The 57,671-nt window shown below is 34.3% G+C and carries 43 protein-coding genes and 2 tRNA genes (1 of these 45 running past the window's edge); 36 read left to right on the forward strand and 9 right to left on the reverse strand.

Annotated elements, in window-relative coordinates; translation table 11 throughout:
• Positions 1-25 precede the first annotated feature (25 nt).
• The 7 genes from ACXR6G_RS18030 (at position 26) to ACXR6G_RS18060 (ending at position 5,814) form a co-directional block, all read left to right on the forward strand.
• Entirely contained in the window at positions 26-580 is a 555-nt protein-coding gene (locus ACXR6G_RS18030) for a cyclase family protein (RefSeq protein WP_458362850.1), read from the forward strand.
• A gap of 202 nt (positions 581-782) precedes the next feature.
• The gene (locus ACXR6G_RS18035; protein WP_458362851.1) at positions 783-1,700 is read left to right on the forward strand and encodes an alpha/beta hydrolase; all 918 of its coding nucleotides are present in this window, start codon (positions 783-785) and stop codon (positions 1,698-1,700) included.
• Between the two features lie 201 nt (positions 1,701-1,901).
• Positions 1,902-2,732, forward strand: a complete 831-nt coding sequence (locus ACXR6G_RS18040) for a YARHG domain-containing protein (RefSeq protein WP_458362852.1) — start codon at positions 1,902-1,904, stop codon at positions 2,730-2,732.
• A gap of 197 nt (positions 2,733-2,929) precedes the next feature.
• Positions 2,930-3,523: a hypothetical protein gene (locus ACXR6G_RS18045; RefSeq protein ID WP_458362853.1), complete on the forward strand. Its 594-nt coding sequence runs from the start codon at positions 2,930-2,932 to the stop codon at positions 3,521-3,523.
• A 242-nt stretch (positions 3,524-3,765) separates the two neighbouring features.
• Entirely contained in the window at positions 3,766-4,518 is a 753-nt protein-coding gene (locus ACXR6G_RS18050) for a hypothetical protein (protein WP_458362854.1), read from the forward strand.
• 345 nt (positions 4,519-4,863) lie between these two features.
• A complete protein-coding gene (locus ACXR6G_RS18055; protein ID WP_458362855.1) occupies positions 4,864-5,079 on the forward strand; it encodes a helix-turn-helix domain-containing protein in 216 nt (71 codons plus the stop codon).
• The gene (locus tag ACXR6G_RS18060; RefSeq protein ID WP_458362856.1) at positions 5,080-5,814 is read left to right on the forward strand and encodes a hypothetical protein; all 735 of its coding nucleotides are present in this window, start codon (positions 5,080-5,082) and stop codon (positions 5,812-5,814) included.
• Here the strand turns inward: ACXR6G_RS18060 and ACXR6G_RS18065 are convergent.
• Positions 5,798-7,582 carry an Eco57I restriction-modification methylase domain-containing protein gene (locus ACXR6G_RS18065; protein ID WP_458362857.1) on the reverse strand — a complete coding sequence of 595 codons (1,785 nt, stop codon included), beginning with the start codon at positions 7,580-7,582 and terminating at the stop codon, positions 5,798-5,800. The two genes, ACXR6G_RS18060 and ACXR6G_RS18065, sit on opposite strands and share 17 nt — an antisense overlap.
• 197 nt (positions 7,583-7,779) lie before the next feature.
• On the opposite strand from ACXR6G_RS18065, the gene ACXR6G_RS18070 reads away from it, so the two are divergent.
• From ACXR6G_RS18070 to ACXR6G_RS18105, 8 genes are all read left to right on the forward strand, one after another.
• Positions 7,780-8,706, forward strand: coding sequence for a hypothetical protein (locus ACXR6G_RS18070; RefSeq protein WP_458362858.1), 927 nt, complete (start codon positions 7,780-7,782; stop codon positions 8,704-8,706).
• A 1,549-nt stretch (positions 8,707-10,255) separates the two neighbouring features.
• Positions 10,256-11,476 carry a thioredoxin family protein gene (locus tag ACXR6G_RS18075; protein WP_458362859.1) on the forward strand — a complete coding sequence of 407 codons (1,221 nt, stop codon included), beginning with the start codon at positions 10,256-10,258 and terminating at the stop codon, positions 11,474-11,476.
• Between the two features lie 246 nt (positions 11,477-11,722).
• On the forward strand, positions 11,723-12,451 hold the full coding sequence (locus ACXR6G_RS18080) for a DUF3667 domain-containing protein (protein ID WP_458362860.1): 729 nt from the start codon (positions 11,723-11,725) through the stop codon (positions 12,449-12,451).
• Between the two features lie 322 nt (positions 12,452-12,773).
• Positions 12,774-13,913, forward strand: coding sequence for a Fic family protein (locus ACXR6G_RS18085; RefSeq protein WP_458362861.1), 1,140 nt, complete (start codon positions 12,774-12,776; stop codon positions 13,911-13,913).
• A gap of 219 nt (positions 13,914-14,132) precedes the next feature.
• Positions 14,133-16,133: a T9SS type A sorting domain-containing protein gene (locus ACXR6G_RS18090; RefSeq protein WP_458362862.1), complete on the forward strand. Its 2,001-nt coding sequence runs from the start codon at positions 14,133-14,135 to the stop codon at positions 16,131-16,133.
• A gap of 295 nt (positions 16,134-16,428) precedes the next feature.
• The gene (locus ACXR6G_RS18095; RefSeq protein ID WP_458362863.1) at positions 16,429-17,550 is read left to right on the forward strand and encodes a hypothetical protein; all 1,122 of its coding nucleotides are present in this window, start codon (positions 16,429-16,431) and stop codon (positions 17,548-17,550) included.
• 7 nt (positions 17,551-17,557) lie between these two features.
• Positions 17,558-17,950, forward strand: coding sequence for a DUF3795 domain-containing protein (locus ACXR6G_RS18100; RefSeq protein ID WP_458362864.1), 393 nt, complete (start codon positions 17,558-17,560; stop codon positions 17,948-17,950).
• A gap of 390 nt (positions 17,951-18,340) precedes the next feature.
• A complete protein-coding gene (locus ACXR6G_RS18105) occupies positions 18,341-18,667 on the forward strand; it encodes a hypothetical protein (RefSeq protein ID WP_458362865.1) in 327 nt (108 codons plus the stop codon).
• A 340-nt stretch (positions 18,668-19,007) separates the two neighbouring features.
• Here ACXR6G_RS18105 and ACXR6G_RS18110 read toward each other — a convergent pair whose 3' ends face one another.
• Positions 19,008-19,445, reverse strand: coding sequence for a GNAT family N-acetyltransferase (locus tag ACXR6G_RS18110; protein WP_458362866.1), 438 nt, complete (start codon positions 19,443-19,445; stop codon positions 19,008-19,010).
• Between the two features lie 769 nt (positions 19,446-20,214).
• On the opposite strand from ACXR6G_RS18110, the gene ACXR6G_RS18115 reads away from it, so the two are divergent.
• Complete coding sequence (locus ACXR6G_RS18115; RefSeq protein WP_458362867.1) at positions 20,215-21,036, forward strand: 4Fe-4S dicluster domain-containing protein; 822 nt, start codon at positions 20,215-20,217, stop codon at positions 21,034-21,036.
• A 119-nt stretch (positions 21,037-21,155) separates the two neighbouring features.
• Here the strand turns inward: ACXR6G_RS18115 and ACXR6G_RS18120 are convergent, their stop codons facing one another.
• The 6 genes from ACXR6G_RS18120 to ACXR6G_RS18145 all read right to left on the reverse strand — a co-directional run bounded on the left by ACXR6G_RS18120 (position 21,156) and on the right by ACXR6G_RS18145 (position 27,150).
• A complete protein-coding gene (locus ACXR6G_RS18120) occupies positions 21,156-22,886 on the reverse strand; it encodes an LTA synthase family protein (RefSeq protein WP_458362868.1) in 1,731 nt (576 codons plus the stop codon).
• A 318-nt stretch (positions 22,887-23,204) separates the two neighbouring features.
• The gene (locus ACXR6G_RS18125; protein ID WP_458362869.1) at positions 23,205-24,461 is read right to left on the reverse strand and encodes a sensor histidine kinase; all 1,257 of its coding nucleotides are present in this window, start codon (positions 24,459-24,461) and stop codon (positions 23,205-23,207) included.
• Positions 24,458-25,141 (reverse strand): response regulator transcription factor, encoded by a 684-nt coding sequence (locus tag ACXR6G_RS18130; RefSeq protein ID WP_458362870.1) that lies wholly within the window; start codon positions 25,139-25,141, stop codon positions 24,458-24,460. The genes ACXR6G_RS18125 and ACXR6G_RS18130 overlap by 4 nt, the downstream gene beginning before the upstream one ends.
• A gap of 874 nt (positions 25,142-26,015) precedes the next feature.
• Positions 26,016-26,097 (reverse strand) — tRNA-Leu (locus tag ACXR6G_RS18135).
• Positions 26,098-26,324: 227 nt separating this feature from the next.
• Positions 26,325-26,406 (reverse strand) — tRNA-Leu (locus ACXR6G_RS18140).
• A 390-nt stretch (positions 26,407-26,796) separates the two neighbouring features.
• Positions 26,797-27,150, reverse strand: coding sequence for a hypothetical protein (locus tag ACXR6G_RS18145; RefSeq protein WP_458362871.1), 354 nt, complete (start codon positions 27,148-27,150; stop codon positions 26,797-26,799).
• Positions 27,151-27,438: 288 nt separating this feature from the next.
• Here ACXR6G_RS18145 and mnmE point away from each other — a divergent pair, with 288 nt between their 5' ends.
• From mnmE to ACXR6G_RS18220, 15 genes are all read left to right on the forward strand, one after another.
• Positions 27,439-28,836 (forward strand): tRNA uridine-5-carboxymethylaminomethyl(34) synthesis GTPase MnmE, encoded by a 1,398-nt coding sequence (gene mnmE / locus ACXR6G_RS18150; protein ID WP_458362872.1) that lies wholly within the window; start codon positions 27,439-27,441, stop codon positions 28,834-28,836.
• Positions 28,837-29,327: 491 nt separating this feature from the next.
• Positions 29,328-31,169, forward strand: a complete 1,842-nt coding sequence (gene recD, locus ACXR6G_RS18155; RefSeq protein WP_458362873.1) for an exodeoxyribonuclease V subunit alpha — start codon at positions 29,328-29,330, stop codon at positions 31,167-31,169.
• 9 nt (positions 31,170-31,178) lie between these two features.
• Positions 31,179-34,355, forward strand: coding sequence for an exodeoxyribonuclease V subunit gamma (locus ACXR6G_RS18160; RefSeq protein ID WP_458362874.1), 3,177 nt, complete (start codon positions 31,179-31,181; stop codon positions 34,353-34,355).
• A 52-nt stretch (positions 34,356-34,407) separates the two neighbouring features.
• Complete coding sequence (locus ACXR6G_RS18165) at positions 34,408-37,689, forward strand: UvrD-helicase domain-containing protein (protein WP_458362875.1); 3,282 nt, start codon at positions 34,408-34,410, stop codon at positions 37,687-37,689.
• 65 nt (positions 37,690-37,754) lie between these two features.
• Positions 37,755-38,552 (forward strand): DUF4339 domain-containing protein, encoded by a 798-nt coding sequence (locus ACXR6G_RS18170; RefSeq protein WP_458362876.1) that lies wholly within the window; start codon positions 37,755-37,757, stop codon positions 38,550-38,552.
• A 107-nt stretch (positions 38,553-38,659) separates the two neighbouring features.
• On the forward strand, positions 38,660-38,995 hold the full coding sequence (locus ACXR6G_RS18175) for a hypothetical protein (protein ID WP_458362877.1): 336 nt from the start codon (positions 38,660-38,662) through the stop codon (positions 38,993-38,995).
• Between the two features lie 101 nt (positions 38,996-39,096).
• The gene (locus ACXR6G_RS18180) at positions 39,097-43,632 is read left to right on the forward strand and encodes a sacsin N-terminal ATP-binding-like domain-containing protein (protein ID WP_458362878.1); all 4,536 of its coding nucleotides are present in this window, start codon (positions 39,097-39,099) and stop codon (positions 43,630-43,632) included.
• A 79-nt stretch (positions 43,633-43,711) separates the two neighbouring features.
• Positions 43,712-44,095, forward strand: coding sequence for a hypothetical protein (locus ACXR6G_RS18185; protein WP_458362879.1), 384 nt, complete (start codon positions 43,712-43,714; stop codon positions 44,093-44,095).
• Between the two features lie 14 nt (positions 44,096-44,109).
• On the forward strand, positions 44,110-45,018 hold the full coding sequence (locus ACXR6G_RS18190) for a PD-(D/E)XK nuclease family protein (RefSeq protein ID WP_458362880.1): 909 nt from the start codon (positions 44,110-44,112) through the stop codon (positions 45,016-45,018).
• 58 nt (positions 45,019-45,076) lie between these two features.
• Entirely contained in the window at positions 45,077-45,853 is a 777-nt protein-coding gene (locus tag ACXR6G_RS18195; protein WP_458362881.1) for a hypothetical protein, read from the forward strand.
• Between the two features lie 53 nt (positions 45,854-45,906).
• Positions 45,907-46,575: a hypothetical protein gene (locus tag ACXR6G_RS18200; RefSeq protein WP_458362882.1), complete on the forward strand. Its 669-nt coding sequence runs from the start codon at positions 45,907-45,909 to the stop codon at positions 46,573-46,575.
• 94 nt (positions 46,576-46,669) lie between these two features.
• Positions 46,670-47,662, forward strand: a complete 993-nt coding sequence (locus ACXR6G_RS18205; RefSeq protein ID WP_458362883.1) for a hypothetical protein — start codon at positions 46,670-46,672, stop codon at positions 47,660-47,662.
• Between the two features lie 58 nt (positions 47,663-47,720).
• Positions 47,721-48,497 carry a DUF7663 domain-containing protein gene (locus tag ACXR6G_RS18210; protein WP_458362884.1) on the forward strand — a complete coding sequence of 259 codons (777 nt, stop codon included), beginning with the start codon at positions 47,721-47,723 and terminating at the stop codon, positions 48,495-48,497.
• Positions 48,498-48,566: 69 nt separating this feature from the next.
• Complete coding sequence (locus ACXR6G_RS18215; RefSeq protein ID WP_458362885.1) at positions 48,567-48,737, forward strand: hypothetical protein; 171 nt, start codon at positions 48,567-48,569, stop codon at positions 48,735-48,737.
• Positions 48,738-48,766: 29 nt separating this feature from the next.
• Positions 48,767-48,910, forward strand: a complete 144-nt coding sequence (locus ACXR6G_RS18220; protein ID WP_458362886.1) for a hypothetical protein — start codon at positions 48,767-48,769, stop codon at positions 48,908-48,910.
• Between the two features lie 133 nt (positions 48,911-49,043).
• Here the strand turns inward: ACXR6G_RS18220 and ACXR6G_RS18225 are convergent, their stop codons facing one another.
• Positions 49,044-49,787 (reverse strand): hypothetical protein, encoded by a 744-nt coding sequence (locus tag ACXR6G_RS18225; RefSeq protein WP_458362887.1) that lies wholly within the window; start codon positions 49,785-49,787, stop codon positions 49,044-49,046.
• A gap of 270 nt (positions 49,788-50,057) precedes the next feature.
• On the opposite strand from ACXR6G_RS18225, the gene ACXR6G_RS18230 reads away from it, so the two are divergent.
• The 5 genes from ACXR6G_RS18230 to ACXR6G_RS18250 form a co-directional block, all read left to right on the forward strand.
• Entirely contained in the window at positions 50,058-52,697 is a 2,640-nt protein-coding gene (locus ACXR6G_RS18230; RefSeq protein WP_458362888.1) for a class I SAM-dependent DNA methyltransferase, read from the forward strand.
• 56 nt (positions 52,698-52,753) lie between these two features.
• A complete protein-coding gene (locus tag ACXR6G_RS18235) occupies positions 52,754-53,008 on the forward strand; it encodes a hypothetical protein (RefSeq protein ID WP_458362889.1) in 255 nt (84 codons plus the stop codon).
• 96 nt (positions 53,009-53,104) lie between these two features.
• Complete coding sequence (locus ACXR6G_RS18240) at positions 53,105-55,246, forward strand: DEAD/DEAH box helicase (RefSeq protein WP_458362890.1); 2,142 nt, start codon at positions 53,105-53,107, stop codon at positions 55,244-55,246.
• Positions 55,239-56,402: a GIY-YIG nuclease family protein gene (locus ACXR6G_RS18245; RefSeq protein ID WP_458362891.1), complete on the forward strand. Its 1,164-nt coding sequence runs from the start codon at positions 55,239-55,241 to the stop codon at positions 56,400-56,402. Before ACXR6G_RS18240 ends, ACXR6G_RS18245 begins: the two co-directional genes overlap by 8 nt.
• Positions 56,403-57,245: 843 nt before the next feature.
• A protein-coding gene (locus ACXR6G_RS18250) for a DUF6261 family protein (RefSeq protein ID WP_458362892.1) crosses the window boundary here: on the forward strand, positions 57,246-57,671 show its 5' portion. The gene runs 315 nt beyond the window's last position; the window shows 426 of its 741 coding nt (coding positions 1-426); the start codon lies at positions 57,246-57,248; the stop codon falls past the right edge of the window.

A 57,671-nucleotide genomic window follows, 5' to 3' on the forward strand; every position in this document is an offset into this window, starting at 1 on the left:
ACGCAATTTTAAAAAAAAGAAATAAGTGATACATAAATTAAGTTTAGAACTATCTAAAGAGCACCCTGCATATTTATGGGCAAAGAAACAATCAGACTCAGTAAACGCCTTAGGACATATTGGAACACATATTGATTGCTATACACTTTCACCCTCAGAAGCAAATTATGAATTGGAAGCAGTATTATTAAACTGCTTCAACAATATGCCTAAAATATCAGATATAGATAAAATAAATATCCGAGGTAAAGCTTTAATTCTTTACACTGATGTTTTGAATAAACATGAATATGGCACAGAGGAATATGGTAAAGCAAATACTTTTTTATCCGAACCAGTTCTTGATTATATTTTGTCTTTAGAACCAAAGTTTATCTTAATCGACTCTTGTGGTATTGGAAACCATGGAGACGAACACATTAAATTTGATAAGAAATGTGAGAGAAAAAAATGTTTCGTAATTGAAAATATCTTTATGAATCAAACTATTGCCAAATCAATAGCCAATATTAAAATCAAAATTGAAACTAACAATTCTTCCACTGGGAAACCATGTGAAGTGTATGCTGTGACGAAATAAAAAAAGCGTATAACAAAAGCTAAATTTCATGGGCGCTGATACGCAGTTTGAAAGTTTAGTTCAATTAATAAACACCAGCAAGCCAATCAGATTGGTTTGTTCAAAAATATAAACAAATTTAATCGGCTTGCTTCTTTAGCGGTTTGAAAGGTTCACTCTTTGAAATCGCCCACGCAACTTAGCAAGACCGTTGCCAGTAATTATGAAAAAAAACAATACCTCCAGGATATATTTAGTGTTTATTTTTGCCATCTTATTTGTTTCTCCTGTTTCTGGACAAAAACTAAGAGAGAGCAACAACACTGAATTCCATAAAATTTCTTCAGAAAAACAGGATTACACCCTTAAAGTAACTCTTCCACCAAATTTCGACCAAGAGGAGAATTATAGTGTGCTATATTATCTAGATGCTTGGTTTCTATCGGATATAGTTACAGGCTCATACAATGTTCTAAACAGATGTGAATATGTTGAAGATGTTGTTTTAGTTGGTATTACTATTGAAGGAAGTGAATTAGATTTCAATACACAGCGGAACATGGATTTCACCCCTTCTAAATATAGATCTCTTTTTTTATGTGATAATATCAATGCTACTAACCCCAATGGTTTGGATATTACATTCAAATCAGGAGTTGGAGAAAATGGAGCTCCTTTAATTCCTGAAACCACAGGAGGAGCAGGTGAATTTATTAATTTTTCATCTAAGAAATTGTTTCCATTTGTAGAAAATAAATATCCCAATTTGAAGAAAAGAAAAGGGCTTTTGGGACATTCATTTGGTGGGCTTTTTGGTACATATTTGATTCAACAAAAACCTGATTTAATTGATGACTATATTCTAATTTCGGGCGCTCTTTCTTGGAATGAATCTGAAATACTCAAAGAAGAGTTGTTTTCTGGTTTTAAAAATTCATCCAGACAGCACCAATTATTTTTAACCTATGGTAAATCTGAAGTTAAAATAACATCTATCCCAAATGAAGCATTAAACAACATAGTAAAAAGCCTCGGGAAGAAAAATTTCAATTACAAATTCAAAATATACGATGAAGCCAATCATCATTCGATATTATCTAGAGCGATTTATGATGGATTACTTTTTTTGTATAAAAAATAACTACTGGCAACAAAAGCTAAATTTCATGGGCGCTGATGAGCAGTTTGAAAGCTTAGTTCAATTAATAAACACCAGCAAGCCAATTAAAATTGGTTTGTTCAAAATATAAACAATTTTACTCGGCTTGCTTATTTGGCGTTTTGATAAGATTATTCTTTGAAATCGCCCACGCAACTTAGCAAGCCCGTTAGGGGGAATTTTATGAGAAAACTAATTTATATATTTCTGATGCTATTTATCTCCTTGAGTTCTACTGCTCAAGAAGTGTCAGTTTTTAATGACCTTGAGGAATTGAAGATGGATAGTAAAATACCTGTTGATATTGCAGTGAAGTACTTTGGGGCTAAACCTGACTATTATGGAGAAATACAACCTATAGAGTTAGAATATTATAAAAGGTATAACGACACTGCATTGATTGTATTAAAATATTATACTGGTGTTGGATCATACAGCGTATTAAGATTCATGAATGAATCAAAGAGTCGTGAGGGTGAAGAATATGAAATAATGCAGAATAGTGATCATGACGGATCGTATGCAGAAGCAAAATCTACGTCTTACGAATTCATAAATGAAAATATTATTGAAATTCTAGACACTAGAATAATAGTAAAAGACACTTCAAAATATGATCAAGCTTCGAAATGGATGAAAGGAGGTAATTTATTTTGGGATTGTGAAACTGAGAAGTTTGGTAGCTATAGATATATTAAGGTTGATTCGAATTGTATAGTTACCATGTTTAGGCCTAACACTGATATAAGTGAGAATCGAAAGTATAAACAGGCCTCTGAAAGAATATTAAAACCCAAAGATCTAAATGAATTTTCAAAACAAGAATTGAGATTAATGAGGAATGAAATCTTTGCAGATTACGGTTACCAATTTAATTCAAAAGATCTAAAAAACTATTTTAACTCAGAATCTTGGTATCATCCAAAACATAAAATAGTACAATCTAGATTATCTATGGTTGAAAAAATAAATATCAAAACTATTTTGAGACTGGAGAGTAAAAACTCCCCCTAACAAAAGCTAAATTTCATGGGCGTTGATGAGTCGTTTGAAAGCTTAATACAATTAATAAACACCAGCAAGCCCATTAAATAGGGTTTGTTAAAAATATATAGGAAATTTAATAGGCTTGCTTCTTTAGCGGTTTGAAGCGATTACTCTTTTAAATCGCCCACGCAACTTAGCAAGCCCGTTAGCAAACATTAAAAATCATGAAAAGAACAATTGCAGTTTTACTTTTGAATTTTCTAATTATATGTGCTTATTCTCAAGAATATGGAAAATATAAGATTGGAGAAAGTTTCAACTCAGTTTTTCAGAATCTTGAGAAAGGGAAATTCACAGGAACTATCAATGGAGTTTTATTTATAAAGGATACTAGAGACAAAGAGGTAATTCTAGACTTTCAAGCAGGAAAATCAGAATTGAATGTCCTTCATGACTCAACAGAAATGTACGATGTAAGTATTAAGGAATATTTAGGTTGGACTACAAGTGGTAAAACTAAAATATTATATTCTACTTATGCTGATGCAAATAAACTATCAATTGAATTATCTTCTGGAGTTTTTAAAATTGGCACTCATGATGGCGCCAGTGATATGGTGGTAAATGGAATTAATTACCATTATAAATCGGAATTAAATACGGAATATTTAGTAATTTCTTTTGATAAAGATCTAGTTCTAGATAATTATAGGTGGTTAATACATCAAGGTATTTTACCTCCAAAGACACATGAATTAAAAAAAGAAATTGTTATTCAAGCAAATTCTGTATTAGTATTTGTGACTTGCAGAGATTGAACGTTTGCTAACAAAAGCTAAATTTCATGGGCGTTGACGAGCTATTTGAAAGTTTAGTACAATTAAGAAACACCAGCAAGCCACGAGAATTGGTTTGTTCAAAAATATAAACAAATTTATTACGGCTTGCTTCTTTAGCGCATTGATAAGATTACTCTTTGAAATTGCCCACGAAACTTAGCAAGACCGTTAGGCACTATTTAATGATCTCTGAGCAAATAAGGACTAATTAATTAAAAGATATGGAGTTTAATGGTTTCATATACACCTACAAAGATGAACGTAACTTTTTAGAAATTACGGATGACCCTAATCGTACAGAATTTGCGATTAAAGGGCATGATTACGAAAAATTTCAATTTAAAGGTACATGGATTGTATCCACGAACTATAATTATTTAAAAACAATAAATCTTAGACCATATATAGTAAAGTCAGCAGTATTTGCAAAGATTTTAATATCAACTAAAGACGAAAATTTAAAATTTGACTTTTTAGAAAATGGTAAATTTAAGAAACAGATAATAATTAAAAATGGGGTTGTTGTTCAAAAGTTTGGAATTTCAGAAGACATTTCCAACTTGACTTTTCTAGAAATAACAAATAATTTATTGAGAGAGAATATTTATCTTAGTTTAGACGAACTTGAGTCTGGTAATAATAATTTTAAAAATCAGAATTATTCTCGGCCTTCTGTTAAGAAAAGTACAATCTGGGTTGAACTGTATTTACTATCATATATTCCGAGAATCGTCATATTTATTGTGTTCTCTCCAATATTATCATTTTTTTTAATTAAAGTTCTTATTTCAGCAATTGGTTCAGGAGAAATAGAAACCAAATTCTTGATTATTCTAATTTTGATTTTACTGATATTTCTAGCTATTCCAACCTACTTTAGCATTTTAGCATTTAAAGAAATTAAAAACTATGTTTTATTAAAGACTAGATTATATAATGACGATAAATTTAAAACAGTGCCTAACAAAAGCTAAATTTCATGGGCGGCGGTGTGGTGCTTGAGAGTTAGTCTAATTAATAAACACCAGCAAGCCTCCCAAATTTGGTTTGCTTAAAAATATAAACAAATTTACACGGCTTGCTTTCGTGCGACTTGAAAGGTCAGTTCTTTTAAATCGCCCACGCAACTTAGCAAGCCCGTTAGGTTTCATGCAAAAATCAGCCGCTCATTTTAGCACTTTGGGTTTTCGCCAATGCCACACTCCAACTCTCTAAGAACCCAAAGAGCTAAAATCTTCTAACGCTAAATCTGAATGCTAATTATAGTATGTGGTATGTTATGAATACTACAGTTAACTTTGTGCATACTAAAATTAGCAATGGAATCAAACTCAGACATACTAATAAAGTTCGGAAATCTAGTTCGAAAATTGAGAAAAGAAAAAGGAATATCTCAAGAAGAATTAGCTCATAGAGCTGATTTACACAGAACATATATTGGAATGATTGAGAGAGCAGAAAAAAACATAACTCTGTTGAATATTGAAAAAATAGCTAAAGCTTTAGATGTAAACATAACTGACTTATTTAGCTAAATGGAAATTAAAGAATACGAAAATGGTTTAGTTTCAGAATTAGAGACTGTAGTAAACGAAATAATCACGAAAAACCCAAAACTAAGCATTGCGGTAAAAAAGGGTGAAAGAGTCGGAGATGCAATAAGTAAATTTTTTGAAGATAATTTTGTAGCTAAAACACAAGCCCATACTTATTTTTCAAATTCAGAAGCATCACCTTCAGGAAAGACGAAAAACCCTTGGGATGCAAGAACATATTATACGATTCAAGGATTTAAACAAGATGTTTGGATTGATTTCAAAGCTGTGAATGTTGAAAATGACGATACGAATCCCGATAGTGGTACACCTGATAAAATTATAACTCATATTCTAAACAATAATTTCTATTTAGTATTCATTTATGTCTTTTACCAAGGCTCGGATAATGGATTGGAATTTGTTCAAGTAGATGGTAAATATGTAAAGCCATACTTTTTAAAGGATATTAGCTCAACATTTAGAATTACACCAGCAAATCAAATGCAGGTTAATGGGTCAGCAGAACCTGAATACCGAACAAGAGAGGAATTTCTACAATTGCTACTAATTAAAAAGGTTGAATCCAACGAGAGAAAATTAAAAAAATCAACACAAGAATTAGAAAATTTGAAAGCTGGTTTATTCAAAAAGACAAAATCAATGGAAATAAAACTAAGTGATTTGTCAGCAAATAATAAAGCCCAAGAAGATGCTATTAAAAATCTAAAATAGCATTTTGCATAATATCTAATTCTTTAGTCGTAAGATTGAAGTAATCATTAAAAATGAAATTAATTTCATTTTTAATGATTACTTCATCATCTGTATTAGAATATAACTTGTCCACTAAATTTGCAACCTTTGTTTGTAAAGTAATATCTATAGGTACAGGAATTTGATACAAATCAGAAGTTTTAATTTGTGGTTGCTTACCTTTTGAAAATCTAATTATATTTAATTGTTGCGAATAAAAAGTTATTATATCCGAATTCAATAAACCACATAAAAATTTCAAGAAAACGATACTTTCCTTTTTTGAATCCCTAAGAGTAAAGACATATAAACTATTGTTTGCGGAACTTGGATTTTCATCATATGACGCTATTATTTCTTTAGCAGATTGACGAATATAAATTTTTGGATTATCGTAAATAATTGTTTCACCTAATCCAAGACGTTTTTTATTTTTTATTCCCTGTGCTGTTAATTCAGCTTTTAACTCATCATTAACTTTATCTTGTAATTCTTTATCGTAATGGAAGTATTTAGAACTTTCCATTTTTTTATATTTTCCTTTGAGTCCTTTTGAGCCTTGATAATATGGATATATTTTAACTTCTGAATCAACCTTTTTATCTTCAAAAATAAAAAGATTTTCCATATTTAAAAGCATTACGCAAGTTCTAAGATTCTTTTTAGGATATAGACTTTTGAGTGTTGGGCATTTCTTAGATCCAATCTTATCTATAATTGCAGAGCTTAGCGAGCAAGTATTAAACCTAAACTTAAATTGGTCTTTTGGTTTATTCCATATAGCTTGGTCAACTTCAATCCTTACATTTGTTTCTGCATCTATAATTTGAACTAAATTATTTTTAACTTTAGTTTTTTGTAATTTTAATATTACTTGACCGCTTGCAACTTCAAAGTCCTTTATGTTATACTCTATACTTAAAATTCTAGTTTTATCTAATAAATATTTTCTTGTGTGTTCATAAGCTGTCTCGAAAAAAGATAAATCTATTATAAAACTAAGCTTCCCACCTTCTTTTAAAAAATCTATAGATTGCTCTATAAATAACATTACATAATTAATCTTACCGTTCTTTAAGGAGTCTGGGAATTGAGAATATCTATTTAAGTAATAAATGCGTTGTGCTTCATCTTTCTTTCTATCTCTTCTTCCATAAAGAGAAACGTAAGGCGGATTTCCAATTACATAATCAATTTTATCCAAAAACAGGGAGAGAGGAGTATCTAATAAATTATCGAATAGCGAGTTACTTTTTTTTGGTTTAATTCTTTGAGTAAAGTCAAAAACAAAACTGTTATAACTACCAGTATATGGCTCATTAAACTTGGAATAAAAATAAGTTGAAATGTTAGCCTTTGTTTTTTCAATCATACTTTCATCAATATCAATAAAAAATATGTTTGATTCAATAAACTTAGTAACAACTTTTGTATCTTCAATATTTATAAATAGTTTTTCTAAAAGTCGTATAACAAATACACCATTACCACAAGATGGTTCTAAAAACGTCCTTGAAAATATTTTTTTATCTTCAAAATCAATTATATCTAATATATTATCAACGGTATTAATATTATTAGTGAGAAAAACCCCAAGGTCTTTTCTATGGGACAATTCTAGATTGTTCTCATACGTTGTTTGATTATTTATTAAAGTAACTATCTGTTTTTGAATCATAATTCCATCGCTAATTATAGTATGCAAACATATTAATAAAAATTGGAATTGCCAAACTCTAAAAGCCATACACTTTTACAGTCGCTTTAGCCTACGCTACACCAAAACTTGTCAAGAGTATGGCTGCCCCAACACACGGATAGACTGCGGACAATAAAGCACGAAAACCTAACAATGGCTCATATGCAATATGTTTGCCGCAGGCGCAACACAAACATAAAGCACATAGCCTAGCCGTTAGGGGGCATTAATCACAAATACTAAACATGAAAAGAAACCTAATTTTATTACTTGGAATATTAACTCTGTTTAGTTGTAAAGAACAAGTTGCAAAAGCATTATTTGATGCTTCGAATATGACTAACCAAACAAAATATTTTTACAAGCATGAATCTGATAAATTAATTTCACAGACAGAAAAAACATATACAATAATGTTTGGTCAAGTAGTTGACTCGATGATTTCTTCAACTAATTTCAAATATAATGCTAAGAATTTATTAATAAAGAAAGTATCAAGATTTGACTTTACCGATAATCTCGCATATCGAATTTTTGAATACAATAATAATGATTCCCTTATTAAGGACATGTCAGTTTCATCGGAAGGAGACACTACGTTTTGGTTTGAATATGACTATTTCTCTGATGGAAGAAAGATAGTTTTTGACCGAAAAATAATTTCAAGTTATTTTAACAATCCAGATCTAATCGAAGATCTGGTTACTGAAAAATTTGATACAATTCAGCTTAAATATGAGTATCATTATGAGGGTGGTATTTGTACTAATTTAAAACAGTATGAGAGCAAAAACAATCTAATTAAAACTATCAAATTTGACTATCAAAATGATCTGTTGATCAAAGAAACTCACATGTCTTATTTTGATTCTATGGAACTCATTGAAAAAACCAAAATCTATGATTATTCTAAATCAAAAGACAAACCAGATTTTTATTCTCTTGACCCAAAAAAAGATACAATTGAGATGTGCATAAACGAATTTGAAAAAGATCAATTATTATCTTCAACTATACTCTTAGATTATGGCAACTTGTTTTACAAAACATTATTTGAAAATGGGAAAGAAATAAGTATGACAGGTTTTGATAGAAAAATGAATCATAAAAGTGTAGAATTATACAAGTACTTTGAAAATGGGGATTTGAAAGAGACAAAGACGTATAATTAGAAAGTTAACGCCCCCTAACAAAAGCTAAATTTCATGGGCGCTGATAAGCAGTTCAAAAGTTTAGTACAATTAAGAAACACCAGCAAGCCAATTAAATTGGATTGTTCAAAAATATAAGCAAATTTAATCGGCTTGCTTCCGCGCGGTTTGAAAGAGAGATTCTTTGAAATCGCCCACGAAACTTAGCAAGCCCGTTACAAGTAATTGGTTCGATAATGGCACTCGCTTGAAAGCTTGTTGCCATTTTTGATTTAAGGGATGTCCCTTTTGGATTGAACTCTGGTTGTTTTACTAGTTTTGATTGTGTTTTAAGACTTGTGATTTGTTTAGCTTGATTTAGCTTGCGGTTCCGAGATACCGCTCCCTGCATCAGCCTCATTCGCTTTGTCACGAAATTTGCAAGGGGAAACTCAGCTTATCCAACTTGCTTCTCCTTTGCCAGCCTTGCTTGAAAGTAATTGATACCAGACGCAGGGCTTGACTATTGTGATTTCTAAAGACTCAAGTGTTTTATAGAGGAATACGCGCGGGGGGAGGTGCGCAAATTGTCATTCAGACTCAGTTCTTTTAGGCGCAAATTTCGCGCCAAAGCTGTCTATCTGAGCCCAAAAGGAATGGTGATATTTTTCTCCCACATGAAAGTTTTCAACAACTTGTAACAAACGCTAAATGGCAAAGGCGAGTTGGAGCTTATTGAACATTTGTGCTTTTAATGAGCGCGGCAAGCTATCTATTTTAGAATTGTTATAGTTAAATGTAATTACAAAATAGTTACCTTGCCTTTTATAAAATTTGAAACATAAAACCAGTAAGGAGCCTACGCCACTTAGCGCAGCCCGTTACAAGTAATTGGTTCGATAATGGCACTCGCTGGAAAGCTTGTTGCCATTTCTGCTTTAATGGGATGTCCCTCTTGAATTGTACTCTGGTTGTTTTACTAGTTTTGACTGTGTTTTAAGACTTGTGATTTGTTTAGCTTGATTTTGGTTGCAGTCACGAGATACCGCTCCCTGCATCAGCCTCATTCGCTTTGTCACGAAATTTGCTAAGTGAACTCAGTTTATCCAATTTGCTTCTCTTTTGCCAACCTTGCTCGAAAGTAATTGACACCAGGCGCAGGACTCGACTATTGTGACTTCTAAAGGCTCAAGTGTTTTATAAAGGAATATGCGCGGGGAGAGGTGCGCAAATTGTCATTCAGTCTCAGTTCTTTTAATCGCAAATTTCGCGCCAAAGCTGCTTATCTCAGCCCAAAAGGAATGGTGAGATTTTTCTCCCACATGAAGGTTTTCAACAACTTGTAACAAACGCTAAATGGCAAAGGCGAGTTGGAGCTTATTGAACATTTGTGCTTTTAATGAGCGCGGCAAGCTATCTATTTTAGAATTGTTATAGTTAAATGTAATTACAAAAATAGCTACCTTGCCTTTTATAAAATTTGAAACATAAAGCTAGTAAGGAGCCTACGCCACTTAGCGCAGCCCGTTACAGTGCATTTGAATTTTTGCGAAAATGCAACCAGATATTGAACATATAAACCAAATTATAAATGAAAAGGACACTAATTCTATTTACATTACTTTTTCAAACTTTAGTGACAAGTGCTGGTTCGAAAATCATTTTTCGTGAGATTGGTAGTTTAGCACAAGCCATTGAATTGGCTCAAAAAGAAGATAAGCTTATTTTTATTGATTGTTCAATCAAAGGGTGTGGACACTGCAAGCTTATGGAAAGCACCGTATTCACTCATCCCAATGTTGCTCCTTTTTATAACGAGACATTTATAAACATTAAAATAAATCCAGATTCAAAACAGTGGGAATTTATGAAAGAAGAATATCCGCTGCACGCTTATCCGACGTATTTATTCATCGACAAAACAGGAGTATTACAACACATGAGAGTTGGAGGATGTTCCGCTAAAGCACTTATTGAAGCTGGCAAAAAATCGTTAGACTCAAAAGCGAATATGCTTTTTTATCAAAAAAAAATAGAAAGTGGAGACCATTCAGCAAACACCCTTTACAACTATTTTGAGCATAATAAAGATGATAAGCGTAAAGATAAACTGCTTCTTGAATTTATGGAGAATGCTTCTAGCACTGAGTTATATTCAAAAAACTCCTGGTATTTTTTAACAGATGGGGCTTCCTGCTATGATTCCATTTTTATCAACTTTATTTTAAAAAATTATGAAAAATTTATCCCTGAAGTTGGGGAAATAGAGATAGTTCAACGAATAGAGAAAGTAATGTCCTTTTATATTTGGGGTTGGAGTAAAAAGTCACAAAAAGAAAAAGCTGTAAAGGAATTGGAAACGAAAAAGGTTCCATACAAAAAAAGAGTTATTGCTTCAGCTTTTATTTTGGCAAGCGCCGACAATTTTGAGAAAAAGCCAACAGATAAAAACAAAGACGCTTTGTATAAAAGTGTCAATGAGTATTCAAAATTTGAACACCTTAATTGGAATAAACTTCAATCAGCGGCATTTGCGGTATCAAATACTTTTGATAAACATAAAGACATTTCATTAATGAAAACTGCAATTGAGTGGGCAGATAAAAGCATTGCGTCAAAAAAAACATTGACAAATTATTACATAAAAGCTAAAATACTAGACCAGTTAGGAGAAAAGGAAGAAGTAATAAAATCTATTAATAATGCTATAAAAACTGCCTTGATTGGAGAGACATATACTGCAAACGGTATTTCTTTAAGCTTTTTAGAGAATTATTTAAAAGATTTGAAAAAAGATAAAAACGCCCTGTAACAAAAGTTAAATTTCATGGGCGCTGATGCTCAAATTGAAAGTTTAGTACAATTAATAAACACCAGCAAGCCAATTCAATGACTCACTTACTCTATTTTCAAAGGAGTTCGAGATTTAAAAATGGGATTTGCTTAAAACATAAATAAGTTAATTAATTCGGCTTGCTTCTTTAGCGGTTTGAAAGGATAACTCTTTGAAATTGCCCACGAAACTTAGCAAGACCGTTGTGTTTAATATTAACAAAATATGAAGTGTAAAAATTGTGAAACAATAGTTGGAGGAAAATTTTGCAGTCATTGCGGGCAAGACTCAAAAGTCAGTAAAATAACACTTCCGAATTTTTTAAATGAAGTTTCAGAGAGTGTTTTCCTCATTAATAAAGGCTTTTTCTATACGTTAATAAATTTGTTTAAACGTCCAGGACGAAGTATTGAAGATTTTCTAAATGGGAAGAGAAAATACCACTTTAAACCAATTGCATATGTGCTGGTGTTTTCAACGGTTTATTTTCTTATTTCTCGTTTATCTGGGGAAAACACTTGGATGAACGAAATAATTTCAGGATTAGCAGAAGCCTCCAACGACACTGAAAGCAAAACAGAAATATCATCAATGTTGACTTGGCTTTCTGCAAACTTTGCCTATGCAACCTTAATTCTTTTACCTATTTTTTCTTTTGCTTCTTATTTATCTTTTTGGGGATTAGGGAAAAATTACCTTGAACATATTGTATTGAATTCTTATGTCACAGGTCAACAAGCTATTTTTTATTCCATATTTTTATTACCCAAAGTATTTATAGACGATATTTATTATTTAGAATCAATACCTTTTATTGTATCCATTTTATATGCTTTTTGGGTGTTTTGGCAATTTTTCACAGAAGGAAACCGAACAATTAATATATTTCGCTCAATATTAACCTACATTCTTTATATGGTGCTTAGCTCTGGATTTTTATATATTCTGGCATAAAGAAAAATATTGATAGAATAAATACTAAACACAACAAAAGCTAAATTTCATGGGCGCTGATGCGCAACTTGAAAGTTTAGTTCAATTAAGAAACACCAGCAAGCCAATTAAATGGACTTGTTTAAAATTATAAATTTAATCGGCTTGCTTCTTTAGCGGTTTGAAAGAATCACTCTTTTGAATCGCCCACGCAACTTAGCAAGACCGTTACCTGCAAGGGAGAAAAATGCGGAGATTAAACTCATTGTTTTACGCATAATATGCGGACATTAATTGTAAATGCGGAGAATAAATCATACATTTACCGCAAAATAAGCGGAGAATGAAAAATTACATACACGAACAATCTGAATGGCCGAATTTCATATGGGATTCGAATAAACTTCTGACATTATTGACTAGAGTAAGGAATTTACAAGGTAGAGTCGTTGGAAAAATGGGAGCTTTAGGCTTTGAACTTCAAAATCAGGCCAACCTTGAAATCATTACACAAGATGTATTAAAATCGACTGAAATTGAAGGAGAATTACTAAGCCCAGAACAGGTGCGATCTTCTGTTGCTAGAAGATTAGGACTTGAAGTATCTGGACTAGTTCATTCAGAAAGAAGTGTTGACGGTGTTGTTGAAATGATGGTTGATGCAACTGAGAACTTCACTAAACCATTGAGTAAAAATAGAATTTTTGCTTGGCACAATGCTTTATTCCCGACTGGCTTAAGCGGAATGTATAAGGTGATTGTTGGTCAATGGAGAGATGATTCCACAGGACCAATGCAAGTCGTTTCAGGGCCTATGGGAAAAGAAAAAGTTCACTATCAAGCTCCTGATGCAAAATCACTAGAAAGTGAAATGGATTCCTTTTTTGAATGGATTAATGACAACCAAGATATTGATTCTGTTTTTAAAGCAGCAATTGCGCATTTATGGTTTGTTACTATTCATCCTTTTGAAGATGGAAATGGAAGAATAGCTCGTGCAATTACCGATATGCTTCTTGCTAAATCAGATAATCAATCATATCGATTTTATAGTATGTCTTCACAAATTAGGATTGAAAGAAAGCAATATTATGAAATTCTTGAACAAACTCAAAAAGGCAAGTTAGATATTACTAAATGGCTGGAATGGTTTTTAAGCTGTTTATTGAATGCGTTAGAATCTTCTGAAACAATCTTAGAAAGAATAATCTTCAAGCATAGTTTTTGGAACACTAACTCTACGAAAATTAAGAATGACAGGCAAACTAAAATTCTTAACAGATTATTAGACGGCTTTGATGGAAAACTTACATCATCAAAATGGGCAAAAATTGGGAAGTGTTCACAGGATACAGCAGCAAGAGATATACAGGATTTAATAGAAAAAAACATTCTTTATAAACTTCCTGGAGGTGGTAGAAGTACAGGTTATGATTTGGTTAAAGAAAAAGATGAGAACACCCCAGCAGGTAACAAAAGCTAAATTTCATGGGCGGTGATGAGCAGTTCGAAGGTTTATAGCAATTAACAAACACCAGCAAGCCAACTAAGTTGGTTTGTCCAAAAATATAAACAAATTTACTCGGCTTGCTTATTTAGCGGTTTGATAGAACAACTGTTTTAATCGCCCACGAAACTTAGCAAGACCGTTACAAATAATGCTTACTTTGATAATATAAGAGATCTTTTTTAATTTAAAAATATGAGAACAAAAAAGTATCTTCTTCAAGTCATTATTATTTTCGGATTTATATCTAATCTAAATGCGCAATGGGCTCAAATAGGTTCTGATATCAATGGAGAAGAAGCTGATTGCTATTTTGGAAGTTCAGTTTGTTTAAGTTCCGATGGATTAATAATTGCTGTTGGTGGTTTTCGTAATGATGGCAATAGCACAAACTCTGGTCACGTTCGCATATATGAAAACGTATCAGGATTTTGGACGCAAATAGGTGATGATATTGATGGTGAAGGATATGAAGATAGATCGGGTAGTGAGATAAGTTTAAGTTCAGATGGCTCTGTTGTGGCTATTGGAGCAGAATTCAATGATGGGGCAGGAACTGACGCTGGTCATGTTCGAATTTTCAAGAACGTATCAGGTACATGGACTCAAATTGGCAATGATATTGATGGAGAAGCATCGGGTGATCAGTCGGGTAGTTCAGTAAGTTTAAATTCTGATGGTTCGATTGTTGCAATTGGTGCCTCGTTGAATGATGGAAATGGCAATGTATCTGGTCATGTACGCCTGTTTAAAAATGTATCAGGTATTTGGACTCAAATTGGTAATGATATTGATGGTGAAGATGAAGAAAACTATTTGGGCCGTGCGGTATGTTTAAGCTCTGATGGATCGGTAGTTGCTATTGGTGGTCATGGAAATAGAGCAAATGGGTATTTATCGGGGCATGTGAAAATTTATAAAAATATATCTGGGATATGGACACAAATTGGTAGCAACATAAATGGCCAAGCTGCCGATGACATGTTTGGAGCTAGCTTACATATAAATTCTGACGGTTCGATTGTTGCAATTGGAGCTACAGGAAATGATGGAAGTAATGGAGATAATGATGGGCATGTAAGAGTTTATAAAATTGCAGAAGGAGAATGGATACAAATAGGAGATGATATTGAGGGTGAAAGAGGTGATGCATTAGGAGCGTCTGTTTCCTTAAATTCTGATGGTTCTGTTCTTGCAGTAGGAGCCCCTTTTAATGACGGAGAGGCTTATTACATGGGCTATGTAGACACCTATAAAAATTTACACAACACTTGGGTCCATTTCGGCACAAGGGTTTATGGAGAAGCATCTGGAGATTTCGGTGGTTGGGCTAATAGTTTAAATGCTGAAGGATCTACATTAGCTATTGGTGCTGGTTCAAATGACGGGAATGGGGAGAATTCTGGTCATGTAAGAGTATTCTATAATTGTACAACTTTTTCAGAAATAAGTGCAAAAGTATGTGATTCATATAGCTCTCCTAGTGGAAAATATATCTATACAAAAAGTGGTTTTTATTTAGATACTATTCCGAATAATGCCGGTTGTGATAGTATCATTGGCATAGATTTAAGCATTCTTAGAAATGAAGTAACAGATACAATAGTAGCATGCGGAAGTCACACTTGGATTGATGGGAATACTTATACTACTAGCAATAATACAGCAAGCCTAACTTTAACCAATGTTCATGGATGTGATAGTGTCGTTACATTAAATTTAACAATAAACAATGTGGATGTTTCTGTAATAGAAGATAATCTAACATTAATGGCAAAAGAAACTGATGCAAGTTATCAATGGCTTGACTGTAATGATAACTACAATCCTATTGCAGGTGAAACAAGTCAAAGTTTTACAGCTACTGAAGAGGGTAGCTATGCTGTCATAGTAGATAATGGCTTATGTATCGATACATCAGCTTGTTATCTGATGTTATATGTGGGGATTAATGAGATCGAGAAAGCATCATTTAATATTTATCCTAATCCTACAAGTGGTAGCGTAGAAATAGATTTAGGAGAAAGACAGATACGCAAAATAATGATTTTGGATATCAGTGGTAAAGTAATTAGGGAAAAGACACATGAAACTCAGATTGAAAAAAATGATATTTCAGATTTTAGTAGCGGAATGTATATCTTTTTATTTGTATCGGATAAAAAAACCTATATGGCAAAAATAATTAAAGAGTAATAATTCTATCTACAATAAATAAAGTTAAACCCCAAAGTAGCACCTTAACTAAAATGTACTATTTGTAACACTTTGTATAAGTAATGGCAGGGAAGTAGTAAAGGTAAAAAGTTTGTAGCCCGCCAAACTTCATCGCGGTTTGACAGGAAAGTGCCCCGCAACCTGCCACGACTCAGACAATTTACCGTTATGGGCAACGCTGGAAAACGTACCAATAACAAATTGACTAATGAATGATATTAATTATTTTCAAGATAAAACTGACTAAAATCCAATATTAAAAAATGGAGATAAAATGAAATACAAATCAATTACAATCCTATTTCTAATTATATGCACAAACATTTGTTTAGCACAAAAAGGTACAATAGACGCTGATTTTTCATCTAATGATTGGAAGACATTAGGCTCTGTAGAGGTAAAAGAGTTTGATTCGAAATTATCCACATGTATTTCGGATGGAACTGGAATAGCATATCTGGATGGAATAGATTTTCAAAATGGAATAATTGAGTGCGATTTATATTCACCTTCACATAAAGCGTATTTAGGGATTGTTTTTCGGATTGGTTCACTTACCAACTTTGAGTACATATATTTTCAACCTCATACAAGCGGGAAATGGGATGCTGTACAATATGACCCAATTTTTAACATGTCAGCCACATGGCAACTTTATAATGGAAAATCATATCAAGCTGTTGCAAATATTCCGACTAAGGAGTGGTTTCATGTAAAAATTGAAGTTGTGGACGACTCTGCGAAAGTTTATCTCGATAATAATCCAAATCAAGTTCTATCAGTAAAATTAAAACATGATTATATTTCTGGTGGTGTTGGTATTTGTAGCTACCATCCCGCGATTTTTGCAAACCTAAAAATAACAAAACACGCCCTTGTAAATATTCTAAAAAGAAGAACTCTACCAATTATCGATGATGAAACATATATTTCAAGCTGGCTTATATCTGAGCCATACGATAATTACGATTTTGCAATTGAAAAACCATTTTTAGATGAAGACCGAATAACTAAATGGCATAAGATAAATGTTGAAGCAAATTATTTAATAAACCTAAACAGATATTTTTCTAAAACTGAAACCAAAAATACTGTTCTTGCAAAAACGATTTTGAGTTCAGAAAAGGCACAAAAGAAAAAACTTCATTTTGGATATAGCGATAAAATAAAGGTTTACCTAAACTCGAAAGAATTGTTTATGGGGGATAATAGCTTCTATGAATCAGGCAGGTATGATGATAGAGGTTATGTTTTAGATAAACATGAAACTATAGAATTACCTTTGGTTAAAGGAGAAAATGAGTTAATTATTGAAATATCCGAAGATAAATTCGGTTGGGGATTTATTGCTCAGGTCGAGGATTTAGAAGGAATTGAAATTAAAAATGCAAAATAATAACAGCATGGAGGAAAATATTGCAAATCAAACCGATAGTTCAACTCAGATTGGCTTAGTTTCACACTGCGGATTCTATTGTGGTGCATGTCCAAAATATGTGAAAGGAGATTGTCAGGGATGCAAAGGAGAAAGTCCCAAATGTGCCGTAGGATTCAAAGCATGTAAAGTAAGACCTTGTTGCATTGAGAATGGATTCAGTACATGCGCCGACTGTGATAAGTATAGTTCAGTAAAGGATTGTACGATTTATAACCCTTTCCTAATTCGGTTCGGACAATTCATAACACGGTCAAGTAGGAGAAAAGGAATTGAAATGATAAAGGAAAAAGGAGAATCCGAATTTGTAAAATATATGATTGACAAGAATTTGGTAACGATTAAAAATGGAAAACAATAAAGCGCAGCCCATAACAAAGTGTTATATGTAATGCGGGTTTCAGCGGTTTTCGGGGCTGCGGCTCGTTGTTGCAACACCGCCAATTCGTCTTTGACGATTGACGGAAAATTTGAAATAATGAATAAACGAATTGGCTTCATGCGTTATTGAAAGTTTCCAACTTTTAATAATGCACTCCACTTACATAAACCGTTAGCGGTCAGTGAAAAAAAAGCGAAAATTACTGATGTAAAGGTTGATTATGACAATGACGAAATTGTAAATGAAGTTACCCGAGACCTGAAAAAAAATAAGATTAAGAAATCTGGAATAAGAGATGGAAAACCAGTAGGAGTAAAATATTCTCTGCCAATTTATTTTACATTAGAATAAAATTTTTAAAAAAAACATATGAAATTTACCACGATACATTTAGAAAATAATAAAATTGAATTGTTCAATTCAGTTTTTGGAAAAGAAACGATAAAAGTAAATAATGAAATAGTTTCCGAAAAACGATCTATCCTTGGCACTGAACATTTATTCCAAATAAAAGAAAATGAGAATGAAGCAAATTGTAGATTAGTTACGGGATTTGGTAGGAATGGAGTTGTATTCGATTTGTATAAAAATGACAAACCAATTATTGAATCACCTAAAAATGGTGCTATGGGAGTTATTATGATTATTGGTTTTGCAATAATAATTATTGCTGTGTTAGATAAAGTACTGAGTTAACAGAGATTGATAACAACAGAATTGAAAATAATAAAACTGGTTACAACAATGTATAAGCAAAATTGCTGCATAAAATGATTAGAGAAATCCGACTCACAATAAAACGAAATAACAAACATCGGAAAATTACGGTTTACCAACCGCAACTTTCCTTATACTAACCCGTTAGGCTTAATTGCTTTTTGAAAAGGACGAATTTGATATTAACGCGGACATAAGCGGACACAGGAGCGCAGCGAGTGTGTTCCGTTTTAATGTAGATGTTATATGATTTGAAATCTTTTTTTAATTTTCTATAAGTATAAAGGACATACGCAGACTTGCCCCATTATCAGACCTATCATAAATCTAAAACCATTATCTTTGGGAAGCAGTCTTTCCCATATTGAGAACAGTCATCGCACCGAAAAGTTTTTGGAGTTTCATTAGGATCAACAATTTCCACAAACCCAAACTTTGACCAATAAGCAGGAACTTTTGCTTGAATCAGGATCCTCTTAGCTCCTAAGTTCCGTATTTTTTTTTCCACTATTTGAAATAATGACTTTCCAATTCCCTGCCCTTTAAAATCGTCAATTACAGCAACAGAAAAAGTATATTCTCCATCTTGAAGCATCACTTCTGCTCCACCTATTAGTCTGTCAACCACTTCAACTGAATATCCCTTTAAAACCTTGACTCCAGTTTTATTGTTTTCTAATCCCTGAGCTTCAAATATTCTTTCAATTTCAGGATATTCATCTGGTTCAGCCTTCCTTATTTTAAACTCTTCCACCATTCTTTTACCTATTTTGTATTTAGTAAATAACCTTTTTATCTGATAGTTTCATGTATCTGTAAGCCGTTCTTCCTGGATAGTTTCGGCGCATTAATCTCCTAATTTTCCCAATATCAAAGTCATTCATTCATATAACATATATTCTACTGCTAATAGCGACATAAAAAACAAAAATAAGCATATCATCTAGGTAATTCAATAGAAATTCACGTTTGCAGTATAAAATAAAATATATGAGCTGATTGTGGCAAAATGCAGCATAAGGCTGAATTTTGTAATTGCATACGTACTCCCATATGGCAAAAAAAAAATCATTTTGACTTGTTATCCACAAGTTAGCGGTAATGCGGGGCTATACGACGGAAAATAAAACTTGATAAATTAGGAAACAACAGAGATATGGTGAAAATAGAAAAAAATATCGAAAGTCTAACAAAAGCTAAATTTTATGGGAGCTGATGAATGACTTGAGAGTTAGTTCAATTAATAAACATCAGCAAGCCATCTAAATCCGACTTGTCAATAATAAAATAATATGTAAATTTAGTCGGCTTGCTTATTTAGTGGTTTGATGAGACAGTAGTTTAAAATCGCCCACGCAACTTAGCAAGACCGTTATCGGCAAGATTAAAATTGCAATTATTAATATTTTATGTATACTTTAAATCGATATTTAAATTTGATTAATTTCAATTCTGATTAACAAAATTCTAATTTTGTTTCTGTTGTTAATCTGAGCATTATTGAAGCATAAATTTGATGCACTTGTATGAAAAAAATAGCAAAACGTATAGGAATTCTTTACTTCTCGCCTACAAATACAACAAAGAGAATTTGTAATGCTATTGCTTTAGGTATGGGGGCAAAAGAGCCGAAAGATTTAAATATAACAATTCCAGATTTCCGAGCTAAATTAACATCTAATCCCAATGCAATTTTAAATAACATTGATCACTTGATCATTGGAGCTCCTGTTTATTCAGGCAAGTTGCCGATTCAGGTAATAGATTGCTTAAAAAGTATAAATGGAAATGAAAAAAAATGTACAGCAGTTGTTGTATACGGTAACAGGGATTACGGAATTGCGCTTTATCAAATGGTGGAAATACTTTCTAATAATAATTTTAATGTTCTAGCTGCAGGCGCATTTATTGGGCAACATTCTTATTCTAATATTATACCTGTTGCTATTGGGAGGCCAGATAAAACTGATTTGGAAAAAGCATATGATTTTGGTTCAAATAGCCTGAATGCTCATAACTTTTTATCAATTGAAGATATTGCAGTTCAACGAGATGTGTTTTCCAGGTCTAAGAATTACAATCCAATACGCCCCGTTTTTATATCAGCGAATTGCACCCATTGTAGAATCTGTTCAAAACGATGTCCTGTAAATATTATTTCGCCTGAAACGGGTAATTGGGTAAATAAAGAAGCAATGAAACAGTGTATCGGCTGTATGGCGTGTGTTTCTGACTGTAAGGCAAAAGCCAGAATTGTTAGGGCTAATCTTAGCATGAGATTAATGTTGAAATATATACTTAAAAAAGCCTCTGTTCAACGGCAAGAACCACTTACTATTTTTTATTAAAATGATTTTCGACATAAAATAACAAAAACTGTTCCTCAATATGAGGGACAGCTTTTATTATTTATTTAGCTTGTTGCGACAGTTGATTGAATTAATCCAATAAAAAACCTGACGGTTTATTATTTCAATTCAACTAAATTTCTCGTTGTTAAATTCTCGGGATAAATTGTGTAGAGTCGATTTGAATAGAGGTGCCAAGGGAGTAAGGCATAAGCTAAACCATCTCGTATTAGTTCTTCATTATCCTCAATGGGTTCTAAATGTTCATTTTTGTAGAGAAAACATTGAGCTGGTTTATTGGGCTGATGAACAATAACTGTGTCCCCAATTCGATAGGCATGTTTATTACTAAACTGCATGATTGATCTTCCTGGGGCATCTTCATCTTGCTGTGTCAAATCATTTCCTATCATAGGGTGTTCCGATTCTATTCCAGCCATTGAGAGAAGTGTGGGCATTAAATCAATTTGACTACACAAACCAGAATACTTTTTCTTCTCAACATCGGGACCAATGATAAGACCTGGGATATGGAATTTGTTCACCGGAACAATCTCATCACCAAATACTCTTGTGTTATGATCGGCTACAACGAGGAAGATTGTATTTTCGAAATAGTCTTCCTTTTTAGCAAGCTCGAAAAATTTACCAATAGAATAGTCAGCGTATTTCATGGCATTGTGGACGGTAGCTTGTTTCTCTTTATCGTACAAATTAAATCGACCTTCAGGGAATTCGAAAGGAGCGTGGTTTGATGTGCTTAGCATGAGGGCAAAGAAAGGTTCATCGCCTTTTTCTTTGAATACCTGATTAGCTTTTACAACAAGATCTTCATCGCTCACACCCCAAGTCCCTTCAAATACAGGATTGTCAAAACTTGACTGGTCGTATATGGTTGAGAAGCCATTACCCTTGAAAAACATTTTCATATCATCGAAATTACTCATACCTCCATAAACGAAATTGGTTGAGTAGCCTTTTTGTTTAAGAAGTTCAGCAATGGTGAAGAATTGTGATCTCGACTTGCCAAGTTTAACCACCGATCTTCCCGGTGTAGGTAAAAAACCAGCAATTGTAGCTTCAATTCCTCTTACAGTTCTTGTTCCAGTTGAATAAAGATTAGTGAGTAATGTGCCTTCTTTACTTAGCTTGTCTATATTAGGCGTAAGGGGTAAACCTCCTAAGCAGCCAACATATTCAGCACCTAAACTTTCCTGAAGGAAAACAACAATATTATAAGGTTTAATATTTTTTGATGAAGGTATTTGTTTGTGATAGAATGGGATTTTTGAGTTGAGAGTTTTATCCCACTTCACCGAACTTGCGGCTTCAACACGTGAAATAATCTCTTCAGTTTTCATTTTGCCATATTTTCGAGATGGATCTTTCTCATCTTTCATTTTTAGGAAAGCACAAAATACAGAGAAGGTTGAGTTTAGACTTAGTTCGTTAGCCATTTTACTTTTATTGCTAAAATAGGCTGTACTAACATTTGCCGGACGAGGCGATAAACTTGATCTCCCACCCAAAAATATCAAAGCTCCTAAAATGGGTAAGAGAATAATATTTATTTTCCAATTACTTGCTTCGTAGTTTCTGAGAATATTAGAAAATAGTCGCCAGGCAAGAATAGAAACTCCAATGGTGACAATAATTGTGAATAAAAGACTGTATGGATTATTACCCATAATGGTGCCTGAAACTTCTTTCATATGATCGAGATATTCAATGAAAATTCGATCGGGACGAAGGTCGTATTGTTCGATAAAGGCGTAAGTGGACATTTCCATCATAGATGTTAAACCTATGAAAAAGCTAAAGTAGCTAATCCACAAATATCGACTTTTCAATATCCAGTTTTTAGGGAAAATTAGAAAACATAGTAAAGGTAAACTGCTGTAATAACAAATAAGAATCAGGTCGATTCGAATACCAACAAAGATGAGTTTCCAGAATTGAGGTTCGATAATGATTCTCTCCCAATATATAATCGTATATGTTAGCCTAGAAATAAAAAAAAGACTTAGAGAACATATTAGAAAAATTAGTAAAGGTGCTAGAGACTTGGTTTTGTTAATGTACTTGTTTAAATCCATAAGGGTGTAAAATCTTGAGTTTGGGCTAGTAAAAATAAGAATTCAAAGAAAGCATAAAATTCTAACAAAAATCTAACAATATATAAGCTTGACTGTAAAAATGTGATTAAAATTGTTAAAAGAATAGTGAATTGAAAAATCAGAGTAATCAATGATCTTTTTTACAATCGCAAGTCCGATTCCAGAGGACGAATTTAATTGGGATTCTTTATAAAAACGGTCGAATAATTTTTCAGGTTGATTAATAGTTTTTTCGCCATAGTTTGAAATGCTAAAATGCCCTTCATCTATTAGAATTTCAATTTTTTTATTCTCCGGAGAATTCTTAATGGCATTGGTCAACAGGTTTTGAATTAGAAGATTGGCTAATCTTTTATCTATGTGAGTTTTTAGGTTAACATTCTCTGAAATTGAGATAATAATTTTATTATCCTCAATAATTTCATCAAATGATAATAGCCAATCTTTAAGTACTTCATTAATTGATATGAGTTTCTTGTCTTGGAATAAGCCATGATCAATTTTTGCTAGAAGGAGCAATGCCTTCGTAATGCCTGATAAACGATCAGTCGATATGTAAATTTCTCTGATAGATTCAATGGTTTTAGGCTTCAGTTCTGAATCGGAAAATAGATTTTCACATTTATTCTGAATGATTGCAAGCGGCGTTTGAAACTCATGAGCTGCATTGGCTGAAAATTCCTTAGAAGCCTGATAATCCTGATTTAGGCGATCAGCCATTTTTGTAAGAACATGATTGAGATCATCAAGTTCGTCAATACCAGTTGTTTTGAGATGTAATTTATCTGATGATGTGAATGAGAAGCCTTTAATTTGTTCAATATTCTCGTTAAAAGTTTGCCACAACTTATAACTAATAGCTCGACTAAAGAATATAAAGCCAAGGAATATCAAAAGAAGTACAATGGATACAACGGGCGTAATTTCAAAAAAGACTTCTAAAAAAGTTTCTGCAAATTGACGATGGGTGATGAGGTAATTCGTTTCATTTATTATTTGAGAATAGCTATATTCTCTAAACACATCCATTTCTCTATCTTCCGGATCGAATAGGATTGTATCTTTAAGAGTACCTTCTACAATCTTATCGGTATCTATTATTGTAACCTGATATGTTGGAGGAATGTTAGGAAAGTCCCCGTGGTTTTTAATAACCTTACTAATCTCCATGGCACCATATCTAAGTTCAATATCGGTGTTAATTTTTTCAAAATGAGATAGAATAGAGCTAATGATGATGTTTGCAAGGATGAATAAGAAGAATCCGTATTTCAGATAACTTCTATTTATTTTTGTTAGGAGTTTCATTTGGATTCAAATTTATAACCGAAACCATGAACCGTTTTAATGTAATTCTGTCCCGTATGTGTTTTTATCTTTTTCCTAAGTCGATTGATATGTGTATAGATGAAATCTGTATTTCCCATGAATACAGAGTTTTCACCCCAAACATGTTCATAGAGACTTTCTTTGGTCAATACTTTTTCGTTATTTTCAAAAAAATAGAGAAGAAGATCAAATTCCTTTCGACTAAATTCTACTGGGATGTTGTTGATTTTCACCAAATTTGTGTGAGTATCAATTTCAATCCCATTAAACTTTAGAATCTTATTTTCAGAATTGAAATTGCGTCTTAGTAAAGCATTTATACGAGCATTCAATTCTGATAAGTGGAAGGGTTTAACCAGATAGTCATCAGCACCAAGATTTAAACCGTCAACACGATCTTCCAGTTTGTCACGTGCAGAAATAACAATAACTCCTGTTTTATCCCAAATTGACTTTATAAAAGGAATGTAGTCAAGTCCATCACCATCTGGTAAGTTAAGATCAAGTAGGACAATAGGGTATAATTTTTTCTCAAATAATTGTTTGCCCTCAACAAGTGAATCTGTGCTATAGCATGAAAAACCGATTGAATTCAGATAATCTGAAATGATTTTCTGTAAACTTAGATCATCTTCTATTATGAGAACTTCCTTTTTCATGTGGCTGGTGTTAGTTGGAGGCTAAAAGTAGAAAAATGATATTAATTCATAAGGTTTATGCTATACTTTTGTTGTTGCTCATGAATTCAAATGGATCAGTTACAAAAGTTGGGTTTAAGTGCATTAATTATATGTTAGAATTATCTTTTAATTTTTTCGCTAGAGCCGCTGGGCTCTTACTTTTTTCTTAGATAAAAAAGTAAGCTCCCCCGGAGGGAACATGAGCACCAGAAATTATATTCGCGAATCAAAAATCAAGTCAGCCTGATCCTTGTCTTCGCTTTGTTGGAGAAACTGTGACACGCCTCACGGCAGGCTGACAAAGCCCGCCCAAAACATTTTAGTACATATGATTAAGATTATGAGTTGGATTTTTAATCCTGGCCTCGGCAGCGCAAGTGGGGCCCCATAGGTGAAAAAGGCGTTAAAAACAGAATGCTGTCTGGGTGAGGCACGAACGAGTTCAGTCTGTTTAGTCTTTAAACCGTAATGGGTCACTGAGTGCCGGAGCCATTGATTTTTGTTACTTTTCATCAAGGAAAAGTAAATAAAGAGAAAAATGGTTTGTATTATGAATCTGATTTTGCTACGAAACAAATTTTCAAAGATCAGACCAAAATGAAATTCTTCCTATTCCAACAAATAAAGATTATTCATCTATACCCAGAAATCTCTCTTGATTCTCTCTGAAAGGAGTTGTAAAAATTGACATTTTCTTGTGCCGATAAACAAAAACATTTGCCTAATTAGAATCATTATAGAATTAGACCCAACTTTTACCGGTGATCCGTATTAACTGAGAGTAAAAATTCTTCGCGAACAAAAATGAAGGGCATAAAAAAAAGGATCAACACTTTCGTATTGATCCTCTTTGTGCGGATGAAGGGACTCGAACCCCCACGCCTCTCGGCACTAGATCCTAAGTCTAGCGCGGCTACCAATTACGCCACATCCGCGTTTCTCCTAATTGCGGTGCAAAGATGGTGTGTTTTTATATAAACTGCAAGCTTTTTATGAATAAAAAGTAAAGAGAAACCAATGTTTATTGATAGTCTAGAAGGAAAGAATTGAGCTTCAATCGTTAAGATGAGAATCTGGTTGTCGCAATAAGAATATCTAGGCTCTCAACACCAGAATAATGAGCATAAAAAAAGGATCAACACTTTCGTATTGATCCTTTTTGTGCGGATGAAGGGACTCGAACCCCCACGCCTTTCAGCACTAGATCCTAAGTCTAGCGCGGCTACCAATTACGCCACATCCGCGTTTTTCCTGATTGCTGTGCAAAGATGGTGTGTTTTTATATAAGCTCCAAATGTTTTTGGAAAATAAATTGCAATAAATTCAATGTTTATGGGCTTTGTGGAGGTAAGTGCTTGTGAAGTAGTGTTTAATGATTGAAACTTTTTTTGATAAATTTTCAGGGAAAGTAAAGCACCTAATTCGGCTCCCGCCGTTTGGGGATTGCTGCCCCAAACATCGGAATGAATCTTTCATCCTGGCTTGTTGATTGTTATCACTTATTTGTCATTCATAACTCATAATTTCTAATTCTGAATTGGTTTTCGCTTGTTATTGGGCATTCATCCCCGGGGACTTTGTTTCATTCAGCCTTAATACCCTTTATTTCCTTTAACCTTTATCCTTTTTTACCTTTAAGCTTGAATTTTATCCATCACAAAGACACCAAAACATTCATGATCGTCGTAAGAGTGACCCACAATCTGTTTTTTTTCATTCATGCTGCCTTCCCAGCAATCCAGGTGGTACTCGATTTCTTCTTCAGCATCTAATATTTCAACAGCTGTACCTGTAATCTTTAATTGCTGACCATCAAAAGTACCTTCGACCTCTTGTTGCACACGAAATGGTGTTTCGTCTTCGATTCTTTCTGTGTAAACTAAAACGCCTGTAATCTTTTCGCCTTCTTGTGTGAATTCAGCAAAGCCTTCATCTTTCCCAAAACCAAAATCCTCGTTAAACGACCAACGGCCTGTCATATTCTTCATTCCTATTCTTATATCTAATTCATAAACTGAAAACAAAGGTAGAGGAAAAGTCGAAAAATGTGTAAAAGTAGCTCCTTATTCGTAGCAGTTCTTTAATTTCTTCTTGTGTTTATCAGGCTTGAAAACCAATTGCGATGGGTACGATAATTCTTAATTCATTATTCCTAACTCATAATTCCTGATTCATAATTCATAATTCCTAAATTCTCACCTATCTTTGTATGCTCTAATATTGAACAATGAGATGACATTATTTATTAATTGTTCATTACTAATTATTAATTGAACATGATCGATCAATCAACTATATGTGCCGTTTCTACAGCTGCAGGACATGGTGCCATTGCCATTATCCGACTTTCGGGTGAAAAGGCATTAACAATTTGTGACCAGATATTCCAATCGAAAACCAATAAACTTCTTAGCGAACAAAAGGCCAATACTGTTCATTTCGGTAACCTGATGGATGGGGAAGAGATTGTGGATGAGGTTTTGGTAACGGTTTTTAAAGCGCCATTTTCCTATACGGGCGAGAACAGTGCCGAAATAGCCTGTCATGGTGCACCCTATATACAGCAACGTATTTTACAGGTTTTGTTGAAGGCTGGTGCCCGAATGGCTAAACCGGGTGAATATACCCAGCGTGCCTTTTTAAATGGGAAGATGGACCTTTCTCAGGCCGAAGCTGTGGCCGATTTGATTGCTTCCAGTTCGGCATCGGCTCATAAAGTAGCTTTACAGCAAATGCGTGGTGGCTTCTCTAATGAGATTGCTAACCTACGTGGACGCTTGTTACACTTCATTTCTATGATAGAGCTGGAGCTTGACTTTGGTGAAGAAGATGTGGAATTTGCGGATAGAACACAGTTACAAGCTTTGGTGACAGAAATAGAGACTATTATCAGTAAGTTGGTGAATTCTTTTGAGTTGGGTAATGCCATCAAAAACGGGGTACCTGTTGCAATCGTGGGAAATACCAATGTGGGGAAATCAACCCTGCTGAATGCTCTCTTAAAAGAAGATAAGGCCATTGTTTCGGATATAGAGGGAACCACACGCGACGTGATTGAGGATACCATCAACCTGGGTGGCGTGACCTTCCGATTTATCGATACAGCTGGTATCAGAACCACCCTCGATAAGATTGAGAATATGGGTATAGAGCGCACATTCCAGAAGATGCGTCAAGCTCAAATCGTGATGCTTTTGATCGATGCCAACCGTCCTGTTGATATGCTGAATGAATCTATTGCTAAAGTCAACGATACTATCGATCGCGATCAGCAGAAACTGATTGTTTGCCTGAATAAGATTGACCTGTGCAAGGATACTGAAGCACTGAGCAAACAACTTATTGGCTTGAAGGAAGAAGATAAGCTGATGTTTATCTCAGCCAAAGAACTAGAAAATACCGATGAATTAGCCACTGAACTCTTGAAAGTGGTGAATATGGACACCCTAAACGAACAGGATGTGATTGTGACCAATGCTCGCCATTTCGAAGCCTTAAACTCTGCTTTAGGCAGCATCACACGAGTGAACGATGGATTAATAAACATGATCCCAACCGATTTCCTGGCTCAGGATATTCGCGAGTGCCTTCACTTTTTGGGTGAGATCACTGGGGATATATCTTCAGATGAAGTGCTTGGTAATATTTTCAGTAAATTCTGTATCGGAAAATAACTTCCAAGAAATCAAACACGAATCACATATAAAAAAGCCCTGTTCTATCTATTAGAATGGGGCTTTTCTTTTGATCAGATTTCTTTGGAGTTCTCTCATATAAGATCAATATTCCAATAATTATTGATTTTGGTATTTCTATTATTTTCCACTTCCAGTATTGAGTAGAATTTGAATAAGAGTAGGTCAATCTGGGTCATATATTATTTCAGACTTATTAAATATTAAGCTTATTTTTTCTTACGCCACCTTTTGGCATAGTGTCGACCTAATTTTGTTTCTTGATATATTTAAGCTTGTTAAGCTTAAGATAAACAGACGTTTGTGATTTACTCTTAAACTTGGCAGATTTGACAGCAATTTGTATTGTTATAAATTAGTATTTTGTAAAGCTCATAGAGTGAGATATAGAAGCATTTTATGTGTGTTTTAATCATCAAATCTGAACATATATTTACTGTTTGGACTTGTTATTTGAAGTATATAAGCATATGAAACAAAATATTGATGTACATAAGATTTTTGCTGATTATTTTAATAGTAATATAAGCAAAGCACTTGCTTATGCTGTCTCGCAGAAATTAAGTGAAGGCCATATTTGTTTAGATATAGAAAAATATAATCACCTGATTTTTGGTAAAGAAGAGTCTGAATTGTTAGAGATGAACCCTTTTCTGAAACAGGGTGATTCATTTGATATAGCTGAAATTATTAAAGATTCTTTTATCACTTCTTCGCTTGATGTTATATGCCCTCTCGTAGTAAATGAAGGGAAGGTTTATTTACATCGCTATTTTGAATATGAAACTGAGATTATTCAACAGATAAAGAATTTTGTAGAGCAGGAATCTACAACATTGGATTTGTCTGAGAATATACTAAGTCATCAGACCGACTTGATACACACTCTTTTTGAATCGTCGGATGATACCGGTAATTTACCATCTGCAGAAAGTGTAAATTGGCAACTAGTCGCTGCATTAACAGCAATCATTAAAAAACTTTCGATTATTACTGGTGGCCCAGGAACAGGGAAGACGACTACTGTTGCTAAAATTCTTGCCATTTTGTATAGCGATTGTCCTATGTTAAAGGTGGCTTTAGCAGCTCCTACAGGTAAAGCTGCTGCACGAATGAAAGAATCATTGAGCCACGCTAAGGATTCTCTTGCGGGACTTTCGGAGGAAGTAAAATCCTTATTTGATGATATGGAAGCCAAAACCATACACCGATTGCTAGGTTATAAAAAGAACTCTCCTTATTTCAAACACAACGCCGATAATACCTTGGAATATGATGTCATAATTATTGATGAATCGTCAATGATTTCTGCACCTATGATGGCCAAGTTGATGACCTCAATTTCTACATCAGCAAGACTCATTTTCCTTGGCGATAAAAATCAATTGGCATCGGTTGATGCAGGAAGTGTGTTTGGTGATATTTGTTTATCATTAGGAGATAATATGAATGTGTTTTCTGAAAGCAATGCACAGTTTATCAATGCTTTTATTGCACAGGATAAGCTTAAAATCCAAACTGACTTTATCTCTTCATTACCAATGTCGCATTTACTTTCTGAACACATTATCGAGTTAAAAAGGAGTCATCGTTTTAAGAGTACTGAAGGTATTGGCTTGTTTAGTAAAGCGCTAATACAAGGTCATATCTCCGATAAAGATTATAAGGATAGTGAGCAATGTAAAGGCGAGTATGTAAAAGTGGTGGGAGATGATAATTCATCCTTATTGGATGAGTTTATGATTAAATACAAGTCATATATCGAGGAGAAGGTTATTAAGAAAGCTTTACAAAAATTAAATGATGTACGATTTCTATGTACAGTTCATGAAGGGAAGTATGGTGTTAATCATTATAATATGCTCATTACCGAATTCCTAAAAAAGAAAGATTTACTAAATCCACAAAATGGTTTTTACGAAAATCAACCGATTATAATAAAGAGAAATGATTATGCTCTAGGTCTTTTTAATGGGGATGTTGGTATTATCCGAAAGGATGATAAAGGTGTGTTTAAAGCTTGGTTCGAATCTGTTGACGGAAGTGTTAAACAAGTCTTACCAGGTTTCATTTCTGCATACGAAACTGTGTTCGCAATGACTATTCATAAAAGTCAGGGATCTGAATTTACATCCGTTGCGGTCATTTTACCAAATGACGAAAACCTAGCCATTTTAACTCGTGAGCTTTTATATACAGGTATTACACGTGGTAAAAAGGAAGTTGTCATATTTGGTGATAAAGCTGTGATTGACAGTGCTGCACTGAGAAAAGTAGAGAGAGCATCGGGAATAATAGAAAGAATTCAATAAGATAGTAGGATGAGCATATTGATATACAGCTCCAATTTATTGGAGAATTTGGCAAATAAGTTTAGCGAACAGATTCGTACTAATACAAATGTATTTGCGACTAATTTGGTAATGACTCAGACCGAAGGGATGGGAACCTGGTTGGCTATAGAGGTCGCAAAAAACAATGGGATTTTTGCCAATCATAGTTTCGAAAATCCAGGTGCTTTTATTAATCGCATTTTTAAGTTGGCTGATTTATGGGTTGATGGTCGCTACGGCAAACAAAATTTAAGATGGATGATTTTTTCTCTTCTTGGGAAAAAGGAATTTATACAGAGCTTTCCTTTGGTTTCTAAATATTATAAGGAAGACAAGCTCAAGCGTTTTCAATTAGCAACTGAAGTGGCTGATGTTTTCGATCAATATATGATATACAGGCCAGACTATATAGAAATATGGAATGAGGGAGAGTCTGTCATAGGCGATGCTAATGATGATAATGGATTTTCTAAGCATGAGGCATGGCAATCTTACCTTTGGAGAGATTTGAAGATGACATATCTTAATCTGGGCTTAGATAGAGTGGATTTGAAAAATCTGTTGTTAGAAAAACTTAAGGATTTCGATTTTCAGAAAACAATAAAAGACGAATTCTCTCAGATATCCTTTTTTGGCTTATCAGTTATTTCCAATTACCATATGGATATTTATAATGCCTTAGGGCAAATTATTGATATTAGCTTTTATGTGGTAAACCCTTCCCCTGGAAGCCATTGGTATAAAAAAACGGATAATGTAACACTTATTGATAACGAGCTGTTTGACAGTTATAATGCATTAGGAAAAGATTCTTTTTCCTTACTGATGCCGAATGAAAGTATTGCATTGGATGTTAGCAAAACCGAAATGCCAAGGCCTAATACGCTTTTAGGAAAAATCCAGAATGATATTTATTGCAATAGCAGGAGTGAGCGTAATCGAATAGAAGATCGTGATTTAGTTGATGAATCTATTTGTGTGGCATCTTCTTTTACGCCAGTTCGTGAGCTAGAGAGTTTATACAATTACCTTTTGCATGTTTTTGAAAAAGATTCAACAATTAAGCCTTGCGATGTTGTGGTACAACTTACTGATGTTGAAAAATACGCCCCTTATATCAAAGCAGTATTCGATAAAGCTGCTGTGTATATTCCTTATTCAATTTCCGATCAGTCATACAAAACGGAAGACTCTATAGTTGGGATTTTAGATAAGCTATTGAGCTTAAATGTAGATGATTTCACCTCCGAAACAATTGTTCAACTGCTGGATTCTCATTTTGTGAGAAATAAATTTGGCATAAGCAACCTGGATTTTGTTCGTGATCTAATTCGGGATGCCAACATCCATTTGGGCATTGACGGTAGACAAGAGGATGATACTCGTTTTGTAAGCTGGCAGTATGGATTGCATAGGATGCTTTTAGCTTATGCTATAAAAGGAGGAGCTGAGTATCAATCCTACGATGATAGCTTATTTCCTTTGGATACATTTGAAGGTAGCGAAGCCTACGAAATGCTGCGCTTAAAAGCTTTTGTTGATCAGCTGATTATTATGGTTGACAAACGCAAGGATGCCAAAACGCTTAACGAATGGAAAGAGTATGTTTTGAATGAGGTTCTGGAGGCATTAATTGTATTCGACGAAGATAGTAATGAAGAGTATAAGTACATCATAAATCATTTGAATGGTTTAGATCATTTGGATGATGTGGTTAATGAAGAGATTGATTTTTCAGTTTTTTATCGTTCGTTTAATCTTGATTTGTTTTCCGAAAACAGAAAGGGTGGTTTCGTGAATGGGAAGCTGAGCTTTTGTTCTATGATCCCTATGCGAAGTATCCCATTTAAGATCGTAGCATTGTTGGGGCTGGATTCGGACAAACTCCCAAGAAAAAGCAAGGATAGAGGCTTCGATTTAATGAGTTTCCAAAAAAGGACTGGTGATCGAAATATGAAGGCTAACGACAGGTATTTATTTCTTGAAAGTATTCTTTCTGCTCGGAAATTTCTATATCTCAGTTATATTGGCAACAGTGTGAAGAATAATTCAGAGCAAGCACCGTCCTTATTGGTCGACGAACTTTTATCCTACATCCAGTTGGGGAATTCTAATGCAAAAGCGATGCTTTTAACCAAGCACCCTATGCATTCATTCAGTAAAAAGTACAATTCAAAGGATCCTAAATTTTATTCTTATTTGAGCCGTTGGAATGAAGAAGAGAAAGCATTGGAATCAAAACAAAATGGCGCTGAGGAGAAGATCGATTTGAGTCAAATACAAATGAAGGATTTGATTCGTTTTTGCAAAAACCCTATTCAATATTACTACAATAAAGTATTACGTATTTATTATAATGAAGACGATGTGCTTTTGGCTGAAACAGAGCTGTTCGAACTTGATAATCTTCAACAATATCAAGTCAAAATGGATTTGCTGAAAACTCTGGATGCAAAGGTGGATGCTTATGTGAGTAAAGGGAAAAAAACAGGCTATCTCCCTTTGGCTAATATGGGAGGCATATGTATGAATACGGCTCGTAATGAAATTGATGAACTTCGCAATCAATGGAAAATAGCGACTTGTGAAGAGGAGGAAGATGGTTTATCTATAGATTTATCCTGGAACAATGAATATGTGGGGGCAATGCAATTTTCAGCTCATATTGATCATATATATGGAGGTAGACATTTATGTGTTAATGTTTCTAAAATCTCAAGCCGTGAGAAGTACTTGGTTGAGGCTTGGATTAAACATTTAGCTCTAATGGCAGACAATAGGGGTATAGATACTGTTTTTATGGCTTCTTATTGTGAGGAGCCAATTGTGTTTTCGTCTACTATGATGAGTGCAGAACTGGCTGATGCTACCCTTCAATCCTTAGTTCGTAGTTTTTGCTCAGGACACGAAAGGGTAATCCCTTTCCTTCCAAAACAGGGCTATGAACTCCTTACCAAAAAGAATGATGATGAAGATAAGGCACTTTCTCGGATAAAAAAGGAAGGCATTCCTAATAAAAACAAACCCTGGTTTAATGCCTATATAGCCAACGAAATAGATAATGGCATTTTTGCTATGTCTGAGTATCAGGAAAAAGACAAAGAGGCACTCTCTAGTATAAGTAAAGATTTATTCTCGTGCATTATCAGTGAGAAATTATTTTGACTATAGTCGTGAATTGTTAAGGACTATTAGCTAATGATATAAAAACAGAATCGTGAATAAAGAAGAATTTAAGGTAGAAACAGTAGCATTAAAAGGGAGCAACCTGATTGAAGCCAGTGCAGGTACAGGAAAAACATTTTCTATAGGTATTTTGGTGCTGCGTTTGATTCTTGAAAAAAACTTAAGTCTAAACAAGATATTGATGGTCACCTTCACTAAAGCTGCGGTGGCTGAATTAGAAATACGCATTCGTAAGTTTATTCGTGAAGCACAAGCTTATGCCCGAAATAAAAGCAACTGCGATAAAGTGATTCGTAGTATTGTTAAGTGTGCCATAAATACCTACGGGGAAGAAGTTGTTTTAACCCGTTTGCGCATGGCCAGTACAAGCTTAGACGACACGGCAATTTTTACGATTCACAGCTTCTGTCAGAAAACCTTAAATGAGTTTGCTTTCGAAACAGGACAGATGTTTGGTGCCGAGGTGATGGAGAATAGTTCTGCAATTATAAATGATGCTATTAATGAATATTGGCGACAGGACATAACCACTTTGCCTTCTGATCAGCTTCAATTATTAGTCGATGAGAATATATCAAGATCTGATATTGCAGAGGTTGTGTCTAAGGCTCTTTCTGGGAAATACTTTGTTTACAATAGGGAGTTGAATTTAGTTGAGGCATTCGGGAAATTTAAATCTCAATCGGAAGATACAGATAAAGCAATCAGCGATTTTGATAAAGAGTTTAATCATTCTGTTGAATGTCAACTGGAAAGTTTCAATAAAAATAAATCTGCCAATAATAATTTTGCAGATTTGTGTAATAACTCTATAAGGTTTAGAAATAATCTGTTAAAGAATAGGGGAACTAAATATGTTAATGATTGTTTTCCCAATCTTTTGGAATCTGCTTTGGCATGCCATGAAGCCCTAGAGAAAGGTAAGAATACAATCAATGAGATCAAGTACTTTTTGTATGGCCAGGCTATTGCTTCTACTAAGGAATATATCAGTTTTAAAAAACAAAATTTGAATGTATTTGCTTTCGATGATTTAATTCAGAATTTGGCAACCGCTGTTGAAAATGATGATGCCAACTTATTGAAAGGGGAATTACAAAAAAAGTATGAAGCCGTATTTATCGACGAGTTTCAGGATACAGATAAGATACAATACGATATTTTTAATAGCTTGTTTGAACAAAAAAGCATCCTCTTTTATATTGGTGATCCCAAGCAATCTATTTATGGATTTAGAGGAGCCGATATCGATACTTACAAGCATGCAGCAGCGCAGGTAGATAAAACTTATACCATGAGCCACAATTTTCGCTCAACTCCAAACATGCTAGCTGCCCTCAATGCCTTTTTTACAGCGACGAAGAATGCTTTCTGCGACGATAAAATCTCTTACGAAACCGTTCAGTCTGGAATGGATCTTCCTGAAATGAAATGTGAGGGAGGATTAGTCAATAATATGACTCAGACAATAGTTAAAAATAAGAATCAGATTCATTCTACCGTAGCTTCCGAAATATTTCATTTATTGACCAATGATTATAGCATAGCCGATAGGAAAGTAAAGCCATCGGATATTGCTGTTCTGGTGCGTACAAAAAAGGAAGGTGAAGCCGTAAAGGCAGCTCTTGGTAAAATGAATATTCCTTCTGTTACGATTGATGATTCTAAGGTGCTGCAATCAAAAGAGGCTCTCTTTATAATGTATGTATTGCAGGCTTGTTTAAGCCCCGACAAATCAAATATTAATAGAGCCTTATATAATCAATTTACGACCTTTAGTCATGCTGATATTTTGACCCTGGATGATGAGAGAGAATTAGAGCGTTTTAGAATGATTAAGGAAGCCTGGTTGAAAAATGGTGTATACGATGCACTCACCTTGTTTACCAGACTTTACAATCTAAGCTCAAACTTATTGAATAAGCAGAATGACGAAAGATCCCTGACCAATATATTGCAAATCATAGAATTGTTGCACAAGGCTGAAATCAATCAAACTCTTTCTTCCGTCGATTTAATTTCCTGGTTGCAACGCATGCTGGCAGGCGCAGATGAAAATGGTGATGAGTTTGTGCAAAGAGTAGAAAGTGACGAAGATGCAGTTCAAATTACGACCATACACTCTAGTAAAGGCTTAGCTTATAATATCGTATTCGCCCCTTATTTGGATATGGATTCTAAATACCAACACTATTTTTCGTTTATAGAATATAAAGACCCAAAGAGTGGAGCCTATTGTTTTTCACAATACAAAACAGATCAGGAAAAAGAATTATATACCAAGCAAACCGAACAGGAAAATCGCAGACTCATATATGTGGCGCTTACCCGTACTGTTTATAAAGCTTATGTTTATACCACCCAGAAAGGGAGTGTGAAAGATTTTATTGTCAGTGATTACAATTGTCCATACATCGAAAAACAAGAGCTTAAAGACTTTGATGGTGCCAAAATCAAACTTAATGGATCTGATCTTAAGCCTAAAGCTAAGGCGTTCTTAGGGCATATAGATTCATCATGGCGCATGCATAGTTTTTCAGCTCTCAATCGTCAGCATAAAACCTATCCGGTTGGCACTTGTGATTACGAAAATGAATATGATGAATTTATCTTTTCGAAACTGACCAAGGGGAATATAGCCGGTAATTTTTTACATGAACTTTTTGAAAATGCTGATTTTTCTCAAGTAGAATTTCAAAATCTTATTAAAGCAGTAGGCAAGAGTTACCCTTCTGTTTTTAACGAGGAATACATCAACCAGTACAATCAAATGATGATGACTGTATTGCATGCAAACTTATCGGAAGAGAAGCCATGGTGCTTGCAACAAACCGATAAGAAGAAGATGATTCCTGAACTGGAATTTTTCTTCGATATCAATGCGTTTACGCCAAAGGAAATTAATTTAATATGCGAAAAGGCAAGCGTTGAGGACAGCAGAATGCTCGAAGGTTTTATGACCGGATTTATAGATTTGTTCTTTGAGCACGAAGGGAAATACTATATCCTCGACTGGAAATCAAACTTCCTTGGTAATGCCTTAGACGATTATTCTCCTAAGAGACTAGATGAGGTGATGACCGATAACAATTACCATCTGCAATACCTAATTTATACCATTGCAGTAAAGCGTTATTTGGAAATGCGTTTGCCCGATTTTAATTACGAACGTGATTTTGGTGGCGTGTATTATGTGTTTCTACGTGGTTGCAGGGCAGGAGGCAACACAGGCATATTCTATGCCAAACCAGATAAAGAGATGATAGAAACAATGGATGATTTGTTTTTAGCTCCGCGATTTGTGGCGGAATAATATATAAAAGTTAAGTCAGATACTTATAAATATGAAGCAATATTAACAATACAATATATTTAGTCATGAATAAACAATGGTATTATGTCGAGAATGGAGATAAAAAAGGTCCATATCCGATAAATGAATTGAAAGGAAAAATTGAAAAAGAGACATTGCTTTGGTGCGAAGGCATGAGCGACTGGAAAAAAGCAGAACAGATTTCTGATTTTAAAAGCTTTTTTGAAATAATGCCACCTCCTGTACCCGGAAGCAAAGAAGCCAATGAAACAACTTATTTTCGTATAACTAGCAGTGTTTTTTCGGCATGGTTTTTTGCTGCACTTACTGTAATTATTTGCATTATTGAGCTTACCGGGCATGAGGATTGGAAGTATTACAGATTCGCATTTTTTTTAAGTGGAACCGCCCTTATTCGGGTATTTTTGGGCTTAAGGGGTTACTTCTCTAGAATACTCCAAGATAATAGTTTAAGTCGTACAATGGGATGGTTAATTGCAAGTGTGATACCTCTTTATTTAGGGATGTCATTTATGATGAAAGAGGGATTTGAAGACCGTATTTCAGAAGAAATGGGTATTGTTTTGTCCGTATTTGTATTAGCGGGCTTAATCATTCATGTTTATCAATTTATTCGATTAAGAATAAAGCTATCCAATCAAACAGGAGTGGGATTATACGAATTAAGGAAGTTTGCTACTTTGCAATTAGTTCTTTTCCCAATTGCATTGATTTTATCAATAGTTTATGGAGAAGAAAATTCATTCAGTATTATTGAAACTATAATCGAACTAATTCCGGTTTACTATTTAATTATTGGATTACAAAAAATAGAAGATCGAGTGGTTCCGAAAATTGCATAAAGACTACAAGACATTTCATTAATTATCGTACTCCGTCAGCTTATGGCGGAAGTGTGATTTAATATTGTATTTGGAAACTATTATTAACAGCATAAAACACAGAAATTATGGAAAGTATACAAGCTAAAAGACGATACACGAATGCGGAAATACAAAAAAGAATAGCCGCAGTTGCAGAAAAGTTGCCCAATGAGAAACTAGAGCTATTTCTAACTAGAGAGTATAGTTATGAAATATTTCGTGTAAGACTTCCTTTGTTCATAAGAATAGAAATGAATGCAGATAATGAGGCTAAGAAATCCATAAAAAAGGATCATAAAAATAACGATCGTTGGACCTGGAAATATAAATTCGACAGGGCTGGGTATAGTTATGCGATAACAAATGATTGGTATCCCCGTCATGACGAGTTTGTGAAAAAATGGCTGCAAGAGAACGAGTAGTACATTTGAAGAGGATTTAGTCTTATGTGAAATAAGTGTTTTGATAATAAGGTTGTTGAAGCATAGTATCTGATTTTAGAATCAATAAAAGCGAAGAGTACATGATTAGCCAGATAAATGACATTGTTCAAGAGAATAAATCTCTATTTAAAAGCGCAGCGCAAATGGTTGCATCTTATAATCGAGAGAGAGAAATATGTAAAGACTATAATGGAAGGCAACTGCTTGAATTGATACAAAATGCTGATGATGCCGGATCGGATTATATCACAATTTCTTTAGATACATTAAATAAGAGCTTAGTCGTTGAAAATGGGGGAGCTCCATTTTCATTGGAAGGATTTCGGTCTCTTTTAATTCCTAATTTGAGTAGCAAACGCAAAAAAATATTTATTGGGAACAAAGGTTTGGGTTTTAGATCCATTTTGAATTGGAGTAAGCAGGTTGTTGTTGAAAGTAAAGGGATCTCTTTGAGTTTCTCAAAAGAGAATGCAAGCAATAATTTCGAGAATATCCATAACGGTAAGTCAATGCAAATTCTTGATGAGTTTGATTTGGCTAGTCATGCTATTCCTTTTCCGTTTTTTGGAGTACCGGAAATTAAAGAGATTTCAAATCAGTCAAACTCTGAGTTTACCAAAATATCAATTGATTATCATTCACATTTGGAAAAAGATATTCTAGATCAGTTGATAGAGTTAAGAGAGGAGGTTTTATTATTCTTACCCCATATTTTTAAGATTCAAATATCTATTGATGGAGAACTGACATCTTTTTGTTCTGAAAAAAATGCAGATAAATCTGAAATAAAAATTAATGATCGATCTTGGGATATATATTCAGATGAAGGAAAGTTACCAGAAAAATATCGAGATGAAAATAAGAAAGAAGATGAATACTATAGCCTAAAATTAGCTGTTCAGGAATCTTTATCCGATAACTACTTCAAACTGTTTAATTTCTTCCCAACAAAAGTCGATCTGAAATTACCGATACTAGTTCATGGTACATTTGAACTTGACAGTTCCAGAAACCAACTTGTTGATTCAGATAAAAATAAGTTTCTGCTGGAGAAATTGGTGGAGCTACTGTTAAATACAATGGATGAGAAATTTTTGTCTTCATCCGATTGGAGCAAAATACGGTTTATTGATTATAAGGATAAAAACTCTGTGCTAGATAAATTAGGCTTATATGACATTCTTGATAGAAAGTTGGCTAGTTATAAAGTTTTTCCATGTGTTGATGGCGAATATCGATCTTTATCAGATATAAAATTTCATGGTAATGAGATCTCTGAGTTTATAATAGCCAATGATAAAGCTGAATTTTTTCCGGATCTATTGCTGCCGGTACCACAGGAGTGTGTTACATTTCTTGAACAAGTTTATCCTGATTTTAGAAACAGAAAATATGCTGAAGAAGAAATTATCTTTCGATCTAATTCTCTTGCAGATAATTTAAAATGTAATGTGCCTTTACTTTCAGATTGGATTTTTGCAATAAGTGAATTGTCTTCATTCGAGAAGTATTTTTCAATGTTAATTAACGATAGTCATGAAATTATTCCTCAAGAGAAAACAATATTTACACCTGAGACATCGACAGATGATTGCAAGGGAATCCAGGCACCTGATCATGTAGAGATCGACTTCATGAATAATGAATTATATCAATGTTTAATTGAAAGGTTTGGATTTTCTACTGAAAAAGATAAGGCCCGTGCTTTACAAAGGAAACTGAAAAGTGTCTTTCATATTCAATCATACGAGCCTTCACCAGTTTTAACCCAGATTATTAGTCAAACAAAAATATATGGTGATGAAACTGATATAGCAAGAGTTCAAAACATGTTGAGTTGTTTGTTTGATTTCTATCAGAGAAATAATGAGAATCTAAAAGCTAGTCAACTACGTTTAGATAATATTCCGCTAATCACTCTAAACAAATCTATTGGTTTTTCAAAAGATATGTTCTTATCCAAATCTTATCCAACGGGAATGAATAGAATTGATATTCTGGGTGAGATTTATTCCTTGGATGATCAGGTTTGTGACATGGATTCTCTTGGTTTAAAAGGAGATCTTGATAGTGTTGAGAAATTTTTAGTCGAATTTTTAGGTGTTGGAAGATATGTGAAAATTGTAGAAGAAAAGGATTCTGTTAACAATGGTTCATATTGGGGTTATTTAGAATTTGTTTTTCAAAAAAAAGGAAGACCTTCTGATTATAGAAGTTCTAAACTTTCATTTTTAAGAATAGAAAATTTAGATGTAATTACTTCTATTTTTAAGTCTAATCCAGATAAAACCGACTTGTTGAAATGGATCTTAAATGATGAAATAATTTGCCATTCATGCCTGTCAGACTCCGTGGAAGGATTCAGGTATAGTAAAGTTCGAGAGAAGGGCGATACTTATTATCATTCAATTCATGGTTTTCCTTCCTATATACTTTATCAGTTATACAAAGAAGAATACTTTAAGGATTATTTAATTCAGGATTTAGGTCTGAATTTTTTGAATACAATAACATTAGATTCTAATTTTGATAAGGCAAAAAAACACGATGTAAAGCATATACTTCACAAATTAGGGGCAGTTGAAGATTTTTCAGAATTAAGTATAGAGAGAATAAATGATATCATTTATCAGTTGCCTGAAAATGATGGAATTGGAAAATATGCTCAAAAAATTTATCGTTTAGCTGTTAAAAACTACGATGAAAATAAGCAAGCTTTATCAGATGTTGAAAATTTAAATTTATTGGCTTACAAAGGAAACGAAGTTGGCTATTTTGCTCGTGAAGATGTGTATTATGCCGATAATATACTACTTCCTAAAAAAATTGTTGATCAAAAACCAATATTGAAATTTGATAAGCGTGCAGGTGTTGGACGTGTAACAGAATTCTTTGGCATTAAGCCATTGAATCAGATTGATTTAGAGAATGTTAGTAAGGATATTTCTATAGAGGATAGTGATGTGTTGAATAATTTTATTGAGAAGATAAAACCATTTATTCTAACAGAAAGATTGCAAAAGGTGAAAGCAGGAGAAGAGAGTATTTCTGCTTTAAAAAAAATGGATATTAGGGTATGTCGTGAAATAAGCTGTGAAATTGATGGAGAATTTATTGAGTTCGATGACTATGATTTTATTGGTGAAACAGGTACAAATAACACGAGTGGATTTCTGTTTAAATATTCAGGTGCAATTGGTCATAAAATTCAAACAGATTCAAAGATTGCAGATACAATAGCTGAAATCATAAGCATTGTTTTTAAAGTAAATGAACATCGGGATTTTATTCGTTTTGTGCTTAGGAATGATTTTGAAGATTCAAGGTATTTCCTGACTGAGAAGTATGGTGAAGAAGCCATTCTTGAGGCTTATTCTTTACTAGGTGTTTCAGAACAAGAAAGAAAATTTTGGAAAAGAATATATTCATTGAAAAATATTAATTTTTCATTAGATGAAATGACTGATGTCCCATCGTTTTTATCAAGGGTAAAAACTGATCTGAATTTAAGTTCACTGCCAAGGAAAATAAATTACAGTAAGCTAGATGACAAATCAAATTTTAATAGATTTAAAAATCTGTTTCAAGAATTAAACCTTAATATATCGACCTTTAATGAGGATGGAAATGATACTAAAATTAATCTTTCCAGCTATCATTTACCGAATATCACTAATGTTATTTCTAAACTTCAGAATAGCTTTGAGCGAGTATTATGGATTGAAATGAATTCAGTAAATAAAGCAAGGCAGGAGTATTTTTTTCACACTATTGAAGAATTTAAAACTTTAGCGGATAAAATATGCTCTAGGAAGTTTCAGTATTCTTTTGATTGTAATTATGAAAATGAGATCATTGTACAGGTGCTTAGTGATTTTAAAATTGACCTTAAAATAAATCAAGAAGAAGGGGTAATGCCTTATGATAAGGTGTATAAAGAGAATTTAGAAGCATGTGGCATATCCAATATGCAGGTTAATGAATTACCTAATAATTTAAAAAGCCTTCTGTATTTTACCGATCTGAATGTGGCGTTAATTCAAGAGAATGTAGGTGTTGTTGAAGAAAAACTAGGCGAACAGGAGCCGTTTAAAGAACTCGATCAGCTTGAGATTCTTGATTTGACTGATTATGAATTTACTGGAAAAGGAAATTCTAATCATCACAAAATACCGAATAGACGAAAGAGTAAATCCAGACTTCATTCCAGACTCGATAATCAGAGAAAGAGTATAAATGGTCGTAAGGCCGAAAGAAGGGTGTACGTTTCATTAATCGAAAAATATGGGAAAGAGAATGTCGATTGGGTTTCTGGAAATTCTGAGGTAGGAACAGTAAGGGATGATAGTTTGGGCTATGACCTTAAATACAGAGATAAAATGCATGGTGATAAATTGACCTTTGTGGAGGTTAAGGCATTCCAATCAAATCATTTCTTTTTTACGGCTAATGAGTTCAATATTGCCAAAGAGTGTATCGATGATTACTTTATATTTCTTGTTGAGGAAAAAGAGATTAAGCGGATTAGTGCAAGAGACCTAATTATAGGAGAAAATTTAGAGAGTAATGAAAATTTTGAAATTGTAGCAGGTGAGTATGTCGTCTATCCTAAATAGAATCAATTAGTTGCTCTATTGTATTATAGAGGGATGAGTAACTCGATTAAAATCAAACATTTTTATTAAAAAATTATATATGCCAAAATCAGGAATACATATTGTGAAATTAAGGAATACCGAAGCTTTACCAATTAATGGAAATGCAGAAGATGCTTATGTGAATTGTGAAAATATTTACGTTGGGTTTACAATTAATTTCGAAAGTCGGAGAGCTAGATTTAACAGCACCTTTGGAAAAGAGAATGTCGATTTTATTCCAGTAGTTGAAATGGAAAAGTTGGACGGGCGAATGACTCCAATTTTAGAAGCCCTACAGGAGAACAGAATGAGAAGTCCTAGGAATAATAGTCCGCTAAGATGGTTGCAAGGAGTAAATGAAGCACAGCTTGTTAAAGCCATTCTAAGTAGTTTGAATAATCAAGATGATTCTTATCGAGTTGTTTACCCTAAGGGGAAATAGAATATACCATAGAAATGACAAACAATACAACACCCCGAAGAACTTTCATGGAAATATTGAAAGTGCACAACAAAGAGGTGCCAATGGCCAATTTGTTGGCCTATTTGTTCAAACCGAATGAAGAACATAAGCTGGGAACTACCTTTTTGGCTGCTTTATTGAACACCACTTGTTACGAAATTAAAGGGAACAGAGAAGATCAGGGAACAGCTTTGAAGGGAGCTTGTGTTATTCCTGCAGAGTTCTCTAATGAAACGTTTACACCAGTATTGGAGAACATAAAGGTAAGGACAGAAGTACCAACAAATGGTCAGGATAATGAGGAGAAACGAATCGATATTCTGATTGAGGCAGATAACTTTGTGGTCTGCATTGAGTTTAAGATTAATCATGATTTGGATAATCCTCTTGAGATTTATCAGTCTTATATGAAGGCGAATTATGAAGGCAAAGCTCAATATTTTATAGTAATAGCTCCTTATCGTAAAGAACCAATTGGTGAAGCTGAAAAGTATTTGAAAAGAAAAGTTGACTTTAAACTGGTTATTCTGAGCCACTTTATAGAACAAGTGAAATTACACTTGCCTGAAAATTATTCTCAGGAGAATCAATCGAATCCATACGCTCAATACTTTTTTGATTTTATTCAAACCATCGAGAATCGAAAGGTGAGAACCCAAATTGTTAAAAAATTGGAGGAGGTGAAGAATGAATTGAACCGCGTAGTAATTCCGTGCGACATTAAGCGCAAATGGAATGGAGGATATTTATTGATTCCTAAAAAAGGCTACAATTTAAAAGTACGCGTGACTGGTGAAAATTACCAAATTGAGAAATGGTCCTCAAAATCGCAAAAGGAAAAAGAGCAGACTAATGTGGAAGTCTCAGATATTGTAAGAATAGCAGGGCTAAAGATGTTTTAAGAAATAAGACAGATTTAGGAAATAAAAAAAAATAGAAACGAATTAACTATAGGATAGAATGGAATACAACGAAAAGCTAGATCAATTATTTGATAGATGGGAACAGGAAGCTAAGAGTAAGGGATTTAATGGTTTTTGCAGAGATGGCCTTTTGTATAAAGGAAAAACCAGGAGTACTATTGGTAGTGATAGTAAAACCTATTGGGGGCGAGCTTCAGGAAATGAAAATGAGCTATGGCACAATTCAAACAAGAAGATTGTCTTTTTAACTAAAGACACAAACTCAAATCCAAATCAAGATTATCGAGAATGGTTGGGACGCCAAGGAGAAGGAATTATAACTCATAAATTTTTCAAGAACATAGCGCTGTGGCTATATGGTTTAATTTCAATAGATGAGAAAGGAAACTACAGCCCATTTGAAGAAGCTGTAATTGGGGAGAATTACACACGCGCATTCGATGAAAATCCATTTTGTATTATCAATGCTAAAAAAGAATCGGGAAGTTCGACAATAGATAATGCCGATCTCTTGTATCATGCGAATTTATCGGCAACATTCTTAAAAGAACAGTTTGAAATTCTAAACCCAAATATTATTGTTTGTGGTGGTGGACAAGGAGCCGTTTTAAAAATAGCCAGAGAAATTATCTATCCAGAACTAAACTTTCAAAAAATCAACAATTGGATTTATTTCAATCCTGAAACTCAGAAAGTATTAATTGATAGCTATCACCCGAGTGCAATGATTAGTTATGATGAATTGTATTTGGGTATGATGAACTCATATAAGGATTTCCTTGCAAGAGAATTAGTATTTACTAGCGATGAATAAATTTACTATGTAGAGCCAATTTTAACTCCATTAGATATAAGCTTAAACAAACAATGAGAAACCCCTGGAGAAACTTAAATACCGATGTAACCAGCATACATCCATTGGATATGGAATTGGTGGAGGAATTTAATGCCATAGCAAAAGAAGAATGTAAATTCTGCAAAACGCTATTGCCAGACCCTTATATAGGTAGTTTAAAAGCCAATGTTTTGTTGTTGGCATTAAATCCTGGTTTAAGTGTTGAAGATTACGAAACACACGCCGATGAGAACTTTCGTTACCTCTACAAGCAAAACCTAGCACAAGTTAAAAGCGAATATCCTTTTTACTATTTAAACCCGGAATTGGATTGTCCAGGCTCTAAATGGTGGAGAGGAAAACTACGTTGGTTGTTAGATAAGGTGGATGAGAAGATATTGGCGCTGAACATTTGCTGTTTGCAGTTAATGCCATACCATTCGGTTCAGTTTAAGCAGCCAAAACACAATTTGCCAACACAGGAATACACCAAAGAAATTGTAAAATCATTTATTGAGAGAAATGCACCCATTGTATTCATGCGAAGTAAAACAAAATGGGAAGAATTGATCCCAGAGCTTAAAGATTACGAGAATACATTTGTTTTAAGGAACCCTCGAAACCCAACATTTAGTCCGAAGAATATGGGGGAGGAGGATTTTCAGACACTCATTTTAAAAATAGGACTTAGTGATGAGTGAATCTATTCGAGGCAGTTTTTTTGCCAGTCTTAAATTGTAACAGGTCATAAAGTATTTAAAACAAGTGTCATGTTTTTTTTGATATTTTAATAATATGTGGTTCGAAAAATTAGTAGGGTTTAAGGAAGATAATCCAGATCAGGTAAGATCCTATATAAGTGTAAAGGGAAATAAATTAATCTCGAGATTAAATTCGGCAGAATTCACTTTTGGTGAACTAGAAGTCTCCTCACTGGAAGATTTGAGAAATCAGGCTCCTGCTCTGGATAAATATAAATCTAAGATTAGAGTTGCCGAAGAGATTGGAGATGTTCAGGCGTTTCATCAAGATAAAGCAAATAATGGCGCCCTATTTCAGGCAGCTTCGCAGTTTAATCTTTTAGAAATGATTGGCCCTCATATAACGCCTGAATATGGAGTTGGAATCTACGAGAATGATCGCACTCAAGGTCCAGCATGTGCAATCGCATGTGGAGCAGGGACTATTTATAGAAACTATTTTGCCGAAGTAAATGGGCAAATAGGACAGTCTGCAAACAATCAGATTGACTGCCTTGAAGAAATAGGGAAAGAGCTAGGAAACGATACACAAGCTCTATGGGAAATGAAAAATGGTTATGCTTTAGCTAATTCAGAAGGCTTAAAAAACATTAGCGAACAAATTGAAAACAAATCAAAGCAGGAGTTCGAAGACTTAAAAGGCAAACTTAAAATCGGAACACAATGGGACACACAAGTTACCATTGGAAATACTGAAAATAGGGTGACACAAGCTTATTGTTCGGCCTTACCCGTAGCCTATTCATATTCAAACCCTGTTCTTTGGGAGCCATTTGCTCGACTTATTTTAGAAGCAACTTACGAAGCTACCTTTTATGCAGCCCTAATCAATTATGAAAAGACAGCAAACAATAGAGTCTTTTTAACTCTGGTTGGTGGCGGTGCTTTTGGAAATGAAATGGAGTGGATTACGGATGCTATTACAAATGCTATTAATAAGTTTTTTAACACACCACTCGATGTTAGAATTGTGAGCTATGGAAGCTCTAACAGGATGGTTAGAGAATTAATGAAAAGTGTAAACTAGAGTGATCATTAACGAACTCTTGCTCTTAGAATACATATAATAGCAAAAATACTGGACAATGTCAATACAACTTTTAGAGGATTTAAATGGTAATAATAATGGGAAACTTAAGCAGCTCATTAATCAATTAAAAAATGAACCTGAGCCTCGGCTTTGCTGGTATCCCTCTGGGGAGCGAGATTTTAGACCTTTGATGTATTTGCATCCATTGTTGCGTCCTTTGGAAAATGTAGATGGGCGTAGGCCTGCTCCGCCTGATATTTATATATATACTGGCTATTTTCCTAATCAAAGCTCAGGCTTTCTTGATACTGCAAAATTATATGACGATGGTAGAACCGTAATTACTGTTGAATCTATTGAAGAACTGCCTAAACTTGATATTGCTTTACACCCTGAAATATCCGAAGATTCTATTCATTCTCCAGCAACGAATCGTGTTTTCTTTATGACTATAAAAATCAAATGCAATCGTTTAGGTGAAATCACCTATCCCTTAATATATGCATTTGCCAATAATATTGCTTTCTGTGCTGAACGCTTAATTCCCAACAACGCTCTTATTAGTCACATTATTCATATCAAGCATAATGATTGTTTTCGAGGAGGTGGAAAAGCAACAGGTAGGTGGATATTGAATGTGCTTAAAATATTAAAATGCGAATGCTTTATATCTTTTAACAAATATCAAGAAGGCATTGAAGATGAAATAGTAAATAGACACTATCCAATTCTTGCAAATGATACTGATCTAGCCCAATTAGAACCGATTACGCCATCGGCAAAAGCCGGCTGGGGAAGTTTGGGAATTGTAAGTTGGTATTTGGTGTTGTAAACTAGAATTAATCTTTAAAAAAGTGAAGTATGAGTCATATGAACAAAACAGGTATTGATAAATAAAGCCATGAATATAAATGTCAGAAAAACCTTCATGGAGATTTTGAATGTGCATAATAAAGAAGTGCCAATGGCCAATTTATTGTCTTACTTGTTCAGACCGGAACAAGAACATCAATTGGGAACCACGTTCCTATTTGCCTTGCTTAATACGAGTTGTTATGATATTAAAGGGTAAGCCTGAGGAGTTAAAAGATTCAGGCTTATATGAAGAATAAGGAGTATAGCCCTCTTAAAGATAAGGCAGGCTTTGAGGAGATGAAACGGATTTTTGTATTGGCGCATTCTGATGTACGCATAATTTCAGATCGTTACATATCCATTATTAATATGATGGACATGAAGGATTGATTGAGATTAAATTGATTCCTTCGCTAATAACAATTAGATTGATGTTGTTGGTTTGGTTCTATTCAAAAAACATCTATCAATATAGGCTCCCAATGCAGGGAGCCTAACTAATTTTAAGAGGGTGCAAATTAGATTATAGCAGGTATTCTTTTACCAGATATTTCTCATTACAATTAATGATTTCCCCTTCCAATTCATTTCCATCGAGATAAGCGTATTGGAGTTTGTTGTTTGCGAATGCCTGTATAGGGTTTTCTGTTTCTTGAGGAAGGTTGCAGGTTGAAAAATAAGCTCTACCATTTTGCGATAAATATTCTCTCCGCTTTGCCATTTTGCCTTGGTTACCCATAGGGGTATGCATAGGGTTAAGCATAATGTGGGTATCTGCTAATATTTCCTCGAATGTGGTTTTAAGTTTGTGATCGTCTACTCTAAAATCCACTCGGTTATTATCGTTTTGGTAGTTTCTTAGTAGATTAAGTTCTCCACACATTAAAGTCCTAATTTTGTTTCCTTTTACCTTTAATAATCGATTTTTTTCTAACTCATACAGCAATTCTTTCAGGCAAAGTGGATTATTATTTACTTCTTTTGATTCAGAAAAAAGTTGTCGTGTGTAGCAGTTTTCAATTTGTCCTTTTCTTATTCTGAAGAGACAATTTTCCATCCAGTTACTGATGCCTTTAACTTCAAATAGTGCCGTTGAGTTTCTTGAATCTAGTTTTGTAGCAAGTTTGGCTACATCTCGGGATGTATCCAACGTGTGTCCTGGGTAAAGGATAAGATCAGCATTTGATCGATTGTAGATCTCTGCTGTTAATTGGGTTTTTATAGAGGGAGAGAGGTTTTCTAAGTAGGAAACTAATTGTATGTTCACGATTTTAGTTTTTTGTGAGATATAAATCTAATATGTAAACTTTAATAAAAGAAATTCATATTGGTTTCTTTTGTTGAATTTATGTGAAGAGAAGGTGACTTTTGAAAACTTACCCCAGTATTGACAGACTTGACACACCTAATTTTGTTCCATTTTTATTACATTGCGAAGTCCTGTTGTATAAACAATAAGAAGATTATAGATTCGTAATAGAATTGAAACTTCAGGATTAGCATAGATGTGTTTTTAGATAAGGAATAAAAGACGAAAATGAATATAACACTCATACAAGACAAGCTTCAGAAATTGATTAAGAAATTATCAAAGGATAGCTTTATATACGATTTGTTATTGGCTTATGATCTGCCAAAATCAGGAGTGACTCTTTTAAGAAAAGGCAATAGAAATATGTCTAAAATTGTGGGGGAGGTGTCTTGGAAGAAGAAAGTGTTTTTTAAAGAAATTCAGGATGCTGATTTGCATCTCAGCATCTCTGATCTCAACGAATCTCTAAAACAGGAGGAGCGTTTTGTTATTGTTACCGATTTCAAAACCCTTTTGGCTATTGATACCAAAAACCAAGATAAGCTCGATATTGATTTTAAAGATTTGCCCAAACATTACGATTTCTTTTTGCCCTGGGCAGGGATGGAGAAGGCCAAACATCGCGATGAAAATATTGCAGATGTTAAAGCTGCCGATAAAATGGCAAAGCTTTTCGATGAGATTAAAAAGGATAATCCTGAAGACTCACCAGACTTTGTTCATGGCTTGAATGTCTTTCTTTCACGTTTGCTCTTTTGTTTCTTTGCCGAGGATACCAACATATTTGAAGAAAATCAATTTACCAATGCCCTAGATGCGCATACCAAAGTTGATGGTAGCGACTTAGCTAATTGGTTCGATACTTTTTACGAAGTACTGGATACCGATAATAAAAAGAGAAAAAACTTACCAGCATACTTAGATGCTTTCCCCTATGTAAATGGCAGTTTATTTAGCAATAGGCACGACTTGCCTGTTTTTACAAGAAGAGCACGACAAGCCATTATAGATGCGGGATCACTGGAGTGGAAGGATATAAATCCTGATATTTTTGGATCGATGTTTCAGGCAGTAATTGGAGCCGATCAACGAGGAAGCTTAGGTCAACACTACACCTCGGTACCTAATATAATGAAAGTGATAGAGCCTCTTTTCCTAAACGACTTGTACGAAGCTTATAAGAAGGCTAAAGGTGATTCTGAGAAAACAATTGAACTACTCAACCGCTTAGCTAAAATAAAGATATTCGACCCTGCCTGTGGTAGTGGTAACTTTCTGATTATAGCCTATAAGGAACTACGAATATTGGAGATGAAAATCTTTAAAGAAAGTGGTATGATGGCTCTATCAGGCATAACACTTTCACAGTTTTATGGCATTGAGCTTGATGACTTTGCTCACGAAATTGCGACACTAGCTCTCTGGTTGGCAGAACACCAAATGAACGTGGCATTTTTTAATGAATTCGGAAAGACTAACCCTACTCTCCCATTAAAAGAGGCGGGTCATATCGTACAAGCAAATGCTTGTCGCATAGATTGGGAAGTGGTTTGCCCGAAAGGTAAAACGGCCGCTGAGCGGAGTCGAAGCGAAGTGTATATTTTGGGGAATCCTCCTTTTTTAGGGGCAAGAAATCAAAATAATGTACAAAAAGAAGATGTTTTATTTGCACTTCAAAATGTTCTAGGAAAGAACAGTTTAGATTATATTTCTTGTTGGTTTTTTAAAGGGAGTAATTACATTAGAAATTTAAATGCTAAATGTGGCTTTGTATCCACAAATTCTATTTGTCAAGGGCAACAGATTGAACTGTTATGGCCTTCAATTCTGCGTGATAATATTGAAATAGGTTTTGCTCATCAAGCTTTTCGTTGGACAAATAATGCTCGAAGCGCTGCTGTTGTCGCTGTGGTTATCATAGGTCTTCGAAATCATAATTCTGAAAGGAAAAACATTTACACTAAAAATTCAATTTTAACAGCAAAAAATATTTCACCTTACTTAACTGATAACAGAAATGTATTTGTTAAAAAGAGAAATAAACCTTTTGGAGAAGTCCCTAGGGTGGTTTATGGTAATCAAGCTATTGACGGGGGGTTTTTGACTCTTAGTAATGAGGAAAAAGAGGACCTCTTGTCTAAATTTCCTAATGCTCAAAAATTTGTTAGAAGACTATTCGGAGGTAGTAGCCTAATGAAAGGGGAAGTACAGTGGTGTGTATGGGTTAATAAAGATGATTTAGAAGAGGCTGAATGTATTACTCCTTTGAGAGAAAGATTTGAAAATGTTAGAAAGTTTAGGGAAGGTGGTGGTCAAGTAGCTAAATCATTGGCAAATATTTCATATAGGTTTAGATATATACATGAACCAGTAAAACATACTACTATGATGCCTCAAACATCAAGTAGTAAAAGGGAATATTTACCTGTAGATATAAAGTTTGGAAAAATTCAGACGCTTCATTCAGTTCAAGTTATTTACGATTCGGAATTATATATCACAGGGGTTATTATGTCCAGAATCCATTTTTTATGGGCAAAAGCTATTGCTGGAGGTATTAAAACAGATATTACTTATTCAAATTCATTATGCTATAATACCTTCCCTTTCCCTCAGATATCCACCCAACGTAAAAATGAAATCACTCAATGTGTATTCCGTATATTGGAAGAGCGAGAAAAGCATTCTGAAAAAACCATGGCACAACTTTACGATCCTGATAAAATGCCCGAAGGCCTGCGCGAAGCGCATCGATTGAATGATTTGGCTATTGAGCGATGTTATCGCTCTAAGCCATTTAGCAGCGACGAAGAGCGATTGGAATATCTTTTTAAACTCTACGAAAAAATGATTGCCGAAGAGTAAAGAACAAGGCACTTTGTTTGCCAAAGAAAAGGAAACTCGAAAAAAGAGAACTTAAGATGACAGACAACAAGCAACAAAACATCATCATTTACAATACCGTCGATGGAAAATCAGCTGTATCGCTTTACGCCAAAAATGGCATGTTGTGGATGAATCAAAATCAGCTCGCTGAACTTTTTGACACCTCAAAGCAAAATATCAGTCTGCACATTAAAAATCTTCTGGCAGAGAATGAGTTGCACGGCGATTCAGTTGTCAAGGATTACTTGACAACTGCCGCTGATAGTAAAGAGTCTAATGTCTTATTTTGATGTAATAGAGGCGAACATACAGGGTTTGAAAGAATTGGAAGATCAATTAAAAAGCAGAAAGTTAAAATAACGTACTACAAAACAAAGTCATAGAAGATGCCAGATATTGTTAAGGTTACTTACAAGCAAACAGGGAAAAGTGTAAATGTAGACGATACAGGAATGAGACCAATGGCTGCTCGTGCATACGAGGCGAGAGATTCTCAGTATTTGTTAGTTAAAGCCCCACCAGCCTCAGGAAAGTCAAGAGCATTGATGTTTATCGCTTTAGATAAATTAAAGAATCAAGGAATAAAAAAAGTCATTGTAGCAGTTCCCGAACGTTCAATAGGCAGTTCGTTTGCAAAGACCAATTTAATAAAACAAAATAATTTCTTTGCTAATTGGGAACCTAACGATCAATATAATCTTTGCACGCCTGGTAACGATGGGAGCAGTAGTAAGGTTAAGGCATTTCACAATTTCATGAACAATGGCGAACAAATACTCATTTGTACCCATGCTACCCTACGTTTTGCCTGTCAGGAATTAGAAGAAAGTGTATTCGACAATACCTTATTGGCTATTGATGAATTTCATCATGTTTCAGCTGATGCCGATAACCGTCTGGGTGATTTACTACGATTGGTCATGCAAAAATCATCGGCACATATTGTAGCTATGACGGGTTCGTATTTTAGGGGAGACTCTGTGCCTGTTTTAACACCCGAGAATGAAGCTAAGTTTACCAAGGTCACATATAACTATTACGAGCAGTTAAATGGTTATACTTACCTTAAATCATTAGGCATAGGTTATCATTTTTATCAGGGGCGTTACACAGAGGCTATTTTAGAGGTGCTTGATACCGATAAGAAGACGATCATACATATCCCTAATGTCAATTCTGGAGAATCAACCAAAATGAAAAATGATGAAGTTGATTTTATTATAGATGCCATAGGCTTAGTAACCAAACAAGATCATAACACAGGCGTTATCCATGTCAAACGACATACTGATGGGAAAATCCTAAAAATTGCGAACCTTGTAGACGATAATTCCAAAGAGCGTGATAAGATTGTAAATTATTTGAGAGAATGTAATGATGTTGATGATATAGATGTCATTATTGCCTTAGGAATGGCAAAGGAGGGTTTCGACTGGCCCTATTGTGAACATGCTTTAACAGTTGGGTATAGAGGATCTTTAACCGAGATTATTCAAATAATTGGTCGTGCCACACGTGATAGTAATAATAAAACGCATGCGCAATTTACCAATCTAATAGCTCGACCCAAGGCAGAAAAGAATTTGATAACACAATCAGTAAATAACATGCTTAAAGCCATTACAGCATCTTTACTTATGGAACAGATTTTAGCGCCAAACTGGAAGTTTAAAACTAAGCTGAATGATGATGATAAAGCAGAACCTGGCGAAATAAAAATAAGAGGACTAAAAGAACCAAGTTCAAAAAGAGTAAAAGATATTTTAGAATCTGATTTAAACGACCTAAAAGCTACAGTTTTGCAAAATAATAATATTCAGAAAGCTATGATGGGTACTATTGACCCTGAGGTTATGAATAAGGTTTTAATTCCTAATGTAATAAAAGCAAAGTATCCTGACTTAAATGAAGTGCAACTTGAAGAAGTTCGCCAATACTTAGTTCTCGAATCAGTAATAAAGAACAATGATATAGTCGATTTAAAAGAAATAAAAAAAGCAATCAGAGAGGATATCACAGTGCAGAAAGCATTGCTGGAAAATAAAAATGCTGAGGATATAAAAAGCGAATTGATTCCTAAGATAATAAAAACGATATATCCGAATTTAAGTAATGAAGACGCCAATACACTTGGTGAAATGATTGATGAAATTCCAAAAGAAAAGGATAAGAACAAGGACAATACAGACGATAAACGTTTTATAAAAATGGCGGGGTCGTTTGTAAATATCGACGATCTGCACATCGATCTTATCGATCAGGTTAATCCTTTTCAAAAAGCCTTCGAGGTATTATCAAAATCGGTTACAACGAAAGTGTTGAAGGTGATTCAAGATACTATTGAAGCTACTCGGATAAAAATGGATTTTGAAGAAGCTAAGGTTTTGTGGCCTAAAATTCAGGAGTTTATAAAAACCTATAATCGACAGCCAAGCCTGAATACTAATGATTCTCAGGAAAAAAGAATGGCCGAATGTGTGATTTATCTGAAAGAGGAAAAACGTAAAAGAGATACTGTAAATGGATAAGGATAAAATATTGGACGACATCTTTAGCAATGATCCTTTGGGTTTACTCAATGTAAAACCTAAAGCTTCGGCTGCCAGAAATGCTGATGAACGTCTATTGGCTTCATTTCAGGAGATTAACAATTTCTATGAGAAAAATAAAAGAGAGCCTGAACCTAGACAAAATGATATTTCTGAGTATCAACTTTATACTCGATTGAAGGGCTTACGCAATAGTGAGGATAAGATGTTGGCTCTAGAGTCAGTAGACAAATACAATTTGCTTCCAACGGTAACAAAAGAGATTAATACGATTGATGATATATTCGGAGATGATTCATTGGGTATTTTTGATGACGATGAAGCAGGTTTGTTCGCCTTAGAGCATATCCCAAAAGAGACAACAATGCCAGATTATGTTGCAAGAAGGAAAACATGTAAGGATTTTGTGGATTATGAGCTAATGCTCAAACAGACTCAATTGGAATTAGCAAAGGGTAAACGAAAGCTTAAGGTATTTAAAAATGAGCAGCAAATTGATAAAGGGTATTTCTTTATTTTAAATGGGGTTCTTTTATATGTTGCAAATGTTGGGATTAGGAAGTCTGATAAAAACGGTAAAGTAAATGCACGCTTGAGGTGTATTTTTGAGAATGGAACTGAATCAGATATGCTTTTGCGATCACTTGCAGCAGAATTATACAAAAATGGACAGAGAGTAACTGAGAATGATGATAAATTACTGGACAATTTTAATAATATTACGGATGAGGATGATGAAACGGGATTTATTTACGTCTTAAAATCAAAGAGTACAGATGTGGAGATTACATCAATCCAAAATCTCTACAAAATTGGTTTTTCAAAGTTTGATGTTCAAGATCGCATTAAAAATGCAGCGAATGAACCGACCTATTTAATGGCTCCGGTGACAGTTGAGGGAGAGTGGAAATGTTATAATATGAATCCTCATAAATTTGAACAATTGCTTCACAACTTCTTTGGGAATTCATGTTTGGATATTGATGTGTTTGATGCGAGAGGGAGAAGACACAAGCCTCGTGAATGGTTTGTTGCTCCATTTGCTGTTATTGAACAAGCAATAGAGTTAATTATAAATGGCAAAGTAGTCAATTATACATATGATAATGTAAATAAGACAATAATAGGTAAATAGCCAGATTGTATAATCCCTAGGTATCACGAGCTTATCGCTCGTGTTCTGTTTGTACAAAAAACACCAAGCCCAAATACCCTTTACCCTCAGATTTGTAATCTGAGGGTAAAGGCTTGTGATTTTTAATCCCATTTGTGTTGTTATGCAAGTGCGGTAAAAAATGGAATACATTAGAACTGACACCCGAAACATCGGGGTCAAAAATAGTCAGGTTCAATTTCACCCCAAAACTTTCCAAGCCCTTTATTCATAAGCCCCCGAGAGACTTCAGTTTTGCTTTGGGCTCTTTCCAAACAAAAAAGGAGCCTGTCTGAACGGCTGCAGGTTATCTCCAAACGAAAAAGAGACTGCTTGAATGGGCTCAAACCCTCCCAAATAAAAAAGAAGATGCCCTGAACCGGCTCAGCCTGTTTCCAAACAAAAAAGTGAGTGCCTGAACGGGCTCAGACTCTCCCCAAACAAAAAAATGATATCCAGAACCGGTTCAACCTATCTCCAAACAAAAAAAAGAGAGTCTAAACGGGTTCAGGTATGCTCCAAAGCAAAAAGGTTTCATTCTGAATGGGATTTGGGATATGTTTTGTGGAAGGATCATTTTGCCTTTTTTGGCTTAGTCTTCGGGTATGATCAAACTTTTTTTGCTTTCTATTCATAATAATGTTGTTTTTAGATATCTGTCTTGAGTGTAGTAGTGGCGGGGGTGTGTCTATCAGTTGTTTATGGTGTTTTGTGTTTTGATGATAACAAAAACATATTATTTTTTTTTAAGTGTGTAAAATGTTCTAAATTTAATAGTCACTTAACAAATGTCGATATTATTCACTATTCGAAAATTTTTGAGATATGTTTATTAAGATGATTTTTAGTTTGTTGCGTATTAACGAGTTTATTGGATATTGCAACGAGATTAAAACCTACCTGGCTTCCATCGAGATGGAAGGTTTGCAACTAGGCACCACGGTAGAAAAGTTAAACCTGAAGCAAGAAAAGGCTTTGGCGGCATCGAACCGTACCCGTTCGAGTCAGTATACCAATTGGTTGCATAAGAAAGATCATCGCAGAGATGAATCTTTTGTAGCTTTCCGTAAGCTGATGGAGGCCAGTACACATCGCAAAGACGATACTCTGGCTACTGCGGCAGATAAAATTTGTCGTACCATAAGAGCTCACGGCTGGTCCCTGCATGCTAAAGGCGTAAAGGTGCAGTCGGCAAAAATGGCCAGTCTGCTTAAGGAGCTGGAATTGGATGAGAATAAGGCTCTGATTGCG

It is taken from the genome of Ancylomarina sp. YFZ004 (genome assembly GCF_054254355.1).

Excerpts from the sequence above, each read along its gene's own strand:
- ACXR6G_RS18035 (WP_458362851.1), top strand. The coding sequence starts at position 783 with ATGAAAAAAAACAATACCTCCAGGATATATTTAGTGTTTATTTTTGCC.
- ACXR6G_RS18040 (WP_458362852.1), top strand. The coding sequence starts at position 1,902 with ATGAGAAAACTAATTTATATATTTCTGATGCTATTTATCTCCTTGAGT.
- ACXR6G_RS18045 (WP_458362853.1), top strand. The coding sequence starts at position 2,930 with ATGAAAAGAACAATTGCAGTTTTACTTTTGAATTTTCTAATTATATGT.
- ACXR6G_RS18050 (WP_458362854.1), top strand. The coding sequence starts at position 3,766 with ATGGAGTTTAATGGTTTCATATACACCTACAAAGATGAACGTAACTTT.
- ACXR6G_RS18055 (WP_458362855.1), top strand. The coding sequence starts at position 4,864 with ATGGAATCAAACTCAGACATACTAATAAAGTTCGGAAATCTAGTTCGA.
- ACXR6G_RS18060 (WP_458362856.1), top strand. The coding sequence starts at position 5,080 with ATGGAAATTAAAGAATACGAAAATGGTTTAGTTTCAGAATTAGAGACT.
- ACXR6G_RS18065 (WP_458362857.1), bottom strand. The coding sequence starts at position 7,582 with ATGGCTTTTAGAGTTTGGCAATTCCAATTTTTATTAATATGTTTGCAT.
- ACXR6G_RS18070 (WP_458362858.1), top strand. The coding sequence starts at position 7,780 with ATGAAAAGAAACCTAATTTTATTACTTGGAATATTAACTCTGTTTAGT.
- ACXR6G_RS18075 (WP_458362859.1), top strand. The coding sequence starts at position 10,256 with ATGAAAAGGACACTAATTCTATTTACATTACTTTTTCAAACTTTAGTG.
- ACXR6G_RS18080 (WP_458362860.1), top strand. The coding sequence starts at position 11,723 with ATGAAGTGTAAAAATTGTGAAACAATAGTTGGAGGAAAATTTTGCAGT.
- ACXR6G_RS18085 (WP_458362861.1), top strand. The coding sequence starts at position 12,774 with ATGAAAAATTACATACACGAACAATCTGAATGGCCGAATTTCATATGG.
- ACXR6G_RS18090 (WP_458362862.1), top strand. The coding sequence starts at position 14,133 with ATGAGAACAAAAAAGTATCTTCTTCAAGTCATTATTATTTTCGGATTT.
- ACXR6G_RS18095 (WP_458362863.1), top strand. The coding sequence starts at position 16,429 with ATGAAATACAAATCAATTACAATCCTATTTCTAATTATATGCACAAAC.
- ACXR6G_RS18100 (WP_458362864.1), top strand. The coding sequence starts at position 17,558 with ATGGAGGAAAATATTGCAAATCAAACCGATAGTTCAACTCAGATTGGC.
- ACXR6G_RS18105 (WP_458362865.1), top strand. The coding sequence starts at position 18,341 with ATGAAATTTACCACGATACATTTAGAAAATAATAAAATTGAATTGTTC.
- ACXR6G_RS18110 (WP_458362866.1), bottom strand. The coding sequence starts at position 19,445 with ATGGTGGAAGAGTTTAAAATAAGGAAGGCTGAACCAGATGAATATCCT.
- ACXR6G_RS18115 (WP_458362867.1), top strand. The coding sequence starts at position 20,215 with ATGAAAAAAATAGCAAAACGTATAGGAATTCTTTACTTCTCGCCTACA.
- ACXR6G_RS18125 (WP_458362869.1), bottom strand. The coding sequence starts at position 24,461 with ATGAAACTCCTAACAAAAATAAATAGAAGTTATCTGAAATACGGATTC.
- ACXR6G_RS18130 (WP_458362870.1), bottom strand. The coding sequence starts at position 25,141 with ATGAAAAAGGAAGTTCTCATAATAGAAGATGATCTAAGTTTACAGAAA.
- ACXR6G_RS18145 (WP_458362871.1), bottom strand. The coding sequence starts at position 27,150 with ATGAAGAATATGACAGGCCGTTGGTCGTTTAACGAGGATTTTGGTTTT.
- mnmE (WP_458362872.1), top strand. The coding sequence starts at position 27,439 with ATGATCGATCAATCAACTATATGTGCCGTTTCTACAGCTGCAGGACAT.
- recD (WP_458362873.1), top strand. The coding sequence starts at position 29,328 with ATGAAACAAAATATTGATGTACATAAGATTTTTGCTGATTATTTTAAT.
- ACXR6G_RS18160 (WP_458362874.1), top strand. The coding sequence starts at position 31,179 with ATGAGCATATTGATATACAGCTCCAATTTATTGGAGAATTTGGCAAAT.
- ACXR6G_RS18170 (WP_458362876.1), top strand. The coding sequence starts at position 37,755 with ATGAATAAACAATGGTATTATGTCGAGAATGGAGATAAAAAAGGTCCA.
- ACXR6G_RS18175 (WP_458362877.1), top strand. The coding sequence starts at position 38,660 with ATGGAAAGTATACAAGCTAAAAGACGATACACGAATGCGGAAATACAA.
- ACXR6G_RS18180 (WP_458362878.1), top strand. The coding sequence starts at position 39,097 with ATGATTAGCCAGATAAATGACATTGTTCAAGAGAATAAATCTCTATTT.
- ACXR6G_RS18185 (WP_458362879.1), top strand. The coding sequence starts at position 43,712 with ATGCCAAAATCAGGAATACATATTGTGAAATTAAGGAATACCGAAGCT.
- ACXR6G_RS18190 (WP_458362880.1), top strand. The coding sequence starts at position 44,110 with ATGACAAACAATACAACACCCCGAAGAACTTTCATGGAAATATTGAAA.
- ACXR6G_RS18195 (WP_458362881.1), top strand. The coding sequence starts at position 45,077 with ATGGAATACAACGAAAAGCTAGATCAATTATTTGATAGATGGGAACAG.
- ACXR6G_RS18200 (WP_458362882.1), top strand. The coding sequence starts at position 45,907 with ATGAGAAACCCCTGGAGAAACTTAAATACCGATGTAACCAGCATACAT.
- ACXR6G_RS18205 (WP_458362883.1), top strand. The coding sequence starts at position 46,670 with ATGTGGTTCGAAAAATTAGTAGGGTTTAAGGAAGATAATCCAGATCAG.
- ACXR6G_RS18210 (WP_458362884.1), top strand. The coding sequence starts at position 47,721 with ATGTCAATACAACTTTTAGAGGATTTAAATGGTAATAATAATGGGAAA.
- ACXR6G_RS18215 (WP_458362885.1), top strand. The coding sequence starts at position 48,567 with ATGAATATAAATGTCAGAAAAACCTTCATGGAGATTTTGAATGTGCAT.
- ACXR6G_RS18220 (WP_458362886.1), top strand. The coding sequence starts at position 48,767 with ATGAAGAATAAGGAGTATAGCCCTCTTAAAGATAAGGCAGGCTTTGAG.
- ACXR6G_RS18230 (WP_458362888.1), top strand. The coding sequence starts at position 50,058 with ATGAATATAACACTCATACAAGACAAGCTTCAGAAATTGATTAAGAAA.
- ACXR6G_RS18235 (WP_458362889.1), top strand. The coding sequence starts at position 52,754 with ATGACAGACAACAAGCAACAAAACATCATCATTTACAATACCGTCGAT.
- ACXR6G_RS18240 (WP_458362890.1), top strand. The coding sequence starts at position 53,105 with ATGCCAGATATTGTTAAGGTTACTTACAAGCAAACAGGGAAAAGTGTA.
- ACXR6G_RS18245 (WP_458362891.1), top strand. The coding sequence starts at position 55,239 with ATGGATAAGGATAAAATATTGGACGACATCTTTAGCAATGATCCTTTG.